Raw genomic sequence first — 55,383 nt, forward strand, 5'->3', positions numbered from 1 at the left:
GGATCAAACTCTCCAAGAAAGTTTGTAGCTCATTTTGAATCTGACGAGATTGATTTAATCTCAATCGCTCCGGTCATAAGACCATCGCGTTTATACTCACTCGTTGTTCAGTTTTCAAAGATCAAAACTTCTCTTTCAGCGCCGCTGTTTTATCTCAGCAGCAACTCTTATAATATATCATGTTACCCAGCAATTCGTCAAGTACTTTTTTTTAATTTCTTTTTTCTTTCGCTTCCTGCCAGTCCGGCAGGCTTGTACCTTTTCGAAAGGGGCGAGAATTAATGTACCACAGAATGCAACCACTCGTCAACTACCCCATTAAAGTTAATTTTAAACCATAAAGAAGCGCAACGCCAGGCAGTCCCAACACCGTTACCGTTCCTATCGTTGCTGGATTAAGCGGAATGTATACTTCGGACATCATTCCTGAGAAATTTACCAGGTAAAGTCCCAGTGCCGCCAACACCAAATGCGCTCCGAACATCGTCAACCAGCCAAATCCCAGCTTTTTCTTAAAGACGATGAACAGAAGCAGAAACAGCGAGACGCCAAGCACACCCCAAATCAACATTTTTACGGTCATGGATCGATCTCCTCCCAATCAAATCGTTATAAATACAACATTACCTCCACTAAATTAATGGGACATCGTCCGGGTGCCCATCCCTCTGGCCGCCGCCGATGCTTCCCTTGTTATCATTTGCACTCGGTTGAGGCCGATGTCTTTGGCTTGCTTCAAATGCATTTGATACTTGCGCTCCGCTGCTTCCAGCATATAAATCGCATAGTCGATCTGGTCTTGTCCGAGCGCCTCCTCAAACCGCAGCCTAGCGCGTTCCCATTCCGCAAGAGCATTTTGGACATCGTTATAAACGATCCACTTCTCTTCCTGTTCCTCTTTGTACTGCTGTGCAGACATTCCTGATTTATTCCTCTTGAACCAAGTCATGTCCCAGACCCCTCCCTTGTCCACGAAAGTTACGGGCGGCTAAAGTACAGGTGCCTCACACCGCCTCCATTCTCATACTTATTCAGGAAAGGGACAAACTTAGAACAAAAAAAGAAGCCTCCGAAGAGGCTCCTTCTATAAGTGCACGATTCAAATGTAAATGATCACTTAACAAAACGCTAAACACTAAGCACAACTTCAGTTCAATTGACGCCGTCCTTCCAAGGCCTTCGACAAGGTTACCTCATCCGCGTACTCCAGGTCCCCGCCTACCGGCAGACCATGCGCGATACGCGTCACGACGATTTCAAAAGGGCGTACCAGCCGCGAAATGTACATCGCCGTCGCTTCCCCTTCGATATTCGGATTCGTCGCTAAAATAAGCTCCTTGACCCGCTCATCGCTAAGCCGGGTAAGCAGTTCCTTCAGTCGAATATCATCGGGACCGATTCCCTCCATCGGAGAGATGGCTCCCTGAAGAACGTGATAATAACCATTGAATTCCTTGGTCCGCTCCATGGCGACAAGATCTTTGGGATCCTGCACTACGCAAATGACAGACGGATCGCGCGTTTTATCCTGGCAAATCCGGCACGGATCGGTGTCTGTAATATTGCAGCATACGGAACAGTAGGTGAGATTCCGCTTGACGCTGACCAGGGCCTTGGCAAAGTCAATGACGTCGTCCTCTTTCATGTTCAGCACATGAAAAGCAAGCCGGGCCGCGGTTTTCGGCCCGATGCCCGGCAGTCGCGTAAACGCATCGATCAGCTTCGAGATCGGTTCGGGATAATACAAAGCGCAGGATCTCCTTCAGCTCTAAATTTAGAACAAGCCAGGAATTTTCATTCCGCCTGTAAATTTGCCCATGTCGGCATTCGCAATTTCGTCCGCTTTACTCAGCGCATCGTTCACAGCAGTCATCACCAGATCCTGCAGCATTTCCACGTCGTCCGGATCAACAGCTTCCGGCTTAATCGTAATGGAGAGCAGTTTTTTGTGGCCGTTCATTTCCACGGTAACCACGCCGCCGCCGGATGTACCTTCAACCTTTTTGTCAGCAAGCTCTTCCTGTGCCTTGAGCATTTGCTCCTGCATTTTTTTCACTTGCTTCATCATTTGATTCATATTATTCATGGGTCATCTCTCCTTTAATTAATTGAGTGCACTTCAAGGTGCGGTTAATCTTTTATGACAACGAGGTCCTCTCCAAACATCTGGAGCGCCTCATCAATCCATGGTTTTGAATTCGGATCTTTCGATTCATGCTCATGCTCGAGCTTCAGCTCTTCTTTGGGCTGCGCAGCCCCTTCCATCGAGGCGCTCCAATCCCGCTGCATCATGGTAACCAAATGATACGGTTTGCCGAGCACGGAGTGCAGCACGCCCTCGATCACCTGCTTATTGGCCGGCTTCTCGGTCGTTTCCCGGTGGATATTATTTTTAAAGGCAACCAGCAAGGCGTCATCAGTCGCGGAAACCGGCTCGCCGTCCATAAACCAGGCATGGACCGTCACCTTCTCCTCCTTGACTCCTTGCAGAATATGAGCCCACTGGCGTTGAATCTCCATGAATTCAGGACTTCCCTTACTTGCTACAAACTGATCCATATTCGCCGGAATCTTCGCGGCCGACGACATGCGCGGGGCCGGCGGAGCTGCAGGTTTGGATGGTCCGCTATTACCAGCGGCCGAAGCCGCACCGGACTTGATGAAGCGCTCGAGCTTCTTCTCCAGAGAGGCAACCTGCTGCTTGAGCTGATTGATCACAGCCGAATCAGCCGCCGCCTCCTGAGGGCGATCGCCGTCTCCCGCTTCACGGGGAATGCCGCACAGCTTGAGCAGCGCAACCTCGAACAAGGTCTGAGGCTGGGAAGCATATTTCATTTCACTCTGATAATGATTGAGCGTATCGATCATTTGGAACAGCTGCTTGCGGGAAAAGGCAGAAGCCATCTCCTTGTATTCTTCCGGATGAAGGACACGGTCCGTGAGCTTGTCTGCCTGCGGAATCATCTGGATCATCAATAAATCGCGGAAATAATACAGCAGGTTCTCCATGCATTTATCGGCGCTCTTGCCTTCCTGCATAAAACCTTCCACCAGCATGAGCACCTGGCCCACGTCACCTTCCAGAATGGCCTGTGCAAGTTTGCCGAATTGCTCCGAAGCAATCCCACCAGTCATACTCAGCACTTGTTCATAAGATACATGACCGCCGGTAAACGACGCAATCTGATCCAAGATGCTCAGTGCATCCCGCATCCCGCCGTCGGATAGCCTTGCTATATATTGAAGGGCTTCATTTTCCGCTTCAATGCCTTCTTCCTGTGAAATCTGTCTTAACCGATCCGTCTGCTCCTCCAGGGATACCCGGCGGAAATCAAAGCGCTGACAGCGCGATATAATCGTCGCCGGCAGCTTGTGCGGTTCGGTCGTCGCCAAAATAAACATGACGTGCGGAGGGGGTTCCTCCAGCGTCTTCAGAAGCGCATTAAACGCCTCTGTCGTCAGCATATGCACTTCGTCAATAATATAAACCTTCTGCCTTACTTCGGTCGGTGCGTACTTCACTTTCTCGCGAAGATCGCGGATTTCTTCCACGCCGCGGTTAGAAGCAGCGTCAATCTCCTGAACGTCCATCACCGCACCCGAAGTAATTCTGCGGCAGGATTCGCATTCATTGCACGGCTCCGCTGCAGGTCCACGCTCGCAGTTCACCGCTTTGGCCAAAATTTTGGCCGCGCTGGTTTTACCGGTTCCGCGCGGGCCGCTGAACAGGTAGGCATGGGAAACCCGCTGTTCGCGGATCGCGTTCTGCAGCGTTTGAATGATATGCTGTTGTCCCACCATGTCCCGGAACGACTGAGGCCGCCAGGCACGGTACAACGCTATATGTTCCACTTCGCTTACCCTCTTTCAACTTCCACTAAGCGTGGGTTCGTTGCCTCATCATTATACTATAATCCGGCGTCATGCAAAACGTCCAACACGCATGTTGCAGCAGGCTTTTACCTGTCCGCCGCCTGCGTCCGTGACTGAAAGGCCGCCATGAGAACATCCGGAATAAATAAAAAGCATCTTTACCACCTGATGGCAAAGATGCTGAAATCATTGTCAAGTTTAAGCCGTGCACCTGTTATTGATGATTGCGATCCGAGTGGCACCCCTGCGTAACAACTCGGGCTAGGCTATCCTCCGGCACAAGAGTGGGCTTGCTTATGGCTGCTTCCTTCCGGACCTGACCAGGTTCACAAGTACTCATTGCGGAGGACCCAACCGTCAACATTGCACGCAGGGACCAAACCTCACATCGACAATACCTCTAACAGGAATTCAACCTCGCTACAGCGGATTGCGAGTTACAGGGCACCGCTACCTCCCCATCTAGCACGGTGAAAATAAGTATATCGCATGCCTGTACAAAAAGCAACCACCCGGCAGAAAGTGGATAAACGCTCGAAAATAAATCTATTATTCTCGTTCCATATTCATCTAGCAAACGTTTATTGATATAGTGGTCCTATACCACAACCAATCCTACACATACGATTTTAAACGGAAAGGAACATCGCGCATGAATAAAGCAACCAAAACCGCATTGTGCCTGCTCATTGCAGCCACTGCCTGGAGCGGCATCGGCCAGAAGCCGGCTAGCGCCGCTGCACCCGTCAGCATCGTGCTGGACGGATATCCGCTGCCTTTCCCGGCTGCACCCAAAGTCGTTCAAGGAACGACACTTGTCCCCTTCCGGGCCATCTCCGAAGCGCTGGGCATCAGCGTGCAATGGAATGCCTCGGCCAAGCAGATCACAGCAGTAAAGACAGACAAGGATTCCACGAAAAAGGTCGTTCTGACTGTCGGAAGCCGCAGCGCGACCGTAGACGGGACCAAAACGGCGCTGACCGTAGCTCCCCAAATGTCCGGAGGAAGCGTCCTAATTCCGCTCAGCTTCTTCAGCCAGCAGTTCGGCGCCGGCGTCAACTGGGATCAGGCCACGCATACCGTTACTATCGTGTCCCCCCAAGAAAAAATGTATACGCTGGCCTTTTACGCCATCTCGTCATTTTCTGAGTCGAGCCTGATTCCAAGCTTCGACGCAGCCGCCTTTGGCTGGAGCCGCATCGACGATCAGGGCCGGTTCACAACGACAGGACAGGATTTTAAATGGCCGCAAGCGGCCGGCGATGTGACGCCGGAGAGCCTCGTCAGCTCCGCTGCTGCAGCCGGCACCACCCCTTATTTGATGGTATTTTCCGGCGACACCAAACTGGAACTGACGAAGGCGACCCAGAAACCTGAGCTTCAGGCAAGCCTGATTCAGCAGATGGTAGATACGGCCAAAACTAACGGATTCCAAGGCATCCTGCTGGACTTGGAAGGACTCGGGCTTACGGGGGACGCAGCGGCTGTACAGGCATCCTTTAATGCTTTCGTTCAAAAAGCAGCTGCCGCCACTCACGCCCAGGGCTTGAAGCTGTCGATCGCCCTGCCGCCGCTGAACGGTTCTTTTCATGGATACGATTATAAAAAGCTTGGCACGCTGGCCGATGAGCTTATCGTCATGGCTTATGCCTATACCGATGAGAAAAACCCGCAGCCTAACGACAAAGTGGATGCGGCCATCCAGCTTGCGCTCAAACAGGTGCCTGCCAGCAAACTGGTTCTCGGCGTTAACCTTGCCAGCGAAAACGAAAACACCGTGAACACCAAAATCGGCCTGGCCAAACGGTACAATCTGAAAGGTATCGCCTTATGGCGCCTCGGCTTTAATAAAACCAACGTATGGACAAAAATCGGCCAATCGGTCGACTTGAACATTTAAGACGCGGAACACATGCATGGTGCGTAAAAAGGAAGGTTTCCTACGGAATACAGGATCGGATTTTATTGTAATTATATTTTATTAAAGAAAAAATCCCCGGTTCATCGAACCGGGGATTGTCATTTGTTAAAAATATAACGGATCTATGCTGCCAGGCAGCAATTACATTCCGTATTTCTTCTTAAATCTATCAACACGGCCGCCAGCATCCAGGAATTTCTGTTTACCAGTGAAGAACGGATGGCAGTTGGAGCAGATTTCGACGCGAAGCTCTTCTTTCACCGAACCCGTTTCGAACGTGTTGCCGCATGCGCAAGTTACCGTAGTAACGTGGTATTTTGGTTGAATTTCTGTTTTCATGACTTTCACCTCTTTTTGCCCTGAGCCTCAGGCGGACCCAGAGTTATGTTGACACATAAATTCATTATAGCAGGGACGCGCCTATAAATCAATGGTTTCTTCCCGTTCCAGGCGCTGCCGGATTAAGACAGAATCGGCTTTTTCGGGCGGATCAAGCTTGGAGGCGGAACATGGGTATAGGAACCGATGACCACATCCGGAAGCTCCGCTTGGAAAATTTCAATCGCCTGCTTCATCCCCAAAATTTCGCCTTTGGCCGGCGGGATCAATTCCAAATAGCTCTCCGGATCAATGTTCAGGTTGCGCAGCTGAATCAGCTTCAGATTGGTCCGGCGCGCAAACTCCACCATCGCCTCGATTTCCTCTTCGCGGTCTGTGACGCCAGGGAAAATCAAATAGTTGATGGACGTGTAAACGCCTTGGTCCGACGCATACTTCAGCGATTTCTCCACATTGGCAAGCGTATAACCACGCGGCTTATAGTATGCGTTGTAATGGTCGTCCAACGCGCTGATCGTGCTCACCCGCATCAGGTCGAGACCCGCATCGACGATGCCGCGGATGAAATCCGTCAGGCCGGCATTTGTGTTGATATTAATATATCCCATATCCGTGATCGAACGCACCTCGCGCATCGCTTCAATGATGATTTTGGCCTGTGTGGATGGTTCGCCTTCGCAGCCTTGTCCGAAGCTGATGATCGACTCCGGCGTTTTTAAATGCTCCAGCATAATTTGAACGAGCTCGTCCACCCTCGGTTTGAAATTCATCCGGGTCTGGGGCGCCACAAATCCGCTGTCATCCGGTTGTTCTGAAATACACCCGAAGCAGCCGGCATTACAGGAGTAAGATACCGGAACGGCCCCTTCCCAACGATTCAAAAAGGTATTGGATGCGGTCAGACATTCATAACCGAGCGCACAATTGGATAAATGCTGGTACAACCGGTTCTCCGGATACTTCTCCGTCAGGCGCTTCACGCCAAGTTCCAATTCCTCTACATCGCAGTTCAGCGGGTTCCACTTCTCCGGGTCATCCGACAGCCGGCCCGTCGTGTAAAATTGTCCGTCTTTCCACACGACAGCCGAGTAACCAAAGAGCGGCAGCTTGTATTCCTTGTCCGTCTTCACATAGCCGGGCAGGCATAACCGGGTGTAACCCTGCGGGAGCAGTGCCCCCACAGCCTGAGCGTTTCCCGGGAGCGCCGTCATCTCACCCGTTTCCGGATCCATACCAATGGCACGGGTGTTGGGGAGGCCGACCAGCGTCGCGCCTTCCGGCAGGGGAATCAACTCATCTTCCATAATCTCCACGATCATATCCGCGCTGCGGCCGAGACCGTACAGTGTGGGATGATCAAATACGTTGCCTTTTTCATCGGCATATACCAGATACATGATGTTCTCCTCTTTATGCTAAATTTAAGTCAGCGGCACGGAAGCCGTCGACGGGCGTGAGGTGCGCCGGTTGCTGCTGTGGCTGTTCGAGGACGAGGAGGAACTGCGGCTATGGCCGTTTCCTGCTCCATGCACATCAAAGGAAGCCAAAAATTCGGCATTGGTTTTGCAGTCACGCAATTTCTTCAAGAATCCCTCCACGAAGTCGGCGGATTCGTTCATATTTTTACGGATCGCCCAAATGGTATCGAGCTCATCCTTCGTTAACAGCACTTCTTCACGACGCGTTCCCGAACGGCGGATATCGATAGCCGGGAAAATGCGGCGCTCGGCCAGCTTGCGGTCCAGGTGCAGCTCCATGTTGCCGGTTCCCTTAAACTCTTCATAAATGATATCGTCCATCCGCGAACCGGTATCAATCAGCGCTGTGGCCAAAATGGTCAGACTGCCGCCTTCCTCCACGTTCCGGGCAGAACCAAAGAACCGCTTCGGACGATGGAATGCCGCCGGGTCGATACCGCCGCTCAGCGTACGTCCGGATGGCGGGATGACCAGGTTGTAAGCACGGGCCAGACGGGTGATGCTGTCCATCAAAATGACAACGTCCTTCTTATGCTCAACCAGACGCAGCGCGCGTTCAAGCACCAGTTCCGCAACCTTGATGTGGTTCTCCGGCAGCTCATCAAACGTTGACGCAACCACCTCTCCTTTTACGGAACGTTGCATATCCGTCACTTCCTCAGGACGTTCGTCAATCAGCAGTACAAAAAGTTCAATCTCGGGATTGTTGGTGGAAATGCTGTTGGCAATTTCTTTTAAGAGGAGCGTTTTACCTGCTTTTGGAGGTGCAACGATCAAACCGCGCTGTCCCAGACCGACCGGGGCGAGCAAATCCATAATTCGAGTAGACAAATGGTTAGGGGATGTTTCAAGCACAAGTTTCTTTTGCGGATAGAGAGGAGTCAGTGCCGGAAAGTGTAACCGTTCGGATGCCGTCTCCGGGCTCTCCCCGTTGACCGCATTGACTTGCAGCAAACCGAAATACCGCTCGTTCTCCTTCGGTGCGCGGCACTTCCCTGATACCAAGTCTCCCGTACGAAGGTCGAATTTACGAATCTGGGAGGCGGAGATATAAATGTCCTCGGTGCTTGGCAGGTAATTGATCGGCCTTAGGAAGCCGTAACCTTCCGGGAGAATCTCGAGCACACCTTCCATAAACATAAGTCCGCTCTGTTCGGCCTGCGCTCTCAAAATAGCAAAAATCAGTTCTTTCTTCTTCAACTGACCGTAATAAGGGATCTGGTACTTCTTCGCCAGTTTGTACAATTCGGTCAGCTTCATTTCTTCCAAATCGGCAATTTGTAAATCCATGTAATAACCACCTATTCAATTTTATAAGTCCTGACAAGAGCTTAGCATCAAATGGATGAAGACGCTAATCTATGAGTCTATGAAAATCCTCATTAGGATAGGATTACCCAAATTAGAAGGAGATATGCAGGTCATGATGAAAAAATCAGCTTCATTCAATCTATTTCCCGCATTCTCCTAATATTACAGCACCCTGATTATTGTTCGCGCCAAACATCGGCGCCAAGCATCCGCAGATTGCTGACGAGGTGATCGTAACCCCTGTCGATGTACTCCACGCCGGTCACTTCCGTCACGCCTTCCTCGACAGTAAGGCCGGCGATCACCAGCGCAGCCCCCGCTCTGAGGTCGGAAGCCTTGACTTTGGCCGCATTTAGGCGGCTCTTCTCGATGACGGCCGAACGGCCCTCGACGCGAATTTTTGCGCCCATGCGGACCAGCTCCGGCACATGCTTAAACCGGTTGCTGTAGACAAAATCGCTGAGCACGCTTACGCCTTCGGCCTGGGTTAGCAGACTGGTCATTGGCGATTGTAAATCTGTAGCAAATCCTGGGTATATCAGTGCTTTCACATCGACATGGCCATATGATGGACTCCCCATCACGCGAATGCTCTCGTCGAGCTCCTCAATTTGGACCCCCATCTCCAGCAGCTTGGCTGTGACAGCTTCCAAATGCTTAGGAATAATATTGTCGATCAATACGTCACCGCGCGTTGCCGCGGCGGCAATCATATATGTTCCCGCCTGGATCCGGTCCGGGATGATGGAATGGCGGCAGCCGTGCAGCTCGGATACGCCTTCGATACGAATCGTTTCCGTGCCGGCGCCTTTAATAATGGCTCCCATGGAGTTCAGAAGCGTGGCCACATCTATAATTTCAGGCTCTTTCGCCGCATTTTCGATAATTGTGGAGCCTTTGGCTCTGGCAGCCGCCAGCATAATGTTAATCGTCGCGCCTACGCTGGATACGTCGAGGTAAATTTTTGCCCCGCGCAGCTCCTTCGCATGGAGATGAATCGCGCCATGCTCGTTCGTCACGGTCGCGCCCAGCGCTTCAAAACCTTTAATATGCTGATCGATCGGACGGGGCTCGAAATTGCATCCTCCCGGCAGACCGACGACAGCCTCCTTAAACCGGCCAAGCAGCGCACCCATCATATAATAGGAGGCTCTCAGCTTCTTCACCGGCCCGTTGGGCATCGGAATGGATACGATCCGCGAAGGATCGATGTTCATCTGGCTGCCATCCCAAGATACCTTTGCCCCAAGCTCTTCCAGTATTTCTGCATAAACCGCCACATCACTAAGCAGCGGCAGGTTGTCCAGTATTACTTCGGACTCCGCCAAAATAGCCGCGGGAATCAACGCGATGGCGCTGTTCTTCGCCCCACTGATTGAAACGGTGCCTTGCAGTGGGCGTCCACCGCTGATCATCAATTTTTCCATAAGCTAAGGTTCCCCCCACATACTTCGCAGCCGCAAAATAGTTCTGTGTCCATTTTGGTGTATGAAATGGAAAAACACCGGCTAAGCGGTGTGCTTTCCATTCCTTGCTATTCAATTGGGCGCCCCGGAGCGGGGCAGCCCTCTATATCATGAACCACACCGTAGGGCTGGGCCCCACTTCAAACCTTGTGTAACATTAAGCCTGGTTGTTGGATCCAAACTCGCGGATTTTGCCGACAACGGTTGCCTTGATGGCATCGCGGCCTGGAACGATGTATTTACGCGGATCGTATACGTCCGGTTTAGCAGCAAGAACTTCACGCACCGCTTTGGTGAACGAGATTTGGTTCTCTGTGTTGACGTTGATTTTGGATGTGCCCAAAGAGATGGCTTTCTTGATATCATGCGTCGGGATGCCTGTCCCGCCATGAAGAACGAGCGGAAGGTTCACGGCGTCGCGAATCTCTTCCATTTCTTTAAAACCGAGGTTTGGTTCGCCTTTGTAAGGTCCATGAACAGAGCCAAGAGCCGGAGCCAGTGTGTCGATTCCGGTTTCTTTGACGATGCGTACGCAGTCATCCAATTTGGCATACATAACAGATCCGACTACGTCGTCTTCCTGACCACCGACCATTCCAACTTCGGCTTCAACGGAAACCCCTTTGGAATGCGCGTATTCAACAACTTTGCGCGTCGTTTCGATGTTGGTGTCGATCGGGCTGTGAGAGTCATCGATCATGACGGACGTAAATCCAGCGTCGATCGCTTCCTTACATTTGTCGAAGCTTGAACCGTGGTCCAGGTGAATGGCTACAGGAACCGTAATCTTCATATCATGAAGCAGGCCTTCCACCATTTTTACAACGGTATAGAATCCGCCCATATGACGAGCCGCGCCTTCGGATACGCCCAGGATTACCGGGGATTTCTCTTCTTCGGCGGCAGCAAGAATCGCTTGCGTCCACTCAAGGTTGTTGATGTTGAATTGACCAACCGCATACTTCCCTTGAAGTGCTTTGTTTAACATGTCTGTCATGGATACTAATGGCATGGTTCCAATCCTCCTAAAAAGTGTTTGTCTGATCTAAGGGTTTTAAGCCGAAATTCGCATTGCATTCAGCGCTATTATACCACATCATATTGTAAATGCTAAACAAGCATTTGAAATTAAGCAGATATAGGAAGGGCAGGGCAAAAAAAAGAATTCTGCCAGGTCAGCAGAATTCCATCGCTTTAGCCAAATTGAACCGGGCTGTCTTTGAGCTGCATGTTTACCGCCACCCGCATCTCATCGATATCGAACGGCTTCGTAAAGTGCATGAGTGCTCCAAGCTCGGTCGCTTCCTTGATCATATCAAGCTCTCCGTAGGCCGTCATCATGATCACTTTGATGGATGGATTCATTTCCTTGATGTGCTTCAGGATTTCAAGCCCGTCCATTCCGGGAATCTTCATATCGAGCAGAACCAGATCCGGCGATTCCTTCTCCACAATTTCCAGTGCAATTTTGCCGTTGGCCGCCTGAAACGTCGTATAACCTTCACTGTTGAACACTTCCATGAGCAAAATGCGAATACCGTTCTGGTCATCGACGATCAATACCTTTTTGTTATCCACTCAACTTACCTCCCAACAATCAGCTGCGTCCGAATCATACCCCTAATTCCTAACTAAACTGTTAATTCCATACTCCTGCAATCTCCATTTAAAGGTATTCGCCTTCTAGATACAAATTCCTGCAACTTCATATAAATGAAAAATGGGCCTCCTGAGGGAGACCCATAGCTGTATATTAACGTTCTACTTGCAGCGCAGCCTTCACGAATTCACGGAACAACGGCTGCGGACGGTTCGGACGTGACGTGAATTCCGGATGGAACTGCACAGCCAGGAACCAAGGGTGGCCCGGAAGTTCCACAATTTCCACCAGACGTCCATCCGGGGACGTTCCGGAAATGCGCAAGCCCGCTTTTTCAATCTGCTCACGGTACTCATTGTTGAACTCATAACGATGGCGGTGTCTCTCGTAGACGAGCTCGTCATTGTAGCACTGCATCGCCAGGGAACCCTCGGCCAGTTTGCAAGGATACAATCCAAGGCGCATCGTTCCGCCCAGATCTTCAATATCCTTCTGTTCCGGAAGCAGGTCGATCACCGGATACTCGGTGGACGGGTTGATCTCCGAGCTGTTCGCTCCTTCGAGTCCCAGCACGGAACGGGCGTATTCGATCACAGACACCTGCATGCCGAGGCAAATACCGAAGAACGGAATTTGCTTCTCACGGGCGTAACGGATCGCCGATACTTTACCCTCAATCCCGCGGTCACCGAAGCCGCCCGGAACCAAAATGCCGCCGATGCCGTGCAGCAGCTCGCCCACGTTTTCATCGGTCACTTCTTCCGCGTTCACCCAGCGGATTTTTACATCGGCGTTTGCGTCAAAGCCTGCATGGGAAAGGGACTCAACCACACTCAAATAAGCATCATGCAGAGCGACATATTTGCCGACGATGGCGATTTCCACCGTTTTCTCCAGCTTGTTAATGCGATCCACCAGGCTTTCCCACTCGGTCATGTCCGGCTTCGGCGTCGTCAGCTTCAAGTAGTTGACCACGATCTCGTCAAGCCCTTCATCGCGAAGGTTCAGCGGTACCTCGTAAAGCGTAGATGCGTCGCGACACTCCACGACCGCACTTTCGTCGATATCGCAGAACAGTGCGATTTTCGCCTTCATATCCGCAGACAGCTCATGCTCCGTCCGGCATACGATCACATTCGGCTGAATGCCGATGCTGCGCAGTTCCTTCACGCTGTGCTGGGTCGGCTTGGTTTTCACTTCCCCTGCAGCTTTAATGTAAGGAATCAGTGTCACGTGGATGTACATCACATTCTCGCGGCCAATCTCACTCTTGATCTGACGGATGGCCTCAAGAAACGGTAAACTTTCAATGTCGCCGACGGTTCCGCCGATTTCCGTAATCACGACGTCAGAGCCTGCTTCGCGGCCTGCACGGAACACCCGCTCCTTAATTTCGTTCGTGATATGTGGAATGACCTGAACCGTTCCGCCCAAATATTCCCCGCGGCGTTCTTTGCTGATCACCGAGGAGTACACCTTCCCCGTCGTGACATTGCTGTTCTTGGACAGGTTGATGTCGATGAACCTTTCGTAGTGCCCCAGATCAAGGTCGGTCTCGGCGCCATCGTCCGTTACGAATACTTCACCGTGCTGGTAAGGACTCATGGTGCCGGGGTCTACGTTCAAATACGGATCGAATTTCTGGATCGTCACCTTTAAACCCCTATTTTTAAGCAGCCTTCCGAGTGAAGCGGCGGTAATTCCTTTACCCAAGGAAGACACGACCCCGCCCGTCACAAAAATATACTTTGTCACTGTAAAAACCCTCCTATTAAAGTCCAGAAATTCAGGCGACATATGATGTTTAGCGTAACCCAATTCACGTTTTTTCATCGGAATCGGGCCGAAACAAGTTTGTTGCTTTCTCTCTCTGTGAACAACAATGCGCCATTTGAATTCAAATGGCACAATTGGGTAATCGACATTATATAGATTGAACTAAAAAAGACGAATCATTTCCATTCCATTCCCAGTTCATCTACCCCCGCGAATATGGTGGAAGGAGAGTTCCGCTTCCATGACATACCGCATTAAAAAACAAAAAAGTGACACCCGTAGTACGGGGCACTTTTTATTATTTTACGCATATTTAAATCTCAATCATAAGCCCATGCAATAGTTTACTCTGTGCCTTGTCCCGTGTCAAGAGAGGATTGGCGATTCTGCGAATGGAATTAATCTTCTTCCTCATCGAGGTCGTCTTCTTCTTCCTCTTCCTCATCCTCTTCAACGGCCTCTTCATCTTCCAGGTCCTCGTCGTCGAGCATCACGTCTTCGTCATCTTCCACTTCTTCCTCGGAATCGTCATCGGAATAGATGTCGTCATGATCCTCGTCGATCCGGTCGAAATCATCGTCGCTGTCCTCAGCAAACGTATCTTCCTCGTCCGTGAAATCGTCATCCTCATCATCGTCGTCATCGTTAATGATGCGCGGACGCTTGGAGCTGCTGATCGGATCTTCGGAGCGGTCGATCGGATACCAGCGCTTCAGTCCCCACAGGTTCGTTCCTACGCAGGCAAACCGGCCGTCGATATTAATTTCTGTATATAGCTGCGCAACGGTCTCTTTAACTTCTTCATCCGTTAAACCGCGAAGCTTGGCTACCTCTTTCATCAGGTCGAGATAATAAAACGGCGTATTAGCCGCCTTCAAAATGGCAAAGGCCAGATCGACCATTGGCATTTCCCGGATTTTCTCGGGATCCATTTTAAGCTGGAGTGAGTTACTCACTTACGGACACTTCCTCTCACGCAAAGTTCACCTTATATATCGTTACTTATAACAACATATCCATTATCAAAACTAAGTAAAACCTATTTATAAATAAAATGCAAGTTTTAAGTGCATAAAGGAAGGCTGCAAGGTTGTCCCAAAAAAAGGCGAATGAAAAGGCGGAGTAACCTCCGCCTTCCGACTGTATCCGCCCACGAAGGAGAAACTCCTCACGGGACCTGGAAAGAGACGCCCATGGCCTCTTCAGTCTATATTATGTCCGCCTCCGGCTTTTGACATCGGGGCAGGGCCTATTTCGTCAAAAAAGGGCATGTTCCCACTCCTGCCGCACTCCCCGCTCATACAATGCAAAAGCAGGGTTCATTATGAGGGGGACTGCCCAACATGGACTACACCGATTTTATCCAGATGCTGCTTGAAGATATGGAGAGTCCCGTATCGTCCGGAGAAAAATATATTATCAGGTTTCGCGAACCGCGGCATTTCTATGCCTGTCAGGATCGGCTGCAGACGCTTCACCTTCGATATCCGAACATGCCCGGCATCCAGGTGTCCGATCTCCTCGAGGCCATGATCGCTCCGTTTCCGGTCAGCAGCAGGTTGATGTCCAAGTATCATTACGATCTTATTATTGAAGAAGACACCCAAATGCAGGTCCATACCTTGGTGAACAACAAAGTCAACCAAAGCCCGGGCATCCCGTACGGAGTCAAGCAAATTCAGGCTCCCAAAGCCTGGTCCACTTCGACGGGCTACCGCATCCGGATCGGAGTGATCGATACCGGGGCCGACTACTATCATCCCGATCTGCGCCAGTCGCTGGCCAAAGGGATCAATCTGCTGCACCGGCATCTGCTGCCCCTCGATGACAACGGGCACGGCACCCACATTGCAGGAACCATTGCTGCCGCGAACGGTCCCGACGGCATGATCGGCGTCGCCCCGCGGGCCATGATTTTTCCGGTCAAAGCCTTCGACAACAACGGATCCGCCTATGTCTCGGACATTATCCAGGGAATCGACTGGTGCGTCCGCAACCGCATGCACATCATCAATATGAGTTTCGGCATGAAGACCAAGAGCAAGGCGCTGCTGGACATCGTCGGCAAAGCCTATACGGCCGGGATCTCGATCGTCGCCTCGTCCGGCAATGACGGGAAACGGCGGAGCATCGACTATCCTGCAAGGTACGGGCAGACCATATCCGTGGGAGCGACCGACCGGAACCGCCGCATCGCCAGCTTCAGCAACCGCGGCGACCTCATCGATATTTATGCGCCGGGCGATAAAATTATTTCTTCCTGGACGCGCGGCAAGTACCACGAGATGAGCGGCACCTCCATGGCGACCTCGCATGTCAGCGGATCAATCGCGCTGCTGCTTGCCCAAAACCCCGACCTGTCGCCGGCCGAAATTAAAGAGCTCGTCGTCGCAACCGCCACGCCGCTGCGTCCGAGAAAGGGGCAATCCCGCGTCGTTCACACCGGTGAAATCAATGCCTACCGGCTGCTGCGTGAAGGCATGAAACGCAAAAATAATCCAAGCTAGACGAGAGCGGCTGTACCGCTCAGGACAAACGGAGCTTCTGCTCACGTACATGCCAAATAACTACAATATTTAGCATTTGTTGAAAAAGGCCGCCTCCGGCAAATACCGGAGACGGCCTTTCATATGTTCGGCGTATTCAAATAGGGAAGAAGGAATTACATCTTCTCCGGGGCGGATACGCCCACGATTCTCAGCACGTTGGCGATAACGGTCCGCACGGCGCCGAGCAGGGCGAAGCGCGCCTGCGTTTGAGCGGCATCCTCGGTGATCACGCGCTGCGCCTTATAGTAGCTGTGAAACAGCGAAGCCAGGTCATACACGTAGCGGATCATCCGGTGCGGCGCGTAGCCCGCCGCTGCAGTGGCGATTTCCTCCGGCAGCTCGCCAATTTTGCGGAGAAGGTCATACTCATGCTCCGTGTTCAGCACCGTGAGGTCCACTTCAGACAGCGGAAGCAGCGCAACGCCCTGCTCTTCTGCCTGACGGTAAATGCTGCAAATCCGCGCGTGCGCGTACTGCACATAGAACACCGGATTTTCGTTAGACGTCGAAATGGCCAAATCCATGTCGAAATCGAGATGGGAGTCCATGCTGCGCATCGTGAAGAAGTAGCGGATGGCATCGATGCCGACCTCTTCCATTAGGTCCTCCATCGTAACGGCTTTCCCCGTACGCTTGGACATCTTGACCTTCTCCCCGTTCTGGAACAGGCTGACCATCTGCGCGATGAGCACGGTCAATTTGTCGGGATCGTTGCCGATGGCCTGCATGGCTGCTTTCATCCGCGGGATATAGCCGTGGTGGTCGGCTCCCCAAATATTGATCATGCGGTCGTAGCCGCGGTTGTATTTGTCCCGGTGATACGCGATATCCGGTGTCAGGTACGTATAGGTGCCGTCATTTTTCACCAATACACGGTCCTTGTCGTCCCCGTATTCGGTCGTCCGCAGCCAAGTGGCTCCGTCCTGCTCGTACACCTGGCCTTTGGCTTTCAGTTCGTCCAGAGATGCTTCAACCAATCCCTTTTCGTACAGGGAAGTCTCGCTGAACCATTCGTCAAAATGTACCCGGAAGCGTGCCAAATCGCGTTTGATTTTGCCAAGCTCTTTCTCCAGGCCATACGAACGGAAGAACGCCGTCCGCTCGCCCGGATCCATGGACAGCAGGGAATCGCCCTTCTCGGCGACGAGCTCCTTGGCAAATCCCTTGATATCCTCGCCATGGTATCCGTCCTCAGGCATTTCCGCATCCTGTCCGAGCGCCTGCAGGTACCGGGCTTCGATCGACTTGCACAGGTTTTCGACCTGATTGCCCGCATCGTTGATATAGTATTCGCGGGTTACTTCATACCCGGCAAAGTCCAAAATGTTGCACAGGGCATCGCCGACGGCGGCTCCCCGGGCATGTCCCAAGTGCAGGCTGCCGGTCGGATTGGCACTGACGAACTCGACCTGCACACGCTGTCCCTGACCGAGCTGTACGCGTCCATAGTCTTCGCCCTGCGCGTAGACCTGTTCGATCACGGGGTACAGATAGCTTTTGTTCAGCGTAAAGTTAATGAAGCCTGGGCCCGCGATTTCGGCCTTCTCGATGGAGGCCTTCTTTACGTCGATATGCTCCAGGATCGCTTCGGCGATCTGGCGCGGGTTTTTCTTCGCGATCCGGGTCAGCTGCATGGCGGCGTTGGTGGCAAGGTCCCCGTGAGATTTATCTTTCGGCACCTCAAGCGTAATGCTGGGGAGCTCTTCACGGCTGGCCAGCCCGGCGGCGACCACCGCGTCCTTGACCGCCTCTAAAACCAGCTGGTGAATCTGTTCGAGTGGATTGAGTGTCATGATTGATTATCCTCCTGTATAAAAAAGCTGATGGTGAAATGCCCTGTGCATTCCTCGTATACATATAGATCGTACGCCCAGCTGATTTCCCCGGTCATTCCGTCCAGGTCCATCTTAAGGGAACGCGTATCCGTCGATAGGTTAAAGGACGTATAAGGCGAACGGTAGAAGCCGGGAAGCCGCTGCCCCTCCTGAAAAGACTGCTCCGATTCCACGGCGCCATGCCGGATCATTTTCAGGCTGTTTGCGCCGATTTTCACTGTCGTTTTGGTCTTCCGCCCCTGCAAATCCGCTTCCGGCTCCTCGTACATCACATACAGAGCTTGTCCGCGGGCGAATACCTGCGCCGTCATCTCCTGGTTGACCTCCTGGCCGTCATGACGGCTGCGCAGACGGACGGTAGCTTTTCTGGCATCTGGCATTACGCAATACTCCAATCTATTCTTTCCTATTGTACTACTATATCCAGTTCGCTGTATCAATTCAATACAAACCGTGCCTGCCGCAGACTGCCGCTACTGTACAGCTTTCACAGTGCCGGGGATTCGTATTCCGTTATGAAACTCATTTTTGAAAGCCGCTTGATCTCTAATCCATGTTCTTAAAAGTAGGATCTCCAATAAACCGGCAGGATTTGACCCGGCTTGCATGGAAAAGTGCATGTATATTTTCAAATGATACAGGAGGTTTTAAACATTGACGGTTTACCAAGACGAAAATGTGCTCCTCAGACCGGTAAGGGAGGACGACTTGCACCGGCTATGGAGCTTGTCGTTGAAGGAAGAGGCGCCGGAGTGGAAAAAATGGGACGCCCCCTATTATGAGCATACGCCGGTAACCTTTGAAAAATATGTGGAAAACAAGGACAGCCTAGTCGACCGGGATCATTTCTGGGCTATTGAAGTAGAAGGCGATCTCATCGGAACGGTCAGCTATTATTGGGAACACCAGCCATCTTATTGGCTTGAAATGGGGATCGTAATCTATGATCCGGCTTACTGGAGCGGTGGTTACGGCACCAAGGCATTGGCTATGTGGATCCGCCGCCTGTTTGACACGCTCCCCCTCGTCAGGGTGGGGTTTACGACATGGTCCGGAAATTACCGAATGATCAAAGTCGGAGAGAAGCTAGGAATGACCATGGAGGCCCGCATAAGGAAAACCCGGTTGTATAACGGTGTTTTCTACGATTCCATTCGTATGGGACTGCTACGGGAAGAATGGGAGGAGAATTTGCGTTAACTGAAAAAAGGCGGGGCCGCCGTTTACATCGGCAGCCCCGCCTTATGACTGTTACTGCAGCTTCATTCGTACCTTGTTACTTCCGTCTAAGGATTCAACGCTTCCTTAAATGCAAACTTCCGGTTCCAGCTGGCACCGCCGTCATGGGTGGCATAAATCGACGATTTGGTAGCGCTGGTCACCACAAGCCAGCCCGTCTTGCCGTCCGTAAAGGAGATCCGTGAATCGTAACCATGAATGGACGGCTTTACGTTCTTCCACGTCTTTCCTCCATTATAAGTCACCCCGACAGACACCATGCCGCCCGCCGGAGAGCCACCGGACAGAAAGGCCGTCTCCTTGCCGATCAGCTGCATGTTGCCGGGGTGTCCGCCTGGTTGGGCTGGCCCCTGATTAACGACAGCGGCCCCACTGCCGGGAGCCGGACCTCCGCCTGCCGTGGATTGGGCGATGACACGCTTCCAATGTACGCCTTGATCCGTGCTGCCATACAGCGAATAGGATACCTGGGACATGCCTGAACCGCCATAGAACAGCGCCCAGACCTGATTGTCCTTGGTGTAAATTTGTCCGCCCGCAGGGTATGGGGAGTCAAACTTCACGTTCAGCTTTGTGCTCCAGCTGTGCCCGCCGTCGGCCGTGCCCAGTACTTTATAGCCAGAGCCGGGAACTATAACTAGGACATACCCGTTGTTCTTATCCCGAAACGTAGCATATCTCGTATTGGCCGGCGTAGGGATTTTCACCCAGCTGTTCCCGCCATTCTCGGTCCGGTAGGCGCCATTTTGCGTGTAGCCGTACACCGTATTCTTGCCGAGCGCTTCCAGCCGGTTAAACGGCAGATTGGCCGTATACACCGGTTTCCAATGCGATCCGCCGTCCACCGTCTTGAGCAGATGTGTGGTCTGGTGGGAAGGCAGGGTGGCGATGGCCCAGCCGTTCACGTTGTCCGTAAATTTAATCTGGGCAAAATTCCACTTCCCCGTGTAAATTTCCTGCCAGTGGCACCCCGCATCCGATGTGCCGATCATAAACCCGGTTCCTGCCGCCCGGCCCGTCGACCCGTTCAGAAACTGAATATCGGTAAAATGAAGCGGGTCCGCGCCTTCCTCCATATGCTGTTTCTGCTCTTGCTGAAGCAGGCCGTGATCGCCGCTTCCGCAGGGAGCAGGCGCCGAGGCGGCGGCCGAAGTCTGCGTTGGGGATAGTCCCCAGCCCGCCGGCATCATCAGCATAAGCGCAGCGGCAGCCAAGGAAGAGCTTCTAAGCAGCTTTTTCATGATCATAACGACACCTCCATATCGATTACATTACCCTCTTTGGGGACTTGCCACTCGCAAAAAAAAGTCCTCTTCCTCATTCCAAAAGTAACATGCGAGTGTTTGGATTGGTGAGCGACTTTGGCTTTGCGCACAGCGCAAAACAAGAGAGCGAAGCAAGCCAAACTGGAGCAAACACCATTCAATAGTGAAAGAATTTGTGCATCCTTCGACTACAGGCAAGGTTCAGCCCACGATACAATGAGAGCTACTAAAAGGCGTGAGGTGATTGATTTTGAATGCACAAACGATACCGGCGGCGGACAAGGCCCAGCCGGGCAAAAACATGAAAACGGTTGCCAAAACGTTGAAAGGACGCTGGAACGCTCCGCTGGCCGGCTACCTGTTCATCGCCCCCTGGCTGCTGGGCTTTCTCATTTTACAGCTGTGGCCCATTATTCAATCCTTCTACTTATCTTTCACCGAGTTTTCCCTGCTGGAACCAGCCCGCTGGATCGGGCTCAAAAATTATCAGGATATTTCGCAGGACAGGCTCTTTTTCAATTCGCTGAAGGTGACCTTCCTGTACGTCATTACTTCGGTTCCCCTGAAGCTGCTGGCGGCGCTGCTGGTCGCTATGCTGCTCAACCGGAATATCCGGGGTATTTCCTTCTACCGCACGATCATTTATCTGCCGTCCCTGATCGGGGGAAGCCTGGCGGTGGCCGTGCTGTGGCGCAACATTTTCGGCCTCAACGGATTTATCAACCATCTAGTGATTCTGGTCGGCATCGCCCCGAAGAACTGGATCGGAACGCCCTCCACTGCTCTCGGAACCCTGGTGCTGCTGACGGCGTGGCAGTTCGGCTCGTCGATGATTATTTTTCTGGCAGGTCTTAAGCAAATTCCCGGGGAGCTGTACGAAGCAGCCTCCGTGGACGGGGCCACACCTTTTCGCAAATTCATCCGGATTACGCTGCCCATGCTGTCGCCCGTCATCCTGTTCAACCTGATCATGGGGATCATCAACGCGTTCCAGATGTTCACCTCGGCGTTTGTCGTTACCAACGGAGGTCCGGTCAATTCGACCGAAATGTTTGCCCTGTACTTGTACAACAAAGCCTTCGGTTCGCTGCAGATGGGCTACGCCTCGGCACTGGCCTGGATCCTGCTGGTCATTATCGGCATCGCCACAGCGATTAATTTTATCGCATCTAAATATTGGGTGTTCTACGAAACGGAAACGGAGGGTCGCAAATGACAGGCGTTCTGAAAAAACAAAATTGGCTGGTTCATATTCTGATGATCGTGTTCTGCTTTGTGATGTTTTACCCCGTGCTCTGGTGGATCGGCGCCTCTTTCAAATCGACGGCCGAGATCAGCCTGCCCTCCCTGTTCCCCAAAGTATGGCTGTGGCAGAATTATACGGAAGGCTGGAACGCGCTTCCCAAGTATACGTTTACACGCTTCTTCATGAACAGCCTCAAGCTGAACGTGGCGACCACGGTGCTGCACGTCATCTCGGCCAGCTTGGTGGCCTTCGGCTTCGCCAGGCTGACCTTTCCGCTGAAAGGGCTGTGGTTTTCCATCCTGATGATGACCTTGATGCTGCCGGGCCAGGTCACGCTCATCCCGCAGTATACGATGTTCCATTCTTTCGATTGGATCAATACGTATCTGCCTCTGATCGTCCCGTCGGCCATGGGGGGAGCCTTCTTTATTTTTCTGATCGTCCAATTCATCCGGGGCATTCCGCGGGAACTTGACGAGTCGGCGAAAATCGACGGCTGCACCTGGTTCGGCATTTACCTGCGCATCGTCATGCCGCTGACCCTGCCGGCGCTGATCACGGTCATGATCTTCTCGTTTATTTGGGGCTGGGACGATTACTTCGGTCCGCTGATTTATCTGAATACCGTGGACAAATATACCGTCCCGCTGGCACTCCGAATGTTCATCGATTCCCAGTCGGCCGTGCCGTGGGGTCAGCTGCTCGCCGTGTCCCTGCTCTCCGTGCTGCCGCCGGTCGTGATCTTCTTCCTGGCGCAGAAGCATTTCGTCGAGGGCATCGCAACATCAGGGCTGAAAGGCTAGTCATCCTGGAGCGCAATAACGGAATCACGGGGACTCGCTCATTCCATGCTTTTCTTCCGGACCGTATCGTCAACGTGAGCCTCTCTCCCGGCGCGCCGTGAACGGCCGCTTTGGGATAGCAGCGCGTTAACGCTATGGCATCGCCGCACCCAAGAGGAGGGGAAAAGCCATGAATCCGTTTCGCATGTTCCGTATCGATTATGTGTTTTTCTTCAGCTTTGCCGCTTTTATCGCGGTCCTGATCACCATTATGATGATCGTCAGCTACCGGTTCTCCGCCAATGAGCAGGCGGACAGCGCCTCCATGTATCAACAGGCGGTGCTGCAGCAGCTCAACAAACAGCTCACCGACCAGATGAGCGCCGTGGAGCAAACCTCGCTCGCCGTGGCCATCAACTCCCCGCTGGTCAATTATTTGACGATGAAAGGAGACTATTATGCCCGCAAAACGGCCAGGGACGAGCTGAACCGGGATTATCTGGCGCCGATGCTGAACAGCTCCCGCTCGATGTTCTCCTTTCAGATTTATATGAGCAATCCGCTGCAAGTCGACCCGAACGCCAACATTCAGTACCTCCCGCTAGCTTACGCCAGCCGGGAAAGCTGGTACCCGGCCGTCGACAAGGCCGACTTCGTCTGGATCGGACAGCGTGAGGTCGGCTCGCCGCAGGGGAAACAGCAGGTCATCAGCTTTATCCGTAAGATCACGACGCCGGACGGGGTGAACCGCGGCATCCTCATTATCAACGTCCGCGTCAAGTTTCTGCAGGATATCCTGACCGAGGACAATTCCTCGGCCAGCCGGCTGCTGCTCGATTCCGGCGGCCGGATGATCATGCACACCCGGATCGCTCCGCCTCCCGGAGAAATCGATGCCATCCTGAAGGAGGTCAGCGGAGATGCCGGCCATGCGCATCAGCTGCTGGAAGCGGCAGGCTCGCTTCCGGAGAAAAACATGCTGACCGTCTGGTCCCGCACGGCCCCCGGCAGCTGGATGCTGGTCGAGCTTACGCCATGGAAGGACATCACAGGCGGAAGTGTCCGCCTGGCGTGGACCATGGCTGTGATCGGAGCGGCCGCCATCCTGCTGTCGGTATTCTTCACGCTGTTCCTTTCGAGGAATTTCACGGTGCCGATCCGGAAGCTGGTCCAGCTGATGCAGGCGTTCAATCCCGGCAAGAAGGGGCTGCCGCTGCCTACGGAATACCGCAACGAATTCGGCAGTCTCTTCAGCGGCTACCGCAAGCTGACCGAGCGGATCGAGACGCTGTACCAATCGCTGGAACAGCAGTACAAAGCGCAGCGCGAGGCGGAAATCAAGGCGCTGCAGGCGATGATCAACCCCCATTTTCTCTACAACACTTTGGATCAGCTGAACTGGATGGCGCTGGAGGCCGGGCAGGAGGAGATCAGCAGGGTGCTTGAACTGATGGGGCAAATGTTCCGTATCGGGTTGTCCGGCGGCGAATCCTTGATCCCGATGCAGGATGAGCTGCTTCACGTCGAATGCTATTTGAAAATTCAGCAGTTCAAAAGGGGCCAAGGTCTGGACTGGGAGATCGACTGTCCGGAGGATCTGCGGCAGCTGCTGATTCCGAAGCTGACCCTGCAGCCCTTCGTGGAAAACGCCATCGTGCACGGCTTCCATGGACGCAGTCATGGCCGAATTGTCCTGAATGCCGCGCATGAGGATCGCGGCATCCGGATCTGGATCCGGGATGACGGCGTCGGCCTGCGGGACGATTGGAAGACCCGGAGGCGCCATCCGACGGGCGGATACGGCATTCGTAATGTAACCGAGCGCATTCAAGTATTTTTCGGTCCGCCCTTCGGCGTATCGCTCCGGAATCGTACCGGCCGATCAGGCACCGAGGCGGAAATTTATCTTCCGAAGCTGACGCAGCAGCCGGATTTGGAAGGAGGACGAAGTGATGTGGACACTCGCGATCGTGGATGACGACCGACAGGTGCTTGGGGGGATGTCGCGGCTCATTCCCTGGGAGCAGCTCGGCATCCGACCCATCGGGGAGGCCATGGACGGTGAAGAGGGGCTCCGGCTGATCAGAGCTGCCAAGCCGGATATCGTCATTACGGACATCTATATGCCGGTCATGAACGGGCTGGAAATGATCGAGCAGCTTCGCAAGCAGCAGTTTGACGGCAAAATCATCATCTTAAGCGGCTACTCGGACTTTGATTATGCCCGCAAAGCGCTGCGGCTGCAGGTAGACGATTATTTGCCCAAGCCGGCCTCACCGGCTACGATCCGCGAGGTACTGCAGCGCGTAATCGCCGAATTGTCTGAGAAAAGAGCGGCAGAGAACCGGGAGCAGGAGCTTCAGGACCGGCTGATGCAGTACGAGCCCTACCTGGAGCGGGAATGGGTGAAATCGGTCCTCACGGGCGGGACCTTTTCCCCTCCGACCGGGCCGTACCGGATGCTGGACCGGCTTGGCTGGAAAGGCGCTCAGTTCATGATGCTGGCCCTGGAAATCAAGCGGCAGGGGCGGACGGAGGGCATCTCTGCCCGGGACTGGCACCTGTTCCGCTTTGCCGTCGGTAATACGGTCGAGGAGCTGGCCAGGCAGGATGGACTGAGGAGCTACTTTTTAGAGCTGCATAGTCACCATATGACTCTGCTGCTGCATAAGCCCCTTTCCTGGCCCGCAGAAGCGTTTCGCTCCGAGGTGTTGGCGCTGGCCGGGCGCATCATTGAGTCAGTGGACCGCTACCTTCAGGTCAAGCTGCGTATCGGGGCGGGCCTCCGGAAAGACGATTGGACGGCTATTGCGGATTCCACGGAAGAGGCCTTCCAGGCACTGGCCGAGCGGCGAGAGCCGGATGCAAACCATCCCTGCGTCTACGTCTACACCGATGCCGGCTTCCGGCATCCGGCAGCGCGAAACGTGCGGCCGGTCCGGTTTTTTCAGGAAATGGCGGATGCGGTTCGGACCTTCGATGAGCCGCGGGCCCTGCTGGCGCTGGAGGATTTCGCAAGTAGCGACAGCGGCGTGGCACAGCTATCTCCCGGCGAGCTGGCAGCCCTCGGGACACAGCTGTTTGCCATCCTCTCCTTCACGCTGTACGATTCCGGCCACAAGCTTGACGACGAGCTGCCTCCAGCGGATCTGTCCAAGGAGCTGGGATTGATAGAAAACGCGCAGCAGTGGAAGGCCTGGGTGGCGGAGAAGGTTAAGCGGATCTGCCGCCGGTTTACTCCCAATGAGAACCTGAAGCATAAGGAAACGGTGGAGTTTATCATTCAGTACATTCACGAGCATTACGCCGAAAACATCCACCTCCAGGATGTCGCCGATCAGGTCTATATTTCCAAAAATTATTTGAGCACCCTGTTCCGCCAGTTCACTGGCGAGACGTTCGGCGATTATTTGACCCGAGTCCGGATGGAAAAAGCCAAGAGCATGGTCCTGGAGAAAAAGCTGCTCATCGCCGAAATTGCCGAGCGGGTCGGATACCGCAACGTACCGTACTTTACCACGCTGTTCAAAAAGCATACCGGCCGCAGTCCGACCGAGTTCTACCGGGCCTAACGCAGCTCCAGCCAATCCTGGATCCGCCCAGCATACAGGACAAACGCAGCCGGCAGTTCACCGATATTCGTAAAATACTGAAACGATTTGTAGGATCGTCCGCTACGCGGATGTTCCTCGGCTTGGTACCTTAGAGCAAGAAAGAGTTCCGTTACTTAAGGGAGGTTCAACCAATGAGAAAATCATGGCAACGTCTTGCCGCAGGCACTGCGGCCGTCCTTATGCTGTCCCTCGTTCTATCCGCCTGCAGCGGGGTCAAGAAGGAAGAAACCGGAGCTGCGGGCACCGGAAACGGCAAGTCCATCACGCTGCGGATCATGTGGTGGGGCTCGCAGGCCCGTCACGACGCAACCTTGAAAGCGCTTGATTTATACTCTAAAAACAATCCGGGAATCACGTTCGAGCCGGAATACCAATCGTTCGACGGATACCAAGACAAGCTCTCGACCCAGTCCGCAGGGAAAAACACCCCTGATATTTTCCAGATGGATGCCGCCTGGTTCAACGACTGGGCCTCCAGCGGCCGGTTGGAGGATCTCTCGTCCATTCCGACGGATAACATCGACAAGGCTCTGCTCGAAACCGGCACCTATCAAGGCAAGCTGTACGCGATGCCGCTTGGCAACAACGCCTGGGGCATGGTATACAACAAGACAATCATGGACAGCCTCGGGGTTCAGCCTCCCAAGACATGGGATGAGTTCTTCGCCATGGCGCGCGACTTGAAGCCGAAATTGGCCAAAGACCAATACCTGACCCGGGATTTGACGGCAGACGGCGCATCCTACATGTCCTATCAATTGAGCATGGGCAAAGGCTTCTCGATGAGCAAGGACGGGAAGTTCCACTACGACGAAACCACCTGGAAAGATTGGATGAACAAATGGGCACAGCTGCGCAAGGACCATCTTGTGCCTCCGCCGGATGTGACGGTGTCGGATAAATCGCAGGACGCGCAGATGGATCTGCTCATTCAGGAGAAAATTCTGCTCCGGGGCGCGCATGCCGCGGAATTCGGCGGAACGGACGCCCTGAAGCCGGGCGTTATGGCGCTGACGACCCAGCCGCGGGGAACACAGGCGGGCGGATGGCTCAAAGCCTCCATGTATTGGAGCGTCAGCCCCAACAGCCAGTATAAAGACGAAGCGAAGAAGTTCATCGACTGGTTCGTCAACAGCCAGGAAGCCGGCGATATCCTCGGCACTTCCCGCGGAATCCCAGTCAACAAGACCGTGGCTGATGCGCTCAAACCTAAGTTCACCGATGTGGACAAAAACGCACTGGGCCTGATCAACGAAGTGTCCAAGGACGGGGCCGCGTTCGACCCGGGTCCCGGCAATAAAGGAGGCTGGGCCAATTTTACGAAGGAATACGACAACATCACGCAGTCGATCATGTTCGGAAAAATCAGCATCGACGACGGCTGGAACCAAATCGTCAAACTGAGCAAAAGCTTGGACTAGCTTTGCAGCTCTCACAGCTTTATCTCGGATCACCATCCTCGTACGATGTCACAAAAAAGAAGCACCCGGTTAACATCGGGTGCTTCTTTACGTTTCTTTATTTTACAAATCCGAGCAGCATTTCGCGAATAAGCTTCGCCGCTACGATCTGGGTCTGCTCCGAATGGTCGTAGACCGGAGCCACTTCCACCAAGTCGCAGCCCACTACGTTGACTTCGGAATTGGCGATCAGGTGCACCGCCTCCAGCAATTCCTTGGAAGTGATGCCGCCCGCTTCCGCGGTTCCCGTTCCCGGTGCCGCCGACGGATCGAGCACGTCGATGTCGATCGTAACGTATACCGGACGATTGCCCATTTGCGGCAGGGCTTCCCGAAGCGGAGCCGCCACGTCGAACGGATAGAAGTTGATGTTCTCGCGGGCGTACTGGAACTCCTCGCGCGAACCGGAGCGGATGCCAAATTGGTAGATGTTCTTGCCGCCCATCAGCCCGGCTGCTTTACGGACCGGCGTCGAGTGCGACAGCGGCTCGCCCTCGTACTGCTCGCGAAGGTCGGCATGCGCGTCGATGTGGATCAGGATCAGATCCGGATACTTCGCGTACATTTGCTGGATGACCGGCCAGGTCACCAGGTGCTCGCCGCCGAGCCCGATCGGAAATTTATCGTCGCCGAGCAGTTTGCCCACATACTCGCCGATAACTTCGAGACTGCGTCCTGCATTGCCGAACGGCAGCAGAAGATCGCCGGCGTCGAAGTATTTGAGATCCAGAATGCTTTTATCCAAGTAAGGGCTGTATTCCTCCAGACCCACGGAAGCCTGGCGGATGTGCGCCGGACCGAACCGGGATCCCGGACGGAAGCTGACCGTGTAGTCCATCGGCATGCCGTAAATGACCGCCTTGGAATTTTCGTAATCGTCCGAGCTGCAAATAAATACGTTGCCCGAATAAGCTTGGTCTAGTTTCATGATGTTGCCTCCCCCTATTTCGTCAGATCTTCCACAAATTTAGGCAATACGAAAGCCGCCTTGTGCAGGCGTGGCGTGTAGTACTTCGTGTCCATCTCCGGAATTTGCGACTCGTCCACCTCAAGCGGATCGTATTTTTTGCTGCCCATCGTAAATGTCCACAAGCCGCTCGGATATGTCGGGATGTTCGCCGCATAAACGCGCACGATCGGGAAAATTTCCTTCACATCCTTGTTCACCTTTTGGATCAAGTCGGCCTTAAACCAAGGGTTGTCCGTTTGTGCCACGAAAATGCCGTCATCCTTCAGCGCTTCATAAATGCCTTGGTAGAAGCCGCGTTCAAACAGAGGAGCAGCCGGGCCTACAGGCTCCGTGGAGTCAACCATAATGACGTCGTATTCGTTCTTGTGCTCGTGGATGTGCATGAAGCCGTCGTTCACCAGGACTTCCACCTTCGGATCTTCCAGTTTGCCCGCGATGGACGGCAGGTACTTCTTCGAGTACTCGATGACTTTGCCGTCGATGTCGACGAGCACGGCTTTTTCCACTTTCGAATGCTTGATGATTTCGCGGATCACGCCGCCGTCTCCCCCGCCTACGACGAGGACATGCTTCGGATTCGGATGCGTATTCAGCACCGGGTGCGCCACCATTTCATGGTATACGAATTCATCCTTCTCGGTCGTCATCACCATTCCGTCAAGCAGCAGCATATTTCCAAACTCTTCAGTCTCTACCATGGCCAGATCCTGAAAATCGGTTTTTTCATTTACATACGTTTGTTTGATTTTGGCAGTAATACCGAATGCGGGCGTCTGTTTCTCCGTAAACCACAATTCCATCGTCATTACCTTCTTTCTTCCCAGGATAAAGGAGGGATTGATCTTCCCTGCCGCATGTTCTCGAGTAGCACGTACATCTTCTTTATTGTACCAAACTGCCGATGTATAAACACATCCTTTGAATTATACGCGATAGAAGAAATTCGTGTAAAGAAACACTTTCCTAACGCTTCGTCCCCTGGCTGAGGCCGCGTCAGCACGGGCTTTTTATCCCTCAGGTGGCCCTGTATGCCCCCTCGCCCTGCATGACCGGAAGGCCGAGCGCTTTTCCCGTGAATCCCGGGCCTGGCGTGAATATCTGCTGCCTGCATTTCCCATAATGAAAGTATCAGATTGTTCAGTTCCGCTGAAAAAGCTATACATTCCATTCTCTTTAAGTAAGGAAAGGGGCTACAGTACATGGCGAACCTATTCACGCGGCGGCCCAAACGGAAAAACCGGTTCCTGTTGATGCTAAAGCTCTTCACCGGCATGATCGTCCTCCTTCTGATCGCGGGGGGTGTCCTGCTCGGCTGGCTGTATCAAAAAAACCTTCCGCTTGCCGATACGGACCGCAATTCGCGCCTTCTGGACAGTCAAGGCGACATTATCGCCACGTTTTCGGCCAGCGGGCGCAGCTACGAACCCATCAAGCTCAATCAAATTTCACCGCTGCTCGTGAAGGCGACCCTGTCGGTGGAGGACCGCAAGTTCTACGGCCATTTCGGGTTTGACCTGGAGGGCATGGGACGCGCGGCACTCGTCAACCTGGAGCATATGGCCCGGGTTCAGGGAGCAAGCACCCTGACGCAGCAGCTTGCCCGTAATCTATATTTATCCCATGAAAAAACATGGTCCCGCAAAATCAAGGAAGCCATGTACACCGCTCAGCTGGAGATGAAGTATACCAAGGATGAAATCCTTCAAATGTATTTGAATGAAATTTACTATGGTCACGGCGCTTACGGCATCGAAGCAGCCTCCCTGATGTATTTCGGCAAGCCGGCCAAAGATCTCGACCTGGCGGAAAGCGCGATGCTGGCCGGGATTCCCAAGGGGCCAACCTATTACTCGCCCTACACCCACCTGGATAATGCCAAGAAACGGCAGAAGATCGTCCTGGGCACCATGGTGGCCACCGGTGATATCACCCAGAAGGAGGCGGACCAGGCTGCAGCCGAGAAGCTGGCGATCAAACCGCAGGGACAGCAGAAATCCAACCTGACGGCGCCGTATTTTCGGGATTATGTAAAAAATTTGGTGACCAGCCAGCTCGGTATCAGCGAGGACATGCTCGATCATGGCGGTCTTAACATTTATACGACCCTGGACCCGCATGCCCAAGCCGCGGCTGAGGAGGCGGTGGCCAAAGGCATGGATTCGGCCAGCGATTTGGAGACCGCGCTCGTGTCGATCGACCCGCGGAGCGGCTATGTCAAAGCGATGGTGGGCGGCAAGAACTACAAGGAGAGCCAGTACAACCATGCGCTGGCCAAGACGCGCCAGCCCGGCTCCTCCTTCAAACCGATAATGTACTTAACGGCATTGTCTTCAAAGACGATGACGGGTCTCACGACGTTTAACAGCGAACCGACCCTGTTTCACTACGACAACAACCGGAAAACGTATCAGCCCAGCAATTATGGAGACAAATATTTAGGCGAGATCAACATGGAGCAGGCCATTGCGGCCTCGGACAACATCTATGCGGTCAATACGATGCTGAAGGTCGGGGCGGATAATGTGATCGCCACAGCGCGCAAGCTCGGCATCGTCAGCCCGCTCGAGTCCGTCCCCTCCTTGGCGCTCGGGACCTCGCCGATCAGCCCGTTCGAAATGGCGTCCGCCTTTGCGGTGATCAGCAACAACGGCAAGCGGATCCCGCCGGTCGCCGTACTGAAGATTACTGATGCCGCCGGCGAGGTAATCTACGAGGCTCCCAAGCCCGCCGGCGAGCAGGTCGTCGATCCGGCGGCGGCTTACGTGCTGACGCATCTGATGGAGAGCGTATTTGAATCCGGCGGGACCGGTAACCGCGTATCCTCCATCATGAAGCGTCCCGTGGCCGGCAAAACCGGAACGACCGATACCGACGCCTGGCTGGTCGGATATACGCCGGAGCTTGCGACCGCCGTCTGGGTCGGCTTTGACAAGGGCAAAACGATTACGACGACGGACGCCCACCGGGCAGCGCCCATTTTTGCCCAGTACACCGAGAAGGCGCTGGAGAACGTACCGCCCAAAATTTTCACGATTCCGAGCGGCGTCGTCAGCGTCTACATTGATGAAGAATCCGGCAAGCTCGCCACGGCCGATTGCCCCCACAAGAAGCTTGAGGTATTCATTGCAGGTACGGAACCGACTGAATACTGCTCGCTTCACGGCGGAGAGAAGGAGCAGCCGGACGTGAAGAACAAGGCCGAAGAACACTCCTGGTGGTCCGACTTTAAGCGGTGGCTGACCGACTAAACGCAGCGCGTTATAAAGGTTCGGGAGCTAGACTAGGGTGAGTGCCGTCCGAAAACCATATATGAAGAAAGGGAGCCGGTAAAGCCGCTCCCTTTTTTGCCTTCTTCCGAAGTACATCGGTTTGGCGGGCCCCCTCTCCCAGGGAGACCGATACACCGGACCAAGGATTCAAGCCATGCTTGCGGGGTTACCTTTTGCCTTTCGCGCTGAATTCCGGTTATATATATAGAATGAACTAACCCGAAGAGGTGATCCTGATGATGAACCCGGGTAACGAGGGCGGCCGGCTGATCTCCCCCTCGCTTCTCGCCATGACCGCGCTGGAAGCCGCGCCCCGCCTGCTCGGCCAGACGCTGGTCCGGGAGACCGAAGACGGAGAAATCCGCTGCCGGATCGTGGAGACCGAGAGCTACGGCGGCGCCGAAGACAAAGGGAGCCATGCCTACGGCAACCGGCGCACCGCCCGGACCGAGACGATGTTTGCCGCCGGGGGCTTGGCCTACGTGTATTTGATCTACGGCATGTACCACTGCGTCAACGTTGTCGTCGGCGACGCGGACGACCCGCAGGCCGTGCTCATCCGGGCGGTGGAGCCTCTAAGCGGGCATGACGCCGAGCTGATGCGCCGGTACCGGGGCAGCGTCTCCGGCAAATCCGCCAACTTGTGCAACGGTCCCGGCAAGCTGTGCCGCGCGCTGCGGATCGACCGCAGCCTGAACGGCTGCGCGCTCCGTCATGCGGACAGCCCGCTGCGGCTTGAGTCCGGCGACCGGGCTGATGAGCTCCCGATCGTCCAGTCTCCACGGATCAATATTGATTACGCGGAGGAGTACGCCCACAAGCCGTGGCGGTTTTATATCGACGGCCATCCGTACGTGTCGGTCAAAGCCCCTGAGCCGCTGCCTTTTTCGCTAAGGGGTTAATTCCGTGCTGTACACGAGTCCCTGTCCCTTCATGCCATGCAAAAAAGGACCTGCCCTGCCCACGGATCGATACATCCGTCAGCAGGAACAGGTCCTTTGTTCTTATAATGAGGAGAGCACGCGATTTACGCTATACCTCCAGCGCCTTCTTCAGCTCATCCGGCGAAGCTTCCCACCACTGCTCATTATGCGACACGAGCAGGTTCTTCAGCAGCGTCTTTTCCTCAGATCCCAATTCGTCCAGCATAAATTTCCGCTTCAGCGCGGCATCCATCCGGTTCACGTGATCGGCAAGGACTTTCCAGCCCCGTCTCTCTTCTTCATCGATCCACATCTCACTGGCCGTGGCACCGCCGTAGAATTGTCCATCCTCGTTCCGGTCCACCGCGACCCATACGATCCACACCTGGCGTCCGTTCGGGACTTCCTCCCGGTTCGGCGTAAAGCGAATGCGGCGCTCCGGCTTGCTCTTGGCGTGCATCGCTCCGATATCGATGACGGCTTCGCCGCGGTCGATAATGACCGGAGAAATGTTGTTCAGATCGATAGAACCTGCCCCAAAGCCCATCTTGTGCTTGCTCTTGCCGCTGACGATATTCAGTGCGATGGGCTTCTTGCCTACCTGTTCCTTGTTGTCCATTTCCGATGTTCCTCCTATTTGAAAACAGAAACGCTGCGCTGCGCCTCCGCGATTTGTGGATACCCGTCCAACTTAATTTTATTTTAACTAATAATCGCTGGAAAGCCAACATATACATGCTGTAGATGCTTGTCAACGGGAGGTATTCGTATATGGCCCCAGCACGCGCCAAACTCGTCTTTTTATCCTTTCTCGTTCTTGTACTCCTTATTACGGGAACAATGTGGTTCGTCTTTAAGGATTCGCCCGAGTCCATGCCTTCCTACGCTCCGGATCAGGCCAAGCCTCCAGCGGCTTACAAGCCTCCGTCACCGATGGAGAGCGTCCAGCAGCCGACCGCGGAGGTGCTCAGCAAGCGGGTGGTGGAATATCACATCGATACGACCCTTGATCCGGACAGCCGGGTAATTAAAGGAACCCAGACCCTGACCTGGACCCATCCCGGCAAAAAAACGGTAAACGAGCTGTATTTTCACCTCTATCCGAACGCCTTCGCTTCCATGGATACGACGTTTATGAAGGAATCCGGCGGGAAGCTGCGCAATGACACGATGCCTGCCGACGGCTTTGGGTCCATGACACTGACTGCGATGAAGACTGCCGACGGTTTGTCGCTGATGCACCGGATTCAATACGTGCAGCCGGATGACGGCAATACGAAGGACAAGACCTTGATGAAGGTGCGTCTTCCGCGGCCGGTGAAACCAGGCGAAAGCATCACGCTGACCATGCAATTCGAAGTCCAACTGCCCAAAATATTCGCCCGAATGGGGACCGCCGGTAACTTTGTCATGGCCGGACAGTGGTTCCCCAAAATCGCCGTCTACGAGCCCGTGGGAACGCGCGGCCGGACGAGCGAGGGCTGGGACCTGCATCAGTACCACGGAAATTCGGAATTCTACTCCGACTTCGGCATTTACAGCGTCCGCATTCACGTACCGAAGAACTACACGGTGGCCGCAACCGGTTTCCCGGTACAGAACTCACAGATCAAGAACGGCGAGAAGATTTATCAGTTCTACGCCGACGACGTACATGACTTTGCCTGGGCCGCATCCCCCGACTTTATCGTTGCCGAGGAGCCGTTCTCTTCAGCGGAGGTGCCCGGGGTCCGGATCAAGCTGTATCTCGATCCCGCCCACAAGGATTTGAAGGAGCGCTATTTTTACGCCGCCAAGGCCGCGCTTAAATATTTCAGCAAATGGTACGGGAAGTATCCGTATTCCACCCTGTCTATCGTCGTTCCGCCCGAAGCAGGCAACGGGGCAGGCGGCATGGAGTATCCGACGCTGATTACCGCCTTCGGGGCCAAGGACGACTCCCCGGGTTACGATCTCGAGCGGACCGTCATCCACGAAATCGGCCATCAGTACTTCTACGGCATGATCGCCAGCAACGAGTTCGAGGAAGCCTGGCTGGACGAAGGCTTCACCTCCTACGCTGAGGATAAGCTGATGGAGCAGGAATACGGCGTCATCCCCAATCTGCCGATCCAGTCCTCGCTTATCGCTTCGCCTGCGCCGCTGACCCAGGACGCCTGGAAATATACGTCGCAGAATCAATATGCACTGAACGTGTATTACCGCGGCAAGATGGTCCTGAAAGAAATGGAGACGCTGACCGGCGCCCAGACCATGAAGAAAATCATGTCCACCTATGCGAAGAAATACCGTTTCCAACATCCTGCCACGGCGGATTTTCAAAAGGTGGTCGAGCAGGTAACCAGCAAGTCGTGGCAGACCTTCTTCGATCAATATGTATACGGCAGCCAAATGGCTGATTTTTCGGTCGACGAAATTACGGTGCGCAAGGATAAGGATTCGGCGCAGCCCCGGTACGATTCTTTGGTGAAGGTCAGCAAAAAAGGCGGCGATCTGCCGCAGGTGCCGATACTGTTCACGTTTACGGACGGGCATCAGATCAAAAAGGTTTGGGACGTAAAGAACGCCAGCACCCAGTTTAAGCTGACATACAGCTCCCCGCTGGCCTGGGCCATGATCGATCCCGGCTATACGATCGTGCTGGAAAACAAACATGTGAACAACTACCTGAAGGCGGACATGGATCATAAAGTGCTCCTCCGCTGGAACGTAAGCATTACCAAGCTGATTGAAACCCTGCTTGGAAGTCTGTCCTGGTGAGGTGAGAGCAGTGAAATCCTATATTGTTAACGGTTGGAAAAGCGTCAAAGACCAATTTTATGTCATGATCATCATGTTCCTGTACCAGCTGCTCTGGGGCTACTTCCTGTACCGTCTGATCGATTCGGCGGTCGTGCCGCTGCTGATGCGGTATCCCGATCCCCCGCCGACCGAACTCAGCCAGGTCCTCTATTTTGTAGAGGGACAGATGAGCTTGACGCAAAGCAGCACCGTGCATACTTACCTTTGGGTTCTCCTGGGAATGGTCGCCCTCCGCATGCTGCTGACCCCATTTATCCACGCGGGCATCTTCTACGGCCTGCACCGGGAGCATCAGGGGGAACGCGGACTGTTTTTCTTCCAGGGCATGAAGCTGCACGGCAAAACGGTGTTTCTTTTTCACCTGATCGAATGGGTGCTTATCGCCGCTCCGTTATACTGGATGATCCCGAAGATGTATCCAATCCTGCTCAGCGCGATCCAAAACCATGCCCAGCTGCTTCACTGTATCCCGTACATTGCAGTCTGGCTTCTGTACTGCTACATCGTCCATCAGATGATTCTGTTCATGCAGTTTGGCAAAACCGGCGGAACCAGCATGTTCTCCTCGCTCTGGATCTGCCTGCGAAGCGCGCTGCCGGTCATCGGCATATCCGTTCTGCTGGGCGCGGTCAGCCTGCTCTTGTATGGCATTACCAGCAGCGTCTCTCTGATCTGGGCAGGGCTTGCCACCCTGATTATCCAACAGGGCTATCATATGGTCAGCTGTATCTTTAAATTATGGAATATCTCCTCCCAATATGATTTGTGGCATCAGCAAATGAACCGTACGAAAAAAAATATTTCGGAATAGTTAAAATTTTGTCATCACTTTAATCCGCTGATAAAAGAAGAACCCCGTCTCTTTCTGTTGAAAAGAGGCGGGGTTTTTGTTGTAAAATGATTGTTAACCATTTGCCAAAGCATAAATCCTCTGTTAAAATAATCCGAGTACGAACTTAGTAACAACTTTGTAATCTTTGCTGTAACGATTTTGACTTTGCTGTAACTGATTTCATCATTTGTCCGTTCATTTGATTGGTATGTACGATTATAGGTAACTTGTCAGCATGTCCATTTCCGGTGCAATCATCACGAGCCGAATTCCCGGGCACCAGGAAGCGGGGGATCCAATTTTGGGTGAATTGATCTCGCTACAGAGGGATCATAGGGGACCTTCTACCGAATCCTTAAGCTAACCTCGCAGGCATTGGAAGGGGTTTATTTTTTTGAAGAAGAAGTTGGCAGCCGCAGCGCTGGGCCTTACACTTGCGTTCTCCATGGGCACCGGCAGCGTATTTGCGGATTCATCTCTGAATCACATCGTTAACAACACGATCGGCGTTTCTTACAAAACCGGCGGAACAACTACGAACGGCTTCGATTGCTCCGGTTTTACCCGTTACGTGTACCAAAAGCTGGGGTTAAACCTCCCGCGTGTATCCGCTGCGCAATATAAAACAGGTACCGCTGTTTCCAAAAGCCAGCTGAGAGCAGGAGACCTGGTTTTCTTTAACACCCTAGGCGCAGGCGTATCCCATGTCGGTATTTACATCGGCAACGGAAAATTCGCGCACGCGTCCTCTTCGAAAGGCGTTACCATCAGCAAACTGAGCCAAAGCTACTACGCCAACCGCTACGTTGGCGCCAAACGGGTCATGAGTACGGCCAAATATCAAGCTGCGGTTTACAATTGATTATCTCTCGAAAACAATGCATATCCAGAACAACCCGCGCCGCTGATTTTTGCCGAAATCGCCCCGCGGGTTTGTTGTTACTTATTAGACGTAAGAACCACCGAAAAGGTAACAGCATTTCAAAAAATTTTTTTACACGAGTAAATCCACGGTTTTCTCCTGTTTTTTCCACCCTTGTCATTTCTTTTACCCACTCGTCCAACAAATAAACATCATTTCCTATAAATTTTCCTACAAATCTTCTTTTTCTGTTAGAAACAATTGCCAAAGTCCGATTCCTTTGTTACAATAGTCCCAGCGATAGTAACAACTTTGTAATCTTTACCTGACACAAAGTTGCGAACGAATAAGAAGTACCAGGGAATTATACATAGTGTAAAAAGTTCATGCCGAATTTCCTCACACTAAGGAAAGCGGGGGAACCAGTTATGGGTGAATTGATCTTGCTTCAGAGGGATCATAGGGGGCCTTCTACCGAATCCTTAAGCTAACCTCGCAGGCGCCGGAAGGGGTATTTTACTTGAAGAAGAAGCTTGCAGCAGCAGTCATGAGTTTCGCCATCGTGCTCACGGTCGGCACAGGAAGCGCTTTCGCGGATTCCAAGATGGATAAAGTGATCGACAGTGCGATCGGAACCAAGTACAGAACGGGCGGAACCACAACAAGCGGATTTGACTGCTCGGGATTTACAATGTATGTATTTGATCAATTGGGCATCGATCTGCCCCATCAGTCTGGTTCCCAGTTCAGCATGGGTTCGGCCGTATCCCGCAGTGATCTGAGAGCAGGCGACTTGGTATTCTTTAATACATCGGGAGCCGGAGTATCCCATGTCGGAATTTACGTCGGCGACGGAAAATTCGCACATGCCTCCACTTCTCGCGGTGTGATCATCAGCTCTCTGAGCGACAGCTACTACGTCAACCGCTACGTTGGCGCCAAACGAATCATGAGTACGGATAAATACAAAACCGCCGCCGTCGATTCCGAGGACGTTGATGACGTCCAGTAATGCAGGTAAAGCAAGGGTACGAGATCCCGTAGAATGAGATTTTTGCCGAAATCTCCTTTTGCGGGATTTTTTGCGGACAGAAATGGGTAACCTTTCCATTCCCGCCCGCTACTCCTCATTTACCCCTCTATTCCGAAATTAAACAGATATCTGGGACAATCCGGAATATTTTTTCTCTAATGTTCAAATCCTACAGGGAGGTCTGGAAGGGAGATCTGCACATGAACCTCCAACATGAGAGCTTCATGATCGTTCCTATGACCCGGGAGCATGCTGAGACCGTCTGCAGCTGGGTGTACGAACCTCCATACGATTTATACGGTTGGCTGCCGTGGGATCAGATGGAGGCGCTTGGCGTCGAATTTGGTGATCCTGAGGTGAGGCAAAGCCAATATGTATCCGTCCTGGATGCTGAACATACCTTGTGCGGGTTCGCGCAGTTCTTTCCCTTGACAGGTGTGACCCGGCTTGGTGTTGGCATGCGGCCTGATTTATGCGGCAAGGGGCTGGGTAAGAGCTTTATGCAGGCTGTGGTCGGCGCAGCCCGTGAAAAACGGCCTGGGGACGAAATCGACCTTGAAGTGCATACATGGAATAAGCGGGCCATCCGGGCTTACGGGAAGTCGGGGTTTGTCATCGCTGATACCTATCCCAAGCTGACCCCTGAAGGTGAACAGCTGTTTCACTGTATGGTCTATGAAGGGGTCTAACTTGAACATTCCATCATCATAAAAATGGTACAAATTTGTGTATTTTTGGTGGCCCCAAGTTTGGATTCGTTTGCTTTTTTGACACAAACTATTTGATGTGATGGCTTGTTCCGTTATAATGAAGGAATGAAGAATGACAGTTTACATAGAAAGGACGAAAACGGATGCAAAAATGGATCATGAGCGGTGTATTAACGATCGCAGTGGTTATGGCAATTGTGCTCATGTTTACGCTTCCAGGCAAAGAGCAGGTGGCGGAAGAAGAGAAGCCGACCATGCCGGAAGTTACGATGGACGCCGCAGCGGCTGAATCTACGATTAAAGCGCAAGGCTGCATTAGCTGTCACGGGGATCAGCTTCAGGGTGCCGTAGGCCCGAACCTTCAAAAGATCGGAAGCCAACTGTCCGCTGAAGAGATTTACACCATTATCACTAAAGGTAAAGGCGGCATGCCATCCTTTAAAGACAAGTTGAAAGCTGAAGAGATCGCCAATGTGGCCCAGTGGTTGGCTGAGAAGAAATAACGGTTGTAACGCATACAGAAACACGCTTTGGAAGAACGGGACGTTCATCGCAAAGCGTGTTTTTATTTGCTGCATTATTCTCGTTACCTTTTTTCGCCGGAACGCATTTTTTCGAACAGTTCGTTAAATTGGTGGGCCTCCTTGACATCCAGGGACGTAATCCCGCCTTCATCCCATGAAGTCAAACGCAGCGTCACATTTTTATAATCAATCGTAATAAAGGGGTGGTGGCCAAAAGCCTCTGAAATGGCCGCAACCTCATCCACAAAGGAAATGCCCTTCATGAAATTGGAGAAAACGTATTTGCGCACGATCCAGCGGCCCTCTTCAAGCTCCCAGCCTTCTAGCTTAGACAAATGCGTTTCTACTTCTTCTTGCGTATATACCATTCTTCCGTTCCTCCCTGAAACCTAACATCCCCGAGGTTCACCAGGATGTGTCATTAATGTATGCTCGGGCGAAAAACCTTTACCCATTGTATTCATCCCTGAATGTAATCATGCTTCTCCAAGGAGAGTACATACGAATAATATCTTACCATGGACGGGTTTATAAAATCCATCCGGCCCCAGGGACTATATCAGTGAGACTACGGTCAGCTCTTCGTCGCCGATCAAGAGGTTGATCCGGTGATGGTCCTTGTCATACATCACGACACCGCTTCCAACGGTGATGACAGGTTCGGCTCCCAGCGCATAGAACAAATCCTCCGCCAGCGCCTCATGCACCTCACGCTTCTCTTCGATGCCCAGCTGCATCCAATCCTGCTCCGCCATTTCAAAAAATAAATAACTGTCCGGAATTTCCCCGACAGCTGCCGTCAAATCGGTCAATATGCCGTCATAGTCACGACCATGCTTAACGCCCATGCCATTCCCTCCAATATCGAAGTTTAGTTACTCATACGATCTATAAGCGATGATTGTGAATGGTGAATGCCCTGCTCCATGCGCCCCTGTGTCAGGGTCTCAAGTGGGCCATTCGTCACCCGTTTGTGCTGTGATTATTCCCTTCAGGGTATGGTGCTCGGACTTGATTTTGTAGGACAGTTGAACCTTGTCATTTCATTATACCGGAAAATATCCCTTAAAAAAAAAGAGAATGGTGTCGATAAATAATATAAACCGTTTTTTGTGAAAGCGACCATGTTGCAAGGATGTAAACGCGGTCGATTCCGAAAGGATTCAATTCTATTTCTCATGGATGAGGTGTGCAATGGAAATTTCAACGATTGTTGGCCTGATACTCGGTGTGGTTGCCGTCCTAGTCGGCATGGTGCTGAAGGGCGCCCCGATCGTCAGCCTGCTGACGCCCGCCGCTTATGTCATTATTCTCGCCGGAACCGCCGCTACGCTGTTTATCGGCTTTCCGATGTCTGAGATCAAGAAGTTCCCCAAGCTGTTAAAAATGACCTTCGTCAAACAAAAGCTCATGCAGCGTCAAGAGCTCATCACCCTGTTCATGGAGTGGGCCTCCATCACCCGCCGGGAAGGTCTCCTCGCTCTGGAAACCAAGGTCGAAGAAATCGACGACGCCTTCCTGCGCAACGGTATGCGCATGATTATCGACGGTAACGACCAGGAGTTCGTCCGCGACGTCTTGATGGAAGATATTGCGGCGACGGAAGAGCGTCACCGTGCAGGTGCCCTGCTCTTCTCCCAAGCCGGTATGTATGCTCCTTCCCTCGGGGTGCTTGGCGCCGTCGTCGGCCTGATCGCCGCCCTGACCAAGATGGAGAATATGGCCGAGCTGGCTCACGCAATTGGCGCGGCCTTTATTGCGACGCTGCTCGGTATCTTTACCGGCTATGTCCTGTGGCACCCGATCGCCAATAAGCTGAAACGCCTGTCCAAAAAAGAAGTGGAGCTCAAGCTCATGATGGTGGAAGGACTGCTGTCGATTCAATCCGGCGTATCCACCATTGCGATCAGCCAGAAGCTCTCCGTCTTCTTAACCCCTTCCGAGCGCGCTCAAATGAATGAGAAGGAGGATGGTTCAGGTGGCCAAGAAGACTAGACATGAACCGCATGAGGAGCATGCCGACGAATCCTGGCTTCTCCCCTATGCCGACCTGCTGACACTGCTGCTGGCCCTGTTTATCGTGCTCTATTCCATGAGCGCCACGGACGCCAAGAAATTCGAGGAAATGAGCCAGGCCTTCAACAATGCCCTCAGCACCGGAAACGGCGTGCTCAACTTCAGATCCAATTTGCCGATGGATAAAAATATGGACCAGGGCAAAAAAGACTCCCAAGAGAGCATCGTCACGAATAACAATGACAAGAAACAGAAAGCCCAGCTGGCTAAGCAGGAACAGGAAGACCTGGAGAAGCTGAAGCAGCAGCTGGATCAATATATCAAAACGAACGGCCTGACGAACCAGCTGGATACCAAACTGAACCAATCGCAGCTTACGATCACGATCAGCGACAACGCCCTGTTTGCTTCCGGCAGCGCTCAGGTGAAGCCTGAGTCACGCCAGCTGGCGCTCGCCATCAGCAGCATGCTGCAGCAGTTCCCGACATATGACGTCGTCGTGTCCGGCCATACGGACAATATGCCGATCTCGAACAGCGAGTACGCGTCCAACTGGGACCTGAGCTCCAACCGGGCGCTGAACTTCCTGAAGATTCTGCTCACCAACAAGCAGCTCGACCCGGCCAAGTTCACCTCCACCGCCTTTGGCGAGTTCCGGCCCGTGGCTTCCAACGATACCGCAGCCGGCCGTGCTAAAAACCGCCGCGTCGAGGTATCCATTATCCGGAAGTACCAGAATATCAGCGAGCAAATCCCGGTAACCACGAATAAAAAATAGCATAGCGATAACTAATGGACAGGCTGTTCCCTTTGGATAAAGGGAGCAGCTTTTTTGATAGTAGACGGCACATGCCTCAGGGAATGGTCTTCCGACCTTTTATTATAGGATGAAGCCCTCACCCTGTATCAGGCCTGCCCTCTATCCGAGGCGGTAATTCAGCAGCTGTCCAAGCTCTTCCTTTTCCTGCGGCGTTAAATCGCGCCATTTCCCTTTGCCCAGGGATCCCAGATGGATATTCATAATCCGGATTCGCTGCAGTCGGCGCACCTCGTAGCCGAAGGCGCTGCACATCCGGCGGATCTGCCGGTTTTTCCCCTCGGTCAGAATGATCTTGAACACCCGCTCCGAGATCCGCGTCACCTTGCAGGGAAGGGTCATTTCGCCCAAAATCTTCACCCCGCTGGCCATGCCTGTTAAAAAGGACGGCGTAACCGGCTTGTCCACCGTGACGATGTACTCCTTCTCATGCTTGCCTTCGGCCCTCAGTATTTTATTGACGATGTCGCCGTCACTAGTCAGGAGGATGAGCCCTTCGGAATCTTTATCCAGCCGGCCGATCGGAAAAATCCGCTCCGAATGGCCCACGAAGTCCACAATGTTGCCCTTGATATGCTGCTCCGTCGTACTGGTGATCCCAACCGGTTTATTCAGCGCAATATAGACATGCGTCTCCTTCTTCGCCTGCAGGGGCCGGCCATTGATGCGGACGTCGTCCCCGTCCTCCGCCTGGCTGCCCAGCACCGCCTGAACGCCGTTGATCGTCACCTTCCCGCTCTCTACCAGCTTATCCGCTTCACGCCGGGAACAATACCCGGTCTCACTGATATATTTGTTAATTCTCAAAGCTTATAACCCCATCTCATTATGGTTTACCCCGGACAAGAGTGCGGTTTAATCCCGTTCTCGTCCTTCCCCATGCTCCGGCTGTGCCGCCGGCAGCGTTAACGTAACCTGAGTGCCCTTATTAACGGCGCTCTCGATCTGAAGTGATCCTTTATGGCCCTCCACAATCCGCTGGCTGACCATCAGGCCAAGGCCTGTCCCGTTTTCCTTGTTGGTGAAGAAGGGTTCCCCTACCTTCTCCATCTGGTGCTCAGGAATCCCTACGCCCTCATCCGTAATCGTAATCCCCAGGTGGTCCGGGTCCGGCCGAAACAGTTCGATATGGATGACGCCGCCCTCAGGCATCGCCTCCATGGCGTTTTTCAGCAGATTGATAAAGACCTGCTTCAGCTGGTTCTCCTCGCAATGAACGTCCGTCTCGGCCGTCTGGGAGGACATGACAAACTCAATTCCGTGCAGATTGGCCTGACTGCTCAGCAGCGACAGCACATCCTCTAAAATATCACGAACATTTTTATTTCGGAAGTGCACAGCCTGGGGCTTGGCCAAAATTAAAAATTCGCTCACGATCAGATTGATTCTCTCCAGCTCAGACAGCATGATCTGGTTGTGCTTCGGATCGACGCGGTTGTTATACTCCTGCAGCTGCAAGAATCCCCGCAGCGTCGTGAGCGGGTTGCGGATCTCATGCGCCACCCCGGCCGCCAACTGCCCGACAGTGGTCAGCTTCTCGGAACGACGGAGCAGCTCGTCCATCCGGTTGCGTTCCGTCATATCTCTTGAGATGCTGATGAACGATACGACCTTTCCTTCCGGATCCCTGACCGCGGACGTGCTGATGCTGACCTCCACAGGGGCCCCGTCCTTCTTGATTCGGACCGTTTCTACTGCCGGCAGCTGTTCGCCCTGCATTAAAGCTTCGAGCCTTGCCTGCACTTCCCCCTCCAAATGGCCGGGAATCAGGTTGATCCGCTTACCGATCACTTCATGGCTTGACCAGCCGTACAGCTTTTCAAAAGCTTGATTGACCTGAAGGATATTCCCCTCAAGGTCCGTCGTATGAATCGCATCCGCCGTCTGCTGGATGACAGACTCCAGATGCTCTTTCACCGAGCGGTTCTCTTCCACGGCCTGCTTGAGCTGGTCGGTATAACTGCTCAGATTATCGGTCATCGTGTTGATTTTGGCGGCAAGCAATCCGAGCTCATCCTTGCTGTTGATGACAAGCGGCGTATCAAAGCGCCCCTGGGCGACGTTTTTCACTTTACCCAGAATCGCATCGATCGGCCGAATGAAGTATCCGGCCTGCTTATAGCTTACAATGACGAACAAAATCAACAGAAAGGCCGAAATCGATATATAAGAGACAAGCTGCTTCTGCAATACCTTGGATATTTGCGCATAATCCATGACGATGCTGATGATGTAGGATGCCTGAGACGCACTGTTCACAGGAATAAAGCTCTTTAACAGCTTTTTACCATCGATGCGCGTTTCATAAACGACATTCGCTCCTGTCTGTGCCGCCTTCTCCACAGCCTGTTTGTCGTTTTCGAGGTCGATATATGTATAGGTACCGTAGCGTATCGGCCGATTATGCAGCTTAGTCTTATCATGGACATATCCTTGTCCGGACATTCGGACGCCCGCAAAGGTCTGCGGATTGATGCAGCTGATTTCAAGAATCTCCCCGTTGATTTTCTTCGTCTTGTCGAGCACCTCCTCCGGACTCGGGATATGGGTGCCGATCTGATGGAGGGAATCGGTGCGAATATACGGATCAATGATATAGTTTCGTTTGGCGTCATAATAATAACCCCATTTGTCGATTACGTTCGGCTTGGAGTTCGAATATTCAAACGGTCCGGTCCAAAAATGGTCGGCAGCCGCCCCGTACGGAATCGTTACGCGTTCTTCCTCAAAGAGCTGCTTAAACGCCTTATACCAGTATCCCCAGTCTTTGGTGGAGAGACCGAGCTCAGCAGGTTCCGAGGACTTGGCAATGATAATATCATCACCGGTTCGGACCAGCAGGGCGATATGGGTGACCCCCACCTGCTTGCTCAGCTTGGCCAGCTGCTCGTTCGTAATGTTCTGGATATCCGGGTCCAGCTCTTTGGCAGCCAATTTGGCAGCCACATGCAGAAGCTCCCCGATCTGGCGTTCGACCATGCCGGCGCTCTCCTGGCTCTGCTCAATGGAGGCGGCCACCTGCCTGGCGGCCAGCAGCATTTTGCGTTCACTTTCCCGGCGTAAACTGGCTTGCGTTGTGTACAAACTAAGAATAATATTTAAAAGTAAAATCAGACAGAGTGAACCGGCCATGGTGAGGGACAGTTTCTTCTTCATTGACACATCGGGTCACCTCTAATCTTGCCTTGGCGATAATTGGAATAATCTATTCCATCATACTCTGTAGGCTGATATTTGAAAAGCTTGTCGAAAATGATCAGCTTAACTCGAAATAACGCAGCATGTCCACAACTTATCAACATATTCACAGCACCATTTAATAAATTGGGGATAATTCTGTGCGTAATCAAATAGTTATCCACAAATTTATGCACAGCATGTTAACAATAGAATGCTTGTTCGCTGAATAAGCCGAAATTCGGTACAGGGAGGCTCTTTTACGTTGGAAAATCAAACGAAACATCCGCTTCATGTGGATGAGTCTGTGGATAATGATCGTCATGAACACTGGATGCGCGAGGCAATCCACCAAGCCAAATTGGCGGAGGAGTTGGGGGAGGTGCCGATCGGCGCGGTCATCGTCCGCAACGGGGAGATCATCGGGCGGGGCTATAACTTAAGGGAAACGTCCCAGGACGCGACCGCCCACGCCGAGATTGTCGCCATCCGGGAAGCCAGTATAGCCGTACAATCGTGGCGCCTGCTGGACTGCACGCTATACGTCACGCTGGAGCCGTGTCCGATGTGCTCCGGCGCGATCGTCCAGTCCCGCATCCCGCGGGTCGTCTACGGCACCTACGATCCCAAGGCGGGATGCGCTGGAACGCTGATGAACCTGCTGCAGGAGCCGCGCTTCAACCACCGCACCGAGGTCATTGCCGATGTGCTGCAGGAGGAATGCGCTGGGCTGCTGACCCAGTTTTTCCGCAAGCTGCGGGGCAAAGCCTGACGCAAACAAACAGCCCGGCCAGTAACCCTGGCCGGGCTGTTGTGATTCGTAAGGGGCTTGCTTAGTAAGCCGTAGCTCCCATTTTCTCCTGAAGCTGCTCCATCGTAATAACATCCGCTTCTTTTGGAATGCCAATGCTGAAGGTTTGCTTCTCGTTGATCTTGCTGTATTGGCTCGTCGCCTGCAGCGACAGCTTCATGTTGTCCTTCGTTTCCGGATCGTTCATTTCTACGTTCATCACAGCATCCTGATAAGCAGGGAAGTTATTTTTATTGATGGCCGTGTTGACTTCGAACTGGTTGACTTTCAGGTAGTTCTTCAGATCGTTCAGGCCTTTGCTGATTTCATCCTTGCTGTCCGTCGAGTTCAGATCCTTCTTCATATCGTCGATGTCTTCCTGGTTAACGCCGAGCATTTCACGGTACTCATCCTTGCTGATAATATCAAGAATTTTCGGCAGAGCTTTGTTCACCAGAATGTCAGCCGCTTCTTTCACGTTGTCATTGGTTACATAGAATTGAACCACCTGCTTGGCATCCACACCATCCGGGAGGTTAGCATCTTTAACCGCAACGTCTTTGAAATATTTCTTACCGTCATATTCGGTAAACAGGGTATTCATAATTTCGCCGGCGAGCTTCTTCGTCTTTTCGGGATTCATCATGTCGGGGTTAAAGGACGTTCCCTGCTGTTCCGCCAGCTCTTTCATATCGAGTACCAGGAATTTACCTACAACGTCTTCAGGCAGCGGCAGCATCGGGATGCTCGGCACTTTGACGTACAATTTATCTTGGGTCATTACCATCGGAATGTTAAAGCTCATGGACATGTCGCCCTTTAGGTTAATTCCGAGCGTCATCTCCGTTTGTTGTGGATCGTTCTGATATACCCCATCGATCGTCAATTCCGCATTTTTCAGCATGCTCATCACTTGGCTGGCTGCGGCGTTATCAGCACTCGCACTGGTAACCTGCAGATCTTTAATCGTTACCTTGCTCTTCATTTCGTACGATGTCATTTTCATCGCGTTGACGGCCGAAGCCTCCAGCGCTTCCTTCGGTTCCTTCTTGCTGCTGCAGCCTGCAAGCACCACGGTCATTGCCAAGACCAGTGTAAGAATCAGGGCTGCCCATTTCTTCTTCATCACAATCTCTCTCTCCTCTCGTCTCTAAAAAGCAAAAAAATACCCCTTGTAATCATAAACGATATCGTCCGTTACCGGAACCCTTTTTTGGAAATCATTTGGTGAATTTTCATTTTTAACGCAAAAAAAGACATCCTGGCTTTTAGCCGGATGCCTTTTTATACGGGATCTTAAGACCCTTCTCTATTCAAATGACTAACATGATTCCGGTTCTTGACCTTCTTCGATCCGGACAACGGCTCCTGCATGCCGGACCGCTCCCGGTCCCGGTTACGCGGCTGCTGCTCTTGCGCTTCAGGTACCGGAACAGCGTTTGGTTTACTCATCGGCGTTTCCCCCGTATACGTTAGGATGGTTAAGAATGCGGATGCTCCAGGTCGATCGTGTGCTGATGATTGATTTCATCTTCATGCCTGCGATCGTTTCGCTTCTGCTGCAACTGATTTGCCTGATGGCTGTTCACTGCCGTTTGATCCAAATCCTCGACGACATTGCTGAGATTTTTGTCGACACCCGGTTTGGCTTTGGTCATCGTCGTCCCTCTTTTCTTAAGAGTGATGCGTCAAATCGTGAAGGGCTTGGGCGCATTCATGAATTTGGCGGGTGTAATCCTGCGCCATATTCTGAATGACATCCGTGCGTTCGTCTACCGTGCGTCCTTCGCGTTCTACATCCACCAGATCCACTTTAACCTCCCGTGTATCCACGTAGGAGCACTGGAAGTCGAATGAATACTTCGACCGTCCCGCGGTATCGATATGGATCCGCAGCGCCTGGGGATTTGCCTCGTCGGCAAACACCTGTGCCTGGTCGGATGAGTCAAGCGTTTGAGGAAGCTGGGATTGCCAAGCTTGGACCAATTTGTTTTGGTTCAATTCAAAGTCTCGGTTCATGATTGAACACCTCCCCTGCCTTTGTTAATGTGCGGAGGATGCGCTCTTTTTATGCGATAACGGCGTTTGGCAAAAACAAAAAAAGCCGCTCCTGCATAAGCAGAATAGGCTTTGTCATTGGTTTGTTTAAATGGCGGAGGGGATGGGATTCGAACCCATGTGGACTTGCGCCCTAACGGTTTTCAAGACCGCCCCGTTATGACCGCTTCGGTACCCCTCCACGTGGAAAATACATCAGTGTCACGCAACGCGTAACAAAAATATATTACCACAGTTTAATGCTAATATCAACCCTGGCTTTTAGGGACAATAACTTTAACATTGCCCATATAAGGCTGAAGCACATCCGGAACGACCACGCTGCCGTCGGCCTGCTGATAATTCTCCAGAATGGCCGCCACGGTCCGTCCTACGGCAAGTGCCGATCCATTCAACGTATGCACAAACTCAGGCTTGGCCTTAGGCTCAGGACGGAAACGAATATTCGCACGCCGTGCCTGGAAGTCCTCCGTGTTCGAGCAAGAGGAGATTTCCCGGTAAGCACCGCTCTCAGGCAGCCAAACTTCCAGGTCGTACGTTTTTGCCGCCGAGAAGCCCATATCTCCCGTGCTGAGCGCCATCACGCGATACGGCAGCTTCAGCATCTGAAGAACGCGCTCCGCATTTGCCGTCATTTTCTCAAGCTCTTCATAAGAGGAATCCGGATGCACAAGCTTCACCAGTTCCACTTTATTGAATTGGTGCTGGCGGATCAAGCCTCGTGTATCACGTCCGGCTGAACCGGCCTCCGAACGGAAGCAGGAGCTGTAAGCCACGAAGTGCTTCGGCAGATCTTCCACCGATAAAATTTCATCACGGTAATAGTTGGTCACCGGCACTTCAGCGGTCGGGATCAAATAGTAGTCCGTGTCACGGATTTTAAACAGATCCTCTTCAAACTTCGGAAGCTGTCCGGTACCGCGCAGGCTGTCCCCATTGACGATATAAGGCGGAAGCATTTCTTCGTAGCCATGCTCGCTGCTGTGCAAATCCATCATAAAGTTGATGAGCGCACGCTCCAGACGGGCACCGAGCCCCTTGTAGAACGTAAACCGCGAACCCGTAACCTTGGCTGCCGCTTCAAAATCAAGAATGCCCAGGTCCTGGGCCAGATCCCAGTGGGCTTTTGGCGTAAAATCAAACGTCGTCGGCTCCGACCACCGACGCAGCTCCACATTGTCTTCTTCGGACTGGCCGACCGGTACCGATTCGTGCGGAATATTCGGAATGGCCATCGTCAGTTCGGAAATGGATGCTTCCAGTTCGCGCACTTCCTCGTCCATCGCTTTGATCTGGTCGGAAACCTGACGCATCTCCAGAATCAGCTCGTCGGCGTTCTCCCCGTTCTTTTTGCGCTTGGCTACTTCACCGGAAACGGTGTTGCGGCGGTTTTTCAGCGCCTCGCTCTCCTGCAGCAGCTCCCGGCGGCGGGTATCCAGCTCGGGAAATCCGGCAATCAAATCTAGCGACTTGTTCCGGTTTTTGAGCGCCTGCTCCACTCTCGCGAAATCACCGCGTAATATTTTCACATCCAACATTGGACAATTCCTCCTAAAAAGAAAAACGTCTTGTGCGACGTACTTCCATGATGAGACCTGCTTGAATCAAAAAACAACCCTGACCCCTTGAAAGGTATCCTCAGACCGCCGCTCAGGCCGCCAACCGAGGAATACCTTTTACCTAAAGCTTACCCAGGAGGCAGCGTTTAGATATCATCAAAAGAGTCAAGGTGTCATCGTGTTACCATCGTTTATCCTGCTGATTTAAGACGCTTGACTGGCTTTTACCATATCCACAAAATACTGATGGAGCCGGTAATCATCCGTCAGTTCGGGGTGGAACGAAGAGGCGAGCAAATGGCCCTCTCGCGCGGTCACAATCTCGTCGTTATAGGAGGACAGTACGTCGACTCCATCGCCCACACTGCGGATCAGAGGAGCACGGATAAAGACGGCACGAACCGGCTCCTCAATCCCCTTGACGTCCAAATCTGTTTCAAAGCTCTCCCGTTGACGCCCAAAAGCATTGCGCGCCACGGTGATATTCATCAGCCCCAAGTGGGGCTCCTCCTGGCCTTCGATCGACTTCGCCAATACGATCAATCCGGCACAGGTCCCGAAAATCGGCTTGCCTGCCTCCGAAAATTGGCGAATCGCTTCAATAAACCCGTATTTCCGCATCAGCTTGCCGATGGTCGTACTTTCGCCGCCAGGGATAATCAGGCCCTGAACTTGCTCCAGTTCCTCTACCTTTTTAATGGCGATGCCTTCGGCGCCGGCCAGCTCGATGCTGCGAATATGCTCTGCTACGGCACCCTGAAGCGCCAGTACCCCGATTTTCATATGTCCAGCCTTCTCTCTCTTACCAGCCGCGGTCCGACATCCGCTCAGACGGGCTCAGCTTCGAAATCTCAATGCCTTTCATTGGCGCACCCAGGTTTTTGGATACTTCGGCAATCAGCTTGTAGTCATGGTAATGCGTTGTTGCTTCCACGATCGCGCGGGCAAACTTCTCTGGATTATCGGATTTGAAAATACCCGATCCCACGAACACCCCGTCGGCTCCCAAATGCATCATCAGCGCAGCGTCGGCAGGAGTAGCCACGCCGCCCGCAGCAAAGTTAACGACCGGCAGCTTGCCGCTCTCGTGAACACCAAGCAGAAGGTCGTATGGTACGCCAAGGTTTTTCGCTTCGGCATACAGCTCGTCCTTCGACATGCTTTGCACTTTGCGGATTTGACTGTTGATCAGACGCATATGACGAACGGCTTCGACAATGTTGCCTGTTCCCGGCTCGCCTTTCGTACGGATCATCGATGCGCCTTCGCCGATGCGGCGCAGCGCTTCTCCCAGGTCTTTGGCACCGCAAACAAACGGCACGGTGAAGTCCCATTTGTCGATATGAAATACTTCATCGGCAGGCGTCAGAACTTCGCTCTCGTCGAGGTAGTCGACGCCGAGGGATTCAAGCACTTTCGCTTCCACATAATGACCGATACGGGCTTTCGCCATAACCGGAATCGATACGACTTTCATAACCTCTTCTACGATCGTAGGGTCAGCCATACGCGCCACACCGCCGGCAGCACGAATATCTGAAGGAACGCGTTCCAATGCCATAACGGCCGTTGCGCCCGCAGCTTCAGCGATCTTTGCCTGTTCGGCATTCATGACGTCCATGATGACGCCGCCTTTTTGCATTTCAGCCATACCTCTTTTAACTCTCGAAGTTCCCGTTTCCAATGGTTTACGCCTCCCGAAATATATATCATGTAATCCGCCCTTGCCTATGGATGGCAGGATGGTTGCATACTCTGCAGAGCTGCTTTTGTGGACTAAAGCAAAAATCTTATATTGATCTTAAAAAAGATTTTTGATTCCGTCAAATAAATCACCAAACATTTCCTTAATTGCGCGGAAGAACAGGCGCAGCCAGCTGCCCTTCTCCACTTCGTCCGATGTGATCAAATTGACGGTTTTCGTCTGAGGCTTCTCAATCCCATCTGCTTTATAGGTATAAGTGATGGTACCGACCTTGGTTCCCTGCTTGATCGGAGCCACAAGCTTGTCCGCCGGCTCAAGCTGAGTTTTGAAGGTAACGCCTTTGGCATCGGAGCCTTTAGGTACCATAAAGGAGACCGGGGCATCCGTTACGACGCCGACCGAAGTTTTGACGCCTTTTTTGACCTCAACGGAGTCCAGACCTTCAACCTTGGATTTGCCGGCCACGGCCTGCTTGATCTCAAAGTTGTTGAAGCCGTAATCAAGTACCTTGCGGGTCTCGGTAAAGCGCTGTGCTTCCGATTTCGTTCCCATGACGACGCTGATCAGGCGCATCCCATCGCGTTCGGCCGTTCCCGTAAAGCAGTTGCCGGCGTTATTGGTATGACCCGTCTTAAGGCCGTCCAACCCCGGGTAGGCGTAAGCCTTAAAGTTCGGAATATCCTTATTCGCTTCAAGCATCCAGTTCCAATTGATGATCGGATTTTTATCGCGCTCACGGAACTTATAGGATTGGATGGCCGTATATTTGGAAAAATCCGGATGGTCCTGGACGATATGCTTGCCCAGGATGGCAGCGTCCATCGCGGACATGACCGTCTCCCCTTCAGCCGAAGGACGATACTTCTCAGGCATATCCGCACGGTCGAGCCCAGTGGAGTTGATAAAGTGGGCTGTCTTCATCCCGAACTTCTTAGCCGTTTCATTCATTAGCTTGACGAATTCCTGTTCAGACCCGGCTGCATACTCAGCCAGTGCAACGGTAGCATCGTTCGCCGAACCTACCGCCATCGCTATGTACAGTTCCTCAACGGTATGTTGATCATTAGCATCTAAAAAAATACGCGAGCCGATTGTCTTGGAAGCATTATCGCCAACGGTCACGACATCGTCCCATTTAAACTTGCCCTTTTTGACCATATCTGCGATGAGATATTCGGTCATCATCTTGGTCATACTGGCTGGCGGCAGTGGTTGATCCGCGTTCACCGACAAGAGGACTTGCCCCGTCGTTGGTTCGATCAACACGGCGGATCTCACTTGAAGCTGCAAAGACGATACGCTTGGCACCTTGCTGGCCGTAGTAGTCGATGCGGTATTCGTAGTGGTCGTTGTTGCTGTTGTTCCCTCCGCCAAAGCCATGGCCGGTAGAGCGGACAGCATTAACATATTCAATAGCATAACCGAGGCTACGCTCTTTTTGACAAAGTGACGTTTGCGTTTGTGCGAAGATGGTTTCCCCAACTTGCTCCATTTCTTACTCAATGAATTGTTAACTCCCCTCTTGCCCTTAAATCTTACTTGTCTATTCTAACACAGGGTATACTGCAAAAAAAGACAGACAGGCCTAATTTAGGCCTGTCTGTACAAGAAGATGTTGGTTTTGTGCAAACCGTGTCGAATATTACAACGAGTAGTTTGGAGCTTCCTTCGTGATCTGCACGTCGTGCGGATGGCTCTCACGAAGACCCGCACCCGTGATGCGGATAAATTGGGTATCTTCACGCAGCTCCTGCAGATTTTTCGTTCCGCAATAGCCCATGCCTGAGCGGAGACCGCCAATCAGTTGGTGAATCGTGTCGGACAAAGGACCTTTATAAGCGACGCGGCCCTCAATTCCTTCCGGAACGAGCTTCTTGTCGTCATCCTGGAAGTAACGGTCCTTACTGCCTTGTTTCATGGCACTCATAGAGCCCATGCCCCGGTAAACCTTGTAGCGGCGGCCTTGGTAAATTTCCGATTCCCCAGGGCTCTCTTCCGTTCCCGCAAACAAGCTTCCCAGCATAACGGCATGGCCGCCGGCTGCAAGTGCTTTTGTAATTTCACCGGAGTATTTGATACCGCCGTCTGCGATGATCGGCACACCGTATTCCTTGGCTACCGAAGCACAATCGTAAATTGCTGTAACCTGCGGCACGCCGATACCGGCAATAACGCGCGTCGTACAGATCGATCCCGGTCCGATACCCACTTTGACAACCGAAGCACCTGCTTCGATCAGGTCGCGTGTCGCCTCGCCCGTAGCCACGTTGCCTGCAATGATCGTAAGATCCGGGTACAAGCTGCGCAGATGGCGAACCGCATCCAAGATGTTGATATGATGGCCGTGCGCAGAATCGACGACGATGACGTCAACGCCGGCCTTGACCAGAGCTGCGGCCCGATCCAAACCATCCTTGGAAATACCGATAGCCGCACCTACAAGCAGACGTCCTTGTGCATCTTTTGCCGCATTCGGGAACTGAATAGCTTTCTCAATATCTTTAATGGTAATAAGACCTTTTAATGTGTTGTTCTCATCAACCAGCGGCAGCTTTTCAATTTTGTGCTGCTGCAGAATGACTTCGGCTTCTTGAAGCGTCGTACCTACTGGGGCAGTTACCAGATTTTCACGAGTCATCACTTCGGAGATCTTGATGCTGTAATCATGAACGAAGCGAAGGTCGCGGTTTGTAAGAATACCGATCAGTTTGTTATGCTCGTCCACAATCGGAACACCCGAAATCCGGAATTTCGCCATGACCTGTTCGGCATCGGATACGAGATGATCGGCTGTCAGTGAGAAAGGATTGGTGATAACGCCGCTCTCGGAACGCTTAACCCGATCCACTTCCTCCGCTTGCTGTTCAACCGACATATTTTTGTGAATAATGCCGATGCCGCCTTCACGTGCAATCGCAATGGCCAGGGCAGCCTCCGTCACTGTGTCCATCCCTGCACTGATCAATGGGATGTTCAGCTTAACCGAATCGCTTAATCTCGTGGACACATCGACTTCCTTTGGCAGCACTTCGGACTTTCGGGGTACCAGCAAAACATCGTCAAACGTAAATCCTTCTTTAGCAAATTTTTGTTCCCACACTTCGTAATTTCCCCCTCATTTGTCATGTAATGTATTTGTTAAAATCCTTATGCAACAAGGCTTGAAAATCGTTTCTGAAAATATATTATTGCCATCTTAGCAAAGCCCACTCGAAGCTGTCAAGGTAATCAGTCTGGTAAAAATGAGAGGAATCGCCCTTGTCTTGCAGGGGCAAATACATGTCCACTTGAAGCGGACAAGATATGCAAAAGACACCCCATTGGTGGGATGTCCAAAATCATTTCGGTTCATACATGAAACTGGAGGAGGAACTACCTTTAGGTTGCCACGCCCTGAATTGTATCAAATGCTCAATATTCCATTCCAAGGGTTTGAATAAAACAAAAAAACCACCGTCGATGTTATCAACAGTGGTTCTTCGCTTGGCAACGTCCTACTCTCCCAGGACCCTTCGGTCCAAGTACCATCGGCGCTGGAGGGCTTAACGGTCGTGTTCGGGATGGGTACGCGTGGAACCCCTC

52 protein-coding genes, 1 tRNA gene, 1 rRNA gene, 1 other RNA gene and 2 riboswitches are annotated in these 55,383 nt (G+C 52.7%); of the genes, 20 read left to right on the forward strand and 35 right to left on the reverse strand.

The annotated features are described in order from the left end of the window. Positions 1–282, forward strand: a 282-nt coding sequence (locus KI379_RS33325) for a hypothetical protein (RefSeq protein ID WP_212986153.1), incomplete at its 5' end; no start/stop codon positions are given. A gap of 28 nt (positions 283–310) precedes the next feature. Here the strand turns inward: KI379_RS33325 and KI379_RS33330 are convergent. The 6 genes from KI379_RS33330 to ffs form a co-directional block, all read right to left on the reverse strand. Continuing rightward, positions 311–583 carry a pro-sigmaK processing inhibitor BofA family protein gene (locus KI379_RS33330; RefSeq protein ID WP_212986154.1) on the reverse strand — a complete coding sequence of 91 codons (273 nt, stop codon included), beginning with the start codon at positions 581–583 and terminating at the stop codon, positions 311–313. A gap of 54 nt (positions 584–637) precedes the next feature. Beyond that, positions 638–949, reverse strand: a complete 312-nt coding sequence (locus tag KI379_RS33335) for a hypothetical protein (protein WP_244879532.1) — start codon at positions 947–949, stop codon at positions 638–640. 198 nt (positions 950–1,147) lie between these two features. Continuing rightward, positions 1,148–1,747 carry a recombination mediator RecR gene (gene recR, locus KI379_RS33340; protein ID WP_076176968.1) on the reverse strand — a complete coding sequence of 200 codons (600 nt, stop codon included), beginning with the start codon at positions 1,745–1,747 and terminating at the stop codon, positions 1,148–1,150. Positions 1,748–1,774: 27 nt separating this feature from the next. After that, entirely contained in the window at positions 1,775–2,086 is a 312-nt protein-coding gene (locus KI379_RS33345; RefSeq protein ID WP_076176967.1) for a YbaB/EbfC family nucleoid-associated protein, read from the reverse strand. Between the two features lie 44 nt (positions 2,087–2,130). Next, complete coding sequence (gene dnaX / locus KI379_RS33350) at positions 2,131–3,852, reverse strand: DNA polymerase III subunit gamma/tau (RefSeq protein ID WP_212986155.1); 1,722 nt, start codon at positions 3,850–3,852, stop codon at positions 2,131–2,133. Positions 3,853–4,076: 224 nt separating this feature from the next. Beyond that, an RNA gene (ffs, locus tag KI379_RS33355) (signal recognition particle sRNA large type) lies at positions 4,077–4,344 on the reverse strand. Between the two features lie 181 nt (positions 4,345–4,525). On the opposite strand from ffs, the gene KI379_RS33360 reads away from it, so the two are divergent. Then, entirely contained in the window at positions 4,526–5,773 is a 1,248-nt protein-coding gene (locus KI379_RS33360; protein ID WP_212986156.1) for a stalk domain-containing protein, read from the forward strand. Between the two features lie 162 nt (positions 5,774–5,935). Here the strand turns inward: KI379_RS33360 and rpmE are convergent, their stop codons facing one another. From rpmE to rpoE, 8 genes are all read right to left on the reverse strand, one after another. Beyond that, positions 5,936–6,133, reverse strand: a complete 198-nt coding sequence (gene rpmE, locus KI379_RS33365) for a 50S ribosomal protein L31 (RefSeq protein WP_076176964.1) — start codon at positions 6,131–6,133, stop codon at positions 5,936–5,938. Positions 6,134–6,255: 122 nt separating this feature from the next. Beyond that, a complete protein-coding gene (locus KI379_RS33370) occupies positions 6,256–7,530 on the reverse strand; it encodes a radical SAM protein (protein WP_212986157.1) in 1,275 nt (424 codons plus the stop codon). A gap of 24 nt (positions 7,531–7,554) precedes the next feature. After that, positions 7,555–8,901, reverse strand: coding sequence for a transcription termination factor Rho (gene rho / locus KI379_RS33375; protein ID WP_076176962.1), 1,347 nt, complete (start codon positions 8,899–8,901; stop codon positions 7,555–7,557). 197 nt (positions 8,902–9,098) lie between these two features. Beyond that, the gene (locus KI379_RS33380) at positions 9,099–10,349 is read right to left on the reverse strand and encodes a UDP-N-acetylglucosamine 1-carboxyvinyltransferase (protein WP_076176961.1); all 1,251 of its coding nucleotides are present in this window, start codon (positions 10,347–10,349) and stop codon (positions 9,099–9,101) included. Between the two features lie 196 nt (positions 10,350–10,545). Beyond that, complete coding sequence (gene fba, locus KI379_RS33385) at positions 10,546–11,400, reverse strand: class II fructose-1,6-bisphosphate aldolase (protein WP_076176960.1); 855 nt, start codon at positions 11,398–11,400, stop codon at positions 10,546–10,548. A gap of 182 nt (positions 11,401–11,582) precedes the next feature. Continuing rightward, positions 11,583–11,966 carry a response regulator gene (locus KI379_RS33390; protein ID WP_076176959.1) on the reverse strand — a complete coding sequence of 128 codons (384 nt, stop codon included), beginning with the start codon at positions 11,964–11,966 and terminating at the stop codon, positions 11,583–11,585. A 175-nt stretch (positions 11,967–12,141) separates the two neighbouring features. Continuing rightward, a complete protein-coding gene (locus KI379_RS33395) occupies positions 12,142–13,743 on the reverse strand; it encodes a CTP synthase (RefSeq protein WP_076176958.1) in 1,602 nt (533 codons plus the stop codon). A gap of 419 nt (positions 13,744–14,162) precedes the next feature. Continuing rightward, the gene (gene rpoE, locus KI379_RS33400; RefSeq protein ID WP_076176957.1) at positions 14,163–14,720 is read right to left on the reverse strand and encodes a DNA-directed RNA polymerase subunit delta; all 558 of its coding nucleotides are present in this window, start codon (positions 14,718–14,720) and stop codon (positions 14,163–14,165) included. Between the two features lie 387 nt (positions 14,721–15,107). Between rpoE and KI379_RS33405 the strand changes: the two genes are divergently transcribed. Then, the gene (locus KI379_RS33405) at positions 15,108–16,271 is read left to right on the forward strand and encodes a S8 family peptidase (protein WP_212986158.1); all 1,164 of its coding nucleotides are present in this window, start codon (positions 15,108–15,110) and stop codon (positions 16,269–16,271) included. A gap of 155 nt (positions 16,272–16,426) precedes the next feature. Here the strand turns inward: KI379_RS33405 and argS are convergent, their stop codons facing one another. Both argS and KI379_RS33415 read right to left on the reverse strand, forming a co-directional pair. Then, positions 16,427–18,106, reverse strand: coding sequence for an arginine--tRNA ligase (gene argS / locus KI379_RS33410; RefSeq protein ID WP_076176955.1), 1,680 nt, complete (start codon positions 18,104–18,106; stop codon positions 16,427–16,429). Further along, positions 18,103–18,528, reverse strand: a complete 426-nt coding sequence (locus KI379_RS33415) for a DUF1934 domain-containing protein (RefSeq protein ID WP_076176954.1) — start codon at positions 18,526–18,528, stop codon at positions 18,103–18,105. Before KI379_RS33415 ends, argS begins: the two co-directional genes overlap by 4 nt. A 274-nt stretch (positions 18,529–18,802) precedes the next feature. Between KI379_RS33415 and KI379_RS33420 the strand changes: the two genes are divergently transcribed. Further along, a complete protein-coding gene (locus tag KI379_RS33420; protein ID WP_212986159.1) occupies positions 18,803–19,348 on the forward strand; it encodes a GNAT family N-acetyltransferase in 546 nt (181 codons plus the stop codon). An 86-nt stretch (positions 19,349–19,434) separates the two neighbouring features. Here KI379_RS33420 and KI379_RS33425 read toward each other — a convergent pair whose 3' ends face one another. Beyond that, the gene (locus KI379_RS33425; RefSeq protein ID WP_212986160.1) at positions 19,435–20,634 is read right to left on the reverse strand and encodes a YCF48-related protein; all 1,200 of its coding nucleotides are present in this window, start codon (positions 20,632–20,634) and stop codon (positions 19,435–19,437) included. A 268-nt stretch (positions 20,635–20,902) separates the two neighbouring features. Here KI379_RS33425 and KI379_RS33430 point away from each other — a divergent pair, with 268 nt between their 5' ends. The 5 genes from KI379_RS33430 (at position 20,903) to KI379_RS33450 (ending at position 27,715) form a co-directional block, all read left to right on the forward strand. Beyond that, entirely contained in the window at positions 20,903–21,868 is a 966-nt protein-coding gene (locus KI379_RS33430; protein ID WP_076176952.1) for a carbohydrate ABC transporter permease, read from the forward strand. Then, positions 21,865–22,701 (forward strand): carbohydrate ABC transporter permease, encoded by an 837-nt coding sequence (locus KI379_RS33435; RefSeq protein ID WP_076176951.1) that lies wholly within the window; start codon positions 21,865–21,867, stop codon positions 22,699–22,701. The genes KI379_RS33430 and KI379_RS33435 overlap by 4 nt, the downstream gene beginning before the upstream one ends. A gap of 169 nt (positions 22,702–22,870) precedes the next feature. Beyond that, entirely contained in the window at positions 22,871–24,658 is a 1,788-nt protein-coding gene (locus tag KI379_RS33440) for a cache domain-containing sensor histidine kinase (protein ID WP_212986161.1), read from the forward strand. Further along, the gene (locus tag KI379_RS33445) at positions 24,633–26,252 is read left to right on the forward strand and encodes a response regulator transcription factor (RefSeq protein WP_212986162.1); all 1,620 of its coding nucleotides are present in this window, start codon (positions 24,633–24,635) and stop codon (positions 26,250–26,252) included. Before KI379_RS33440 ends, KI379_RS33445 begins: the two co-directional genes overlap by 26 nt. Before the next feature lie 173 nt (positions 26,253–26,425). After that, entirely contained in the window at positions 26,426–27,715 is a 1,290-nt protein-coding gene (locus KI379_RS33450) for an ABC transporter substrate-binding protein (RefSeq protein WP_076176948.1), read from the forward strand. Positions 27,716–27,812: 97 nt separating this feature from the next. On the opposite strand, the gene speB is transcribed toward KI379_RS33450, so the two are convergent. Together speB and speE are read right to left on the reverse strand one after the other, a co-directional pair. Then, positions 27,813–28,682 carry an agmatinase gene (gene speB, locus KI379_RS33455; protein WP_089549432.1) on the reverse strand — a complete coding sequence of 290 codons (870 nt, stop codon included), beginning with the start codon at positions 28,680–28,682 and terminating at the stop codon, positions 27,813–27,815. 14 nt (positions 28,683–28,696) lie between these two features. Beyond that, complete coding sequence (gene speE / locus KI379_RS33460; protein WP_076176946.1) at positions 28,697–29,524, reverse strand: polyamine aminopropyltransferase; 828 nt, start codon at positions 29,522–29,524, stop codon at positions 28,697–28,699. A gap of 399 nt (positions 29,525–29,923) precedes the next feature. Between speE and KI379_RS33465 the strand changes: the two genes are divergently transcribed. Then, complete coding sequence (locus KI379_RS33465) at positions 29,924–31,972, forward strand: transglycosylase domain-containing protein (protein ID WP_212986163.1); 2,049 nt, start codon at positions 29,924–29,926, stop codon at positions 31,970–31,972. A 257-nt stretch (positions 31,973–32,229) separates the two neighbouring features. After that, complete coding sequence (locus KI379_RS33470) at positions 32,230–32,895, forward strand: DNA-3-methyladenine glycosylase (RefSeq protein WP_212986164.1); 666 nt, start codon at positions 32,230–32,232, stop codon at positions 32,893–32,895. A gap of 130 nt (positions 32,896–33,025) precedes the next feature. Here KI379_RS33470 and KI379_RS33475 read toward each other — a convergent pair whose 3' ends face one another. Beyond that, the gene (locus tag KI379_RS33475) at positions 33,026–33,535 is read right to left on the reverse strand and encodes a YwhD family protein (protein ID WP_152399677.1); all 510 of its coding nucleotides are present in this window, start codon (positions 33,533–33,535) and stop codon (positions 33,026–33,028) included. Positions 33,536–33,687: 152 nt separating this feature from the next. On the opposite strand from KI379_RS33475, the gene KI379_RS33480 reads away from it, so the two are divergent. The 6 genes from KI379_RS33480 to KI379_RS33505 all read left to right on the forward strand — a co-directional run bounded on the left by KI379_RS33480 (position 33,688) and on the right by KI379_RS33505 (position 39,658). After that, a complete protein-coding gene (locus tag KI379_RS33480) occupies positions 33,688–35,676 on the forward strand; it encodes a M1 family metallopeptidase (protein ID WP_089549437.1) in 1,989 nt (662 codons plus the stop codon). A 10-nt stretch (positions 35,677–35,686) separates the two neighbouring features. Beyond that, complete coding sequence (locus tag KI379_RS33485; protein WP_212986165.1) at positions 35,687–36,529, forward strand: hypothetical protein; 843 nt, start codon at positions 35,687–35,689, stop codon at positions 36,527–36,529. Between the two features lie 273 nt (positions 36,530–36,802). After that, a riboswitch (cyclic di-AMP (ydaO/yuaA leader) is annotated at positions 36,803–36,940 on the forward strand. Positions 36,941–36,944: 4 nt separating this feature from the next. Next, positions 36,945–37,412 (forward strand): C40 family peptidase, encoded by a 468-nt coding sequence (locus tag KI379_RS33490; protein WP_076176941.1) that lies wholly within the window; start codon positions 36,945–36,947, stop codon positions 37,410–37,412. A 377-nt stretch (positions 37,413–37,789) separates the two neighbouring features. Further along, a riboswitch (cyclic di-AMP (ydaO/yuaA leader) is annotated at positions 37,790–37,929 on the forward strand. Between the two features lie 3 nt (positions 37,930–37,932). Further along, positions 37,933–38,424: a C40 family peptidase gene (locus KI379_RS33495; RefSeq protein WP_373309650.1), complete on the forward strand. Its 492-nt coding sequence runs from the start codon at positions 37,933–37,935 to the stop codon at positions 38,422–38,424. Positions 38,425–38,645: 221 nt separating this feature from the next. Next, positions 38,646–39,134 (forward strand): GNAT family N-acetyltransferase, encoded by a 489-nt coding sequence (locus tag KI379_RS33500; RefSeq protein ID WP_212986166.1) that lies wholly within the window; start codon positions 38,646–38,648, stop codon positions 39,132–39,134. Between the two features lie 164 nt (positions 39,135–39,298). Continuing rightward, a complete protein-coding gene (locus KI379_RS33505) occupies positions 39,299–39,658 on the forward strand; it encodes a c-type cytochrome (protein ID WP_089549441.1) in 360 nt (119 codons plus the stop codon). A gap of 83 nt (positions 39,659–39,741) precedes the next feature. Here the strand turns inward: KI379_RS33505 and KI379_RS33510 are convergent, their stop codons facing one another. Further along, positions 39,742–40,047 (reverse strand): 4a-hydroxytetrahydrobiopterin dehydratase, encoded by a 306-nt coding sequence (locus KI379_RS33510; RefSeq protein WP_076176937.1) that lies wholly within the window; start codon positions 40,045–40,047, stop codon positions 39,742–39,744. Positions 40,048–40,233: 186 nt separating this feature from the next. After that, positions 40,234–40,527, reverse strand: a complete 294-nt coding sequence (locus KI379_RS33515; RefSeq protein WP_076176936.1) for a hypothetical protein — start codon at positions 40,525–40,527, stop codon at positions 40,234–40,236. 346 nt (positions 40,528–40,873) lie between these two features. On the opposite strand from KI379_RS33515, the gene motA reads away from it, so the two are divergent. Together motA and motB are read left to right on the forward strand one after the other, a co-directional pair. Next, the gene (gene motA, locus KI379_RS33520; RefSeq protein ID WP_076176935.1) at positions 40,874–41,674 is read left to right on the forward strand and encodes a flagellar motor stator protein MotA; all 801 of its coding nucleotides are present in this window, start codon (positions 40,874–40,876) and stop codon (positions 41,672–41,674) included. After that, positions 41,658–42,473 carry a flagellar motor protein MotB gene (motB, locus tag KI379_RS33525; protein WP_076176934.1) on the forward strand — a complete coding sequence of 272 codons (816 nt, stop codon included), beginning with the start codon at positions 41,658–41,660 and terminating at the stop codon, positions 42,471–42,473. Before motA ends, motB begins: the two co-directional genes overlap by 17 nt. A gap of 141 nt (positions 42,474–42,614) precedes the next feature. Here the strand turns inward: motB and rluF are convergent, their stop codons facing one another. Together rluF and KI379_RS33535 are read right to left on the reverse strand one after the other, a co-directional pair. After that, positions 42,615–43,319, reverse strand: coding sequence for a 23S rRNA pseudouridine(2604) synthase RluF (gene rluF, locus KI379_RS33530; RefSeq protein ID WP_089549442.1), 705 nt, complete (start codon positions 43,317–43,319; stop codon positions 42,615–42,617). Positions 43,320–43,367: 48 nt separating this feature from the next. After that, positions 43,368–45,668 carry an ATP-binding protein gene (locus KI379_RS33535; protein ID WP_306433712.1) on the reverse strand — a complete coding sequence of 767 codons (2,301 nt, stop codon included), beginning with the start codon at positions 45,666–45,668 and terminating at the stop codon, positions 43,368–43,370. Positions 45,669–45,954: 286 nt separating this feature from the next. Here KI379_RS33535 and tadA point away from each other — a divergent pair, with 286 nt between their 5' ends. After that, on the forward strand, positions 45,955–46,461 hold the full coding sequence (tadA, locus tag KI379_RS33540; protein ID WP_256993036.1) for a tRNA adenosine(34) deaminase TadA: 507 nt from the start codon (positions 45,955–45,957) through the stop codon (positions 46,459–46,461). Positions 46,462–46,522: 61 nt separating this feature from the next. On the opposite strand, the gene KI379_RS33545 is transcribed toward tadA, so the two are convergent. The 11 genes from KI379_RS33545 to rrf all read right to left on the reverse strand — a co-directional run. Then, positions 46,523–47,605 carry a hypothetical protein gene (locus KI379_RS33545; RefSeq protein ID WP_212971519.1) on the reverse strand — a complete coding sequence of 361 codons (1,083 nt, stop codon included), beginning with the start codon at positions 47,603–47,605 and terminating at the stop codon, positions 46,523–46,525. Between the two features lie 170 nt (positions 47,606–47,775). Beyond that, positions 47,776–47,931: a small acid-soluble spore protein P gene (locus tag KI379_RS33550; protein ID WP_076176930.1), complete on the reverse strand. Its 156-nt coding sequence runs from the start codon at positions 47,929–47,931 to the stop codon at positions 47,776–47,778. A 29-nt stretch (positions 47,932–47,960) separates the two neighbouring features. Then, complete coding sequence (locus KI379_RS33555) at positions 47,961–48,137, reverse strand: hypothetical protein (protein WP_163883141.1); 177 nt, start codon at positions 48,135–48,137, stop codon at positions 47,961–47,963. A 16-nt stretch (positions 48,138–48,153) separates the two neighbouring features. After that, the gene (locus KI379_RS33560) at positions 48,154–48,498 is read right to left on the reverse strand and encodes a hypothetical protein (RefSeq protein WP_076176929.1); all 345 of its coding nucleotides are present in this window, start codon (positions 48,496–48,498) and stop codon (positions 48,154–48,156) included. Positions 48,499–48,629: 131 nt separating this feature from the next. After that, a tRNA-Ser gene (locus tag KI379_RS33565) sits at positions 48,630–48,718 on the reverse strand. Positions 48,719–48,785: 67 nt separating this feature from the next. Continuing rightward, positions 48,786–50,075 (reverse strand): serine--tRNA ligase, encoded by a 1,290-nt coding sequence (gene serS / locus KI379_RS33570; protein WP_212986168.1) that lies wholly within the window; start codon positions 50,073–50,075, stop codon positions 48,786–48,788. Positions 50,076–50,300: 225 nt separating this feature from the next. Then, on the reverse strand, positions 50,301–50,879 hold the full coding sequence (pdxT, locus tag KI379_RS33575; RefSeq protein ID WP_212986169.1) for a pyridoxal 5'-phosphate synthase glutaminase subunit PdxT: 579 nt from the start codon (positions 50,877–50,879) through the stop codon (positions 50,301–50,303). A 19-nt stretch (positions 50,880–50,898) separates the two neighbouring features. Continuing rightward, the gene (gene pdxS / locus KI379_RS33580; RefSeq protein ID WP_212986170.1) at positions 50,899–51,780 is read right to left on the reverse strand and encodes a pyridoxal 5'-phosphate synthase lyase subunit PdxS; all 882 of its coding nucleotides are present in this window, start codon (positions 51,778–51,780) and stop codon (positions 50,899–50,901) included. Between the two features lie 117 nt (positions 51,781–51,897). Next, positions 51,898–53,220: a D-alanyl-D-alanine carboxypeptidase family protein gene (locus tag KI379_RS33585; protein ID WP_212986172.1), complete on the reverse strand. Its 1,323-nt coding sequence runs from the start codon at positions 53,218–53,220 to the stop codon at positions 51,898–51,900. Positions 53,221–53,443: 223 nt separating this feature from the next. Beyond that, positions 53,444–54,901: an IMP dehydrogenase gene (gene guaB / locus KI379_RS33590; RefSeq protein WP_076176925.1), complete on the reverse strand. Its 1,458-nt coding sequence runs from the start codon at positions 54,899–54,901 to the stop codon at positions 53,444–53,446. Between the two features lie 381 nt (positions 54,902–55,282). Beyond that, a 5S ribosomal RNA gene (gene rrf, locus KI379_RS33595) occupies positions 55,283–55,383 on the reverse strand; the annotation flags it as partial.

It is taken from the genome of Paenibacillus cineris, from assembly GCF_018333335.1.
GTDB lineage: Bacteria > Bacillota > Bacilli > Paenibacillales > Paenibacillaceae > Paenibacillus_AQ > Paenibacillus_AQ favisporus.

Excerpts from the sequence above, each read along its gene's own strand:
- KI379_RS33330 (WP_212986154.1), bottom strand. The coding sequence starts at position 583 with ATGACCGTAAAAATGTTGATTTGGGGTGTGCTTGGCGTCTCGCTGTTT.
- KI379_RS33335 (WP_244879532.1), bottom strand. The coding sequence starts at position 949 with ATGACTTGGTTCAAGAGGAATAAATCAGGAATGTCTGCACAGCAGTAC.
- KI379_RS33345 (WP_076176967.1), bottom strand. The coding sequence starts at position 2,086 with ATGAATAATATGAATCAAATGATGAAGCAAGTGAAAAAAATGCAGGAG.
- KI379_RS33360 (WP_212986156.1), top strand. The coding sequence starts at position 4,526 with ATGAATAAAGCAACCAAAACCGCATTGTGCCTGCTCATTGCAGCCACT.
- rpmE (WP_076176964.1), bottom strand. The coding sequence starts at position 6,133 with ATGAAAACAGAAATTCAACCAAAATACCACGTTACTACGGTAACTTGC.
- KI379_RS33370 (WP_212986157.1), bottom strand. The coding sequence starts at position 7,530 with ATGTATCTGGTATATGCCGATGAAAAAGGCAACGTATTTGATCATCCC.
- rho (WP_076176962.1), bottom strand. The coding sequence starts at position 8,901 with ATGGATTTACAAATTGCCGATTTGGAAGAAATGAAGCTGACCGAATTG.
- KI379_RS33380 (WP_076176961.1), bottom strand. The coding sequence starts at position 10,349 with ATGGAAAAATTGATGATCAGCGGTGGACGCCCACTGCAAGGCACCGTT.
- fba (WP_076176960.1), bottom strand. The coding sequence starts at position 11,400 with ATGCCATTAGTATCCATGACAGACATGTTAAACAAAGCACTTCAAGGG.
- KI379_RS33405 (WP_212986158.1), top strand. The coding sequence starts at position 15,108 with ATGGACTACACCGATTTTATCCAGATGCTGCTTGAAGATATGGAGAGT.
- argS (WP_076176955.1), bottom strand. The coding sequence starts at position 18,106 with ATGACACTCAATCCACTCGAACAGATTCACCAGCTGGTTTTAGAGGCG.
- KI379_RS33415 (WP_076176954.1), bottom strand. The coding sequence starts at position 18,528 with ATGCCAGATGCCAGAAAAGCTACCGTCCGTCTGCGCAGCCGTCATGAC.
- KI379_RS33425 (WP_212986160.1), bottom strand. The coding sequence starts at position 20,634 with ATGATCATGAAAAAGCTGCTTAGAAGCTCTTCCTTGGCTGCCGCTGCG.
- KI379_RS33435 (WP_076176951.1), top strand. The coding sequence starts at position 21,865 with ATGACAGGCGTTCTGAAAAAACAAAATTGGCTGGTTCATATTCTGATG.
- KI379_RS33440 (WP_212986161.1), top strand. The coding sequence starts at position 22,871 with ATGAATCCGTTTCGCATGTTCCGTATCGATTATGTGTTTTTCTTCAGC.
- KI379_RS33445 (WP_212986162.1), top strand. The coding sequence starts at position 24,633 with ATGTGGACACTCGCGATCGTGGATGACGACCGACAGGTGCTTGGGGGG.
- KI379_RS33450 (WP_076176948.1), top strand. The coding sequence starts at position 26,426 with ATGAGAAAATCATGGCAACGTCTTGCCGCAGGCACTGCGGCCGTCCTT.
- speB (WP_089549432.1), bottom strand. The coding sequence starts at position 28,682 with ATGAAACTAGACCAAGCTTATTCGGGCAACGTATTTATTTGCAGCTCG.
- speE (WP_076176946.1), bottom strand. The coding sequence starts at position 29,524 with ATGGAATTGTGGTTTACGGAGAAACAGACGCCCGCATTCGGTATTACT.
- KI379_RS33465 (WP_212986163.1), top strand. The coding sequence starts at position 29,924 with ATGGCGAACCTATTCACGCGGCGGCCCAAACGGAAAAACCGGTTCCTG.
- KI379_RS33470 (WP_212986164.1), top strand. The coding sequence starts at position 32,230 with ATGATGAACCCGGGTAACGAGGGCGGCCGGCTGATCTCCCCCTCGCTT.
- KI379_RS33475 (WP_152399677.1), bottom strand. The coding sequence starts at position 33,535 with ATGGACAACAAGGAACAGGTAGGCAAGAAGCCCATCGCACTGAATATC.
- KI379_RS33480 (WP_089549437.1), top strand. The coding sequence starts at position 33,688 with ATGGCCCCAGCACGCGCCAAACTCGTCTTTTTATCCTTTCTCGTTCTT.
- KI379_RS33500 (WP_212986166.1), top strand. The coding sequence starts at position 38,646 with ATGAACCTCCAACATGAGAGCTTCATGATCGTTCCTATGACCCGGGAG.
- KI379_RS33505 (WP_089549441.1), top strand. The coding sequence starts at position 39,299 with ATGCAAAAATGGATCATGAGCGGTGTATTAACGATCGCAGTGGTTATG.
- KI379_RS33510 (WP_076176937.1), bottom strand. The coding sequence starts at position 40,047 with ATGGTATATACGCAAGAAGAAGTAGAAACGCATTTGTCTAAGCTAGAA.
- KI379_RS33515 (WP_076176936.1), bottom strand. The coding sequence starts at position 40,527 with ATGGGCGTTAAGCATGGTCGTGACTATGACGGCATATTGACCGATTTG.
- motA (WP_076176935.1), top strand. The coding sequence starts at position 40,874 with ATGGAAATTTCAACGATTGTTGGCCTGATACTCGGTGTGGTTGCCGTC.
- KI379_RS33535 (WP_306433712.1), bottom strand. The coding sequence starts at position 45,668 with ATGAAGAAGAAACTGTCCCTCACCATGGCCGGTTCACTCTGTCTGATT.
- KI379_RS33545 (WP_212971519.1), bottom strand. The coding sequence starts at position 47,605 with ATGAAGAAGAAATGGGCAGCCCTGATTCTTACACTGGTCTTGGCAATG.
- KI379_RS33550 (WP_076176930.1), bottom strand. The coding sequence starts at position 47,931 with ATGAGTAAACCAAACGCTGTTCCGGTACCTGAAGCGCAAGAGCAGCAG.
- KI379_RS33555 (WP_163883141.1), bottom strand. The coding sequence starts at position 48,137 with ATGACCAAAGCCAAACCGGGTGTCGACAAAAATCTCAGCAATGTCGTC.
- KI379_RS33560 (WP_076176929.1), bottom strand. The coding sequence starts at position 48,498 with ATGAACCGAGACTTTGAATTGAACCAAAACAAATTGGTCCAAGCTTGG.
- serS (WP_212986168.1), bottom strand. The coding sequence starts at position 50,075 with ATGTTGGATGTGAAAATATTACGCGGTGATTTCGCGAGAGTGGAGCAG.
- pdxT (WP_212986169.1), bottom strand. The coding sequence starts at position 50,879 with ATGAAAATCGGGGTACTGGCGCTTCAGGGTGCCGTAGCAGAGCATATT.
- KI379_RS33585 (WP_212986172.1), bottom strand. The coding sequence starts at position 53,220 with ATGCTATTGAATATGTTAATGCTGTCCGCTCTACCGGCCATGGCTTTG.